Annotated in this window: 52 protein-coding genes and 2 tRNA genes (1 of these 54 running past the window's edge); 28 read left to right on the forward strand and 26 right to left on the reverse strand. The window is 39.6% G+C overall.

Going from position 1 to position 57671, the window contains the following annotated elements; all coding sequences use genetic code 11:
• The 4 genes from QZ620_RS00380 to tsaB form a co-directional block, all read left to right on the forward strand.
• Positions 1-1032: efflux RND transporter periplasmic adaptor subunit (locus QZ620_RS00380; protein WP_295177889.1), on the forward strand; the 1032-nt coding region annotated here is incomplete at its 5' end.
• Positions 1033-1093: 61 nt separating this feature from the next.
• The gene (locus QZ620_RS00385; RefSeq protein WP_295177891.1) at positions 1094-2530 is read left to right on the forward strand and encodes a TolC family protein; all 1437 of its coding nucleotides are present in this window, start codon (positions 1094-1096) and stop codon (positions 2528-2530) included.
• Positions 2531-2533: 3 nt separating this feature from the next.
• Positions 2534-3817, forward strand: a complete 1284-nt coding sequence (locus QZ620_RS00390) for an efflux RND transporter periplasmic adaptor subunit (protein WP_295177893.1) — start codon at positions 2534-2536, stop codon at positions 3815-3817.
• 11 nt (positions 3818-3828) lie between these two features.
• Positions 3829-4488, forward strand: a complete 660-nt coding sequence (tsaB, locus tag QZ620_RS00395; protein ID WP_295177895.1) for a tRNA (adenosine(37)-N6)-threonylcarbamoyltransferase complex dimerization subunit type 1 TsaB — start codon at positions 3829-3831, stop codon at positions 4486-4488.
• Positions 4489-4491: 3 nt separating this feature from the next.
• On the opposite strand, the gene QZ620_RS00400 is transcribed toward tsaB, so the two are convergent.
• Together QZ620_RS00400 and QZ620_RS00405 are read right to left on the reverse strand one after the other, a co-directional pair.
• Positions 4492-5358, reverse strand: a complete 867-nt coding sequence (locus tag QZ620_RS00400) for a mechanosensitive ion channel domain-containing protein (protein ID WP_295177897.1) — start codon at positions 5356-5358, stop codon at positions 4492-4494.
• Positions 5359-5435: 77 nt separating this feature from the next.
• A complete protein-coding gene (locus QZ620_RS00405) occupies positions 5436-7472 on the reverse strand; it encodes a thioredoxin domain-containing protein (protein ID WP_295177899.1) in 2037 nt (678 codons plus the stop codon).
• A 152-nt stretch (positions 7473-7624) separates the two neighbouring features.
• Here QZ620_RS00405 and QZ620_RS00410 point away from each other — a divergent pair, with 152 nt between their 5' ends.
• Positions 7625-9895, forward strand: a complete 2271-nt coding sequence (locus QZ620_RS00410) for an inorganic phosphate transporter (protein WP_295177901.1) — start codon at positions 7625-7627, stop codon at positions 9893-9895.
• 61 nt (positions 9896-9956) lie between these two features.
• On the opposite strand, the gene QZ620_RS00415 is transcribed toward QZ620_RS00410, so the two are convergent.
• Positions 9957-10871, reverse strand: a complete 915-nt coding sequence (locus QZ620_RS00415) for a NifU family protein (RefSeq protein WP_295177903.1) — start codon at positions 10869-10871, stop codon at positions 9957-9959.
• 10 nt (positions 10872-10881) lie between these two features.
• Here QZ620_RS00415 and QZ620_RS00420 point away from each other — a divergent pair, with 10 nt between their 5' ends.
• The gene (locus QZ620_RS00420; protein ID WP_295177904.1) at positions 10882-11979 is read left to right on the forward strand and encodes a type IX secretion system membrane protein PorP/SprF; all 1098 of its coding nucleotides are present in this window, start codon (positions 10882-10884) and stop codon (positions 11977-11979) included.
• Here QZ620_RS00420 and murI read toward each other — a convergent pair.
• From murI to QZ620_RS00460, 8 genes are all read right to left on the reverse strand, one after another.
• A complete protein-coding gene (murI, locus tag QZ620_RS00425) occupies positions 11976-12767 on the reverse strand; it encodes a glutamate racemase (protein ID WP_295177906.1) in 792 nt (263 codons plus the stop codon). The two genes, QZ620_RS00420 and murI, sit on opposite strands and share 4 nt — an antisense overlap.
• A 70-nt stretch (positions 12768-12837) precedes the next feature.
• A complete protein-coding gene (locus tag QZ620_RS00430) occupies positions 12838-13347 on the reverse strand; it encodes an OmpH family outer membrane protein (protein WP_295177908.1) in 510 nt (169 codons plus the stop codon).
• A 31-nt stretch (positions 13348-13378) separates the two neighbouring features.
• Entirely contained in the window at positions 13379-14188 is an 810-nt protein-coding gene (locus QZ620_RS00435) for an OmpH family outer membrane protein (protein ID WP_295177910.1), read from the reverse strand.
• A 31-nt stretch (positions 14189-14219) separates the two neighbouring features.
• Positions 14220-16844: a POTRA domain-containing protein gene (locus QZ620_RS00440; protein ID WP_295177912.1), complete on the reverse strand. Its 2625-nt coding sequence runs from the start codon at positions 16842-16844 to the stop codon at positions 14220-14222.
• Between the two features lie 7 nt (positions 16845-16851).
• Entirely contained in the window at positions 16852-17592 is a 741-nt protein-coding gene (locus QZ620_RS00445) for an isoprenyl transferase (RefSeq protein WP_295177915.1), read from the reverse strand.
• Positions 17593-18291, reverse strand: coding sequence for a DUF6089 family protein (locus QZ620_RS00450; RefSeq protein ID WP_295177917.1), 699 nt, complete (start codon positions 18289-18291; stop codon positions 17593-17595). It lies immediately after the preceding gene.
• 100 nt (positions 18292-18391) lie between these two features.
• Positions 18392-19276, reverse strand: coding sequence for an NAD kinase (locus tag QZ620_RS00455; RefSeq protein ID WP_141878731.1), 885 nt, complete (start codon positions 19274-19276; stop codon positions 18392-18394).
• A gap of 4 nt (positions 19277-19280) precedes the next feature.
• On the reverse strand, positions 19281-19937 hold the full coding sequence (locus QZ620_RS00460; RefSeq protein WP_295177920.1) for a CBS domain-containing protein: 657 nt from the start codon (positions 19935-19937) through the stop codon (positions 19281-19283).
• 89 nt (positions 19938-20026) lie between these two features.
• On the opposite strand from QZ620_RS00460, the gene QZ620_RS00465 reads away from it, so the two are divergent.
• From QZ620_RS00465 to clpX, 8 genes are all read left to right on the forward strand, one after another.
• Complete coding sequence (locus QZ620_RS00465; RefSeq protein ID WP_295177922.1) at positions 20027-20740, forward strand: pyridoxine 5'-phosphate synthase; 714 nt, start codon at positions 20027-20029, stop codon at positions 20738-20740.
• A gap of 1 nt (position 20741) precedes the next feature.
• Positions 20742-21503: an alpha/beta fold hydrolase gene (locus QZ620_RS00470; RefSeq protein WP_295177924.1), complete on the forward strand. Its 762-nt coding sequence runs from the start codon at positions 20742-20744 to the stop codon at positions 21501-21503.
• Between the two features lie 120 nt (positions 21504-21623).
• Positions 21624-22886, forward strand: coding sequence for an outer membrane protein transport protein (locus tag QZ620_RS00475; protein WP_295177927.1), 1263 nt, complete (start codon positions 21624-21626; stop codon positions 22884-22886).
• An 8-nt stretch (positions 22887-22894) separates the two neighbouring features.
• Entirely contained in the window at positions 22895-24475 is a 1581-nt protein-coding gene (locus QZ620_RS00480; protein WP_295177929.1) for a G-D-S-L family lipolytic protein, read from the forward strand.
• Between the two features lie 86 nt (positions 24476-24561).
• Positions 24562-24903, forward strand: a complete 342-nt coding sequence (locus QZ620_RS00485; protein ID WP_295177931.1) for a phage holin family protein — start codon at positions 24562-24564, stop codon at positions 24901-24903.
• Between the two features lie 85 nt (positions 24904-24988).
• Positions 24989-26311 carry a trigger factor gene (tig, locus tag QZ620_RS00490; protein WP_295177933.1) on the forward strand — a complete coding sequence of 441 codons (1323 nt, stop codon included), beginning with the start codon at positions 24989-24991 and terminating at the stop codon, positions 26309-26311.
• A gap of 110 nt (positions 26312-26421) precedes the next feature.
• Complete coding sequence (gene clpP / locus QZ620_RS00495) at positions 26422-27099, forward strand: ATP-dependent Clp endopeptidase proteolytic subunit ClpP (protein ID WP_295177935.1); 678 nt, start codon at positions 26422-26424, stop codon at positions 27097-27099.
• Between the two features lie 44 nt (positions 27100-27143).
• A complete protein-coding gene (clpX, locus tag QZ620_RS00500; protein ID WP_141878722.1) occupies positions 27144-28376 on the forward strand; it encodes an ATP-dependent Clp protease ATP-binding subunit ClpX in 1233 nt (410 codons plus the stop codon).
• Positions 28377-28421: 45 nt separating this feature from the next.
• Here clpX and QZ620_RS00505 read toward each other — a convergent pair whose 3' ends face one another.
• From QZ620_RS00505 to QZ620_RS00530, 6 genes are read right to left on the reverse strand one after another with little or no spacing between them, the layout of a single operon-like run.
• Positions 28422-28997, reverse strand: coding sequence for a pentapeptide repeat-containing protein (locus tag QZ620_RS00505; protein ID WP_295177938.1), 576 nt, complete (start codon positions 28995-28997; stop codon positions 28422-28424).
• A 9-nt stretch (positions 28998-29006) separates the two neighbouring features.
• Positions 29007-29849 carry a YgcG family protein gene (locus QZ620_RS00510; RefSeq protein WP_295177942.1) on the reverse strand — a complete coding sequence of 281 codons (843 nt, stop codon included), beginning with the start codon at positions 29847-29849 and terminating at the stop codon, positions 29007-29009.
• Positions 29803-30246 (reverse strand): TPM domain-containing protein, encoded by a 444-nt coding sequence (locus QZ620_RS00515; protein WP_295177944.1) that lies wholly within the window; start codon positions 30244-30246, stop codon positions 29803-29805. Before QZ620_RS00515 ends, QZ620_RS00510 begins: the two co-directional genes overlap by 47 nt.
• Before the next feature lie 4 nt (positions 30247-30250).
• Positions 30251-30844, reverse strand: coding sequence for a LemA family protein (locus tag QZ620_RS00520; protein WP_295177946.1), 594 nt, complete (start codon positions 30842-30844; stop codon positions 30251-30253).
• A gap of 1 nt (position 30845) precedes the next feature.
• Positions 30846-31175 carry a MerR family transcriptional regulator gene (locus tag QZ620_RS00525; protein WP_026914189.1) on the reverse strand — a complete coding sequence of 110 codons (330 nt, stop codon included), beginning with the start codon at positions 31173-31175 and terminating at the stop codon, positions 30846-30848.
• Positions 31175-32152, reverse strand: a complete 978-nt coding sequence (locus QZ620_RS00530; RefSeq protein ID WP_295177950.1) for a M23 family metallopeptidase — start codon at positions 32150-32152, stop codon at positions 31175-31177. Before QZ620_RS00530 ends, QZ620_RS00525 begins: the two co-directional genes overlap by 1 nt.
• 132 nt (positions 32153-32284) lie before the next feature.
• Here QZ620_RS00530 and alaS point away from each other — a divergent pair, with 132 nt between their 5' ends.
• The 3 genes from alaS (at position 32285) to QZ620_RS00545 (ending at position 36828) form a co-directional block, all read left to right on the forward strand.
• Positions 32285-34903: an alanine--tRNA ligase gene (gene alaS, locus QZ620_RS00535; protein WP_295177952.1), complete on the forward strand. Its 2619-nt coding sequence runs from the start codon at positions 32285-32287 to the stop codon at positions 34901-34903.
• A gap of 42 nt (positions 34904-34945) precedes the next feature.
• Positions 34946-35896 carry a GSCFA domain-containing protein gene (locus QZ620_RS00540; protein ID WP_295177954.1) on the forward strand — a complete coding sequence of 317 codons (951 nt, stop codon included), beginning with the start codon at positions 34946-34948 and terminating at the stop codon, positions 35894-35896.
• Positions 35897-36213: 317 nt separating this feature from the next.
• The gene (locus QZ620_RS00545; RefSeq protein ID WP_141878713.1) at positions 36214-36828 is read left to right on the forward strand and encodes a DUF4230 domain-containing protein; all 615 of its coding nucleotides are present in this window, start codon (positions 36214-36216) and stop codon (positions 36826-36828) included.
• On the opposite strand, the gene QZ620_RS00550 is transcribed toward QZ620_RS00545, so the two are convergent.
• From QZ620_RS00550 to QZ620_RS00560, 3 genes are all read right to left on the reverse strand, one after another.
• On the reverse strand, positions 36825-38582 hold the full coding sequence (locus QZ620_RS00550; RefSeq protein ID WP_295177957.1) for an aromatic amino acid hydroxylase: 1758 nt from the start codon (positions 38580-38582) through the stop codon (positions 36825-36827). The two genes, QZ620_RS00545 and QZ620_RS00550, sit on opposite strands and share 4 nt — an antisense overlap.
• A 115-nt stretch (positions 38583-38697) precedes the next feature.
• A complete protein-coding gene (locus QZ620_RS00555) occupies positions 38698-39240 on the reverse strand; it encodes a DUF4136 domain-containing protein (protein ID WP_295177959.1) in 543 nt (180 codons plus the stop codon).
• A 169-nt stretch (positions 39241-39409) separates the two neighbouring features.
• Positions 39410-39580 (reverse strand): DUF5522 domain-containing protein, encoded by a 171-nt coding sequence (locus QZ620_RS00560; RefSeq protein ID WP_295177961.1) that lies wholly within the window; start codon positions 39578-39580, stop codon positions 39410-39412.
• Between the two features lie 44 nt (positions 39581-39624).
• On the opposite strand from QZ620_RS00560, the gene QZ620_RS00565 reads away from it, so the two are divergent.
• From QZ620_RS00565 to hemL, 4 genes are all read left to right on the forward strand, one after another.
• Positions 39625-39939 carry a hypothetical protein gene (locus QZ620_RS00565; protein ID WP_366935402.1) on the forward strand — a complete coding sequence of 105 codons (315 nt, stop codon included), beginning with the start codon at positions 39625-39627 and terminating at the stop codon, positions 39937-39939.
• Positions 39940-40001: 62 nt separating this feature from the next.
• Positions 40002-40937, forward strand: a complete 936-nt coding sequence (locus tag QZ620_RS00570) for a 1-aminocyclopropane-1-carboxylate deaminase/D-cysteine desulfhydrase (RefSeq protein WP_295177965.1) — start codon at positions 40002-40004, stop codon at positions 40935-40937.
• Entirely contained in the window at positions 40934-41743 is an 810-nt protein-coding gene (locus tag QZ620_RS00575; RefSeq protein WP_295177967.1) for a glucosaminidase domain-containing protein, read from the forward strand. Before QZ620_RS00570 ends, QZ620_RS00575 begins: the two co-directional genes overlap by 4 nt.
• Before the next feature lie 12 nt (positions 41744-41755).
• Complete coding sequence (gene hemL, locus QZ620_RS00580) at positions 41756-43045, forward strand: glutamate-1-semialdehyde 2,1-aminomutase (RefSeq protein ID WP_295177970.1); 1290 nt, start codon at positions 41756-41758, stop codon at positions 43043-43045.
• 40 nt (positions 43046-43085) lie between these two features.
• Here hemL and QZ620_RS00585 read toward each other — a convergent pair whose 3' ends face one another.
• Both QZ620_RS00585 and QZ620_RS00590 read right to left on the reverse strand, forming a co-directional pair.
• On the reverse strand, positions 43086-43682 hold the full coding sequence (locus QZ620_RS00585; protein ID WP_295177972.1) for a sugar O-acetyltransferase: 597 nt from the start codon (positions 43680-43682) through the stop codon (positions 43086-43088).
• 3 nt (positions 43683-43685) lie between these two features.
• Positions 43686-45200, reverse strand: coding sequence for a GH3 auxin-responsive promoter family protein (locus QZ620_RS00590; protein WP_295177974.1), 1515 nt, complete (start codon positions 45198-45200; stop codon positions 43686-43688).
• Between the two features lie 111 nt (positions 45201-45311).
• On the opposite strand from QZ620_RS00590, the gene QZ620_RS00595 reads away from it, so the two are divergent.
• Positions 45312-46109 (forward strand): DUF2797 domain-containing protein, encoded by a 798-nt coding sequence (locus tag QZ620_RS00595; protein WP_295177976.1) that lies wholly within the window; start codon positions 45312-45314, stop codon positions 46107-46109.
• Positions 46110-46163: 54 nt separating this feature from the next.
• Here the strand turns inward: QZ620_RS00595 and QZ620_RS00600 are convergent, their stop codons facing one another.
• The gene (locus QZ620_RS00600) at positions 46164-48866 is read right to left on the reverse strand and encodes an AsmA family protein (protein WP_295177978.1); all 2703 of its coding nucleotides are present in this window, start codon (positions 48864-48866) and stop codon (positions 46164-46166) included.
• A gap of 25 nt (positions 48867-48891) precedes the next feature.
• Positions 48892-49557, reverse strand: a complete 666-nt coding sequence (locus tag QZ620_RS00605) for a queuosine precursor transporter (protein WP_295177993.1) — start codon at positions 49555-49557, stop codon at positions 48892-48894.
• Positions 49558-49711: 154 nt separating this feature from the next.
• On the opposite strand from QZ620_RS00605, the gene folK reads away from it, so the two are divergent.
• Complete coding sequence (folK, locus tag QZ620_RS00610) at positions 49712-50848, forward strand: 2-amino-4-hydroxy-6-hydroxymethyldihydropteridine diphosphokinase (RefSeq protein ID WP_295177980.1); 1137 nt, start codon at positions 49712-49714, stop codon at positions 50846-50848.
• 1 nt (position 50849) lies between these two features.
• Here the strand turns inward: folK and QZ620_RS00615 are convergent, their stop codons facing one another.
• Entirely contained in the window at positions 50850-51386 is a 537-nt protein-coding gene (locus QZ620_RS00615) for an RNA methyltransferase (RefSeq protein ID WP_295177982.1), read from the reverse strand.
• A gap of 148 nt (positions 51387-51534) precedes the next feature.
• Here QZ620_RS00615 and QZ620_RS00620 point away from each other — a divergent pair, with 148 nt between their 5' ends.
• The 5 genes from QZ620_RS00620 (at position 51535) to QZ620_RS00640 (ending at position 56862) form a co-directional block, all read left to right on the forward strand.
• Positions 51535-53367: an ABC transporter ATP-binding protein gene (locus QZ620_RS00620; protein WP_295177985.1), complete on the forward strand. Its 1833-nt coding sequence runs from the start codon at positions 51535-51537 to the stop codon at positions 53365-53367.
• A gap of 12 nt (positions 53368-53379) precedes the next feature.
• Positions 53380-53796: a hypothetical protein gene (locus QZ620_RS00625; protein WP_295177987.1), complete on the forward strand. Its 417-nt coding sequence runs from the start codon at positions 53380-53382 to the stop codon at positions 53794-53796.
• 55 nt (positions 53797-53851) lie between these two features.
• On the forward strand, positions 53852-56458 hold the full coding sequence (gene mutS, locus QZ620_RS00630; RefSeq protein WP_295177989.1) for a DNA mismatch repair protein MutS: 2607 nt from the start codon (positions 53852-53854) through the stop codon (positions 56456-56458).
• Between the two features lie 232 nt (positions 56459-56690).
• Positions 56691-56763, forward strand: a tRNA-Gly gene (locus QZ620_RS00635).
• Positions 56764-56778: 15 nt separating this feature from the next.
• Positions 56779-56862, forward strand: a tRNA-Leu gene (locus QZ620_RS00640).
• Between the two features lie 229 nt (positions 56863-57091).
• On the opposite strand, the gene QZ620_RS00645 is transcribed toward QZ620_RS00640, so the two are convergent.
• Positions 57092-57671: the 3' portion of an ion channel gene (locus tag QZ620_RS00645; RefSeq protein WP_366935403.1), read on the reverse strand. Its footprint extends 191 nt past the window's final position; 580 of the gene's 771 nt are visible here — the last part of the coding sequence; its start codon lies off the right edge, out of view; it ends in the stop codon at positions 57092-57094.

A 57671-nucleotide genomic window follows, 5' to 3' on the forward strand; every position in this document is an offset into this window, starting at 1 on the left:
GAAGATCCAGTTGTCTATCAAACTGAGGAACCTTCAGAACAAACTATTATTATGAAAACTGTAGCTACCGGAAAAATTGTTCCGAAGGAAGAAGTGCTTATTAAGCCAAATATTTCAGGAATCATCGATGAAATATATATCGAGGCTGGTGATAAGATCAAACAAGGGGATCTAATTGCCAAAATACGCGTTATACCAAATGTATCATCACTGCAAAGCGCGAAAGATAACGTGGCAACTGCCCGTATTAACCTTGATAACGAAAAGAAAGTTTATCAAAGACAGAAAGAGCTTTATGATAAAGGCGTGATCTCTGCCAATGATTATGATGCTGCGGAAGTTTCTTACCAGAGAAGTGAGCAAAACTATCGTTCAGCACAACAGAATTACGAGATCGTAAGAACCGGGACTACCAGCGGAATTGGAAGTGCTGCAAATACACTAATTCGTTCTACGGTAGAGGGAATGGTGCTGGATGTTCCTGTGAAGACTGGAAACCAGGTGATTGAAAGTAACAATTTTAACGATGGGACTACGATCGCAACGCTGGCCGATGTGAACGAGATGATCTTTGAAGGGAAAGTTGATGAGAGTGAAGTTGGAAAGATCAAGGAAGATCTTCCGCTTGAAGTGACCGTTGGTGCAATTGAAAATAAATCATTCGATGCTGTACTTGATTATATTGCTCCAAAAGGAGTAGAGGAGAATGGTGCGATACAGTTTGAGATCAAAGGGACTCTGAATAAAGCAGATACCACATTTATTAGAGCGGGGCTTAGTGCGAATGCATCCATTATTCTTGCCAAAGCCACAAACGTACTTGCGATCAAGGAAGCGCTTGTGCAATTTGATGATGAGACCAAGAAGCCATATGTGGAGATCATGACCGGCGACCAGGAATTTGAACGCAGGGAAATTGAACTTGGAGTAAGTGACGGAATTAATGTAGAGGTGACTGAAGGCCTGAAAATGGGCGATAAGATCAAGGTTTGGAACCAGCTCAAAGCACCTACAAATATTGCTCAAAACTAGAATTTAATTATTAGGTGTAACAACCTGTACCTTTTACAGACATATCATACAGAATTATATTATGAAGAATTATAGTTTACTTGTTACCCTTTTTCTTTTCTGCGGAATGATGAATGCGCAGCAGAAAGAGTGGACACTGGAAGAATGTGTGGAGTACGCATTGCAAAATAATATTCAGGTTAAACAATCTGAACTTGATCTTGAACTTTCCGAAATCGAGAAATTGGATGCACTGGGTAATTTTATTCCAAGTATCAACGGCCAGGCTACCAATGCATGGAATACGGGTCTTACTCAGAATGTTACCACGGGAATCCTTCAGAATCAAACAGTGAGAAACTTCTCTGCTAACTTGACTGCAGGTCTTACAATTTTTGACGGACTTCGAAATTTCAAACAATTGCAAAGAGCTAAGATCTCGAGATTAGCCAGCCAGTATTCGCTTGATAAAATGGAGGATGATATCGCCTTGTTCGTTGCAGATGCCTACTTGCAGGTCTTGTTCAGCAAACAAAATCTTGATGTTCTACAGGCTCAGAATGAAGTTACCAAAGAACAATTAACACGAACTCAGGATCTGGTTGAAGCAGGAGTATTGCCTCAGGGTGACCTTCTGGAGATTAAAGCTACCATGGCAGATGAGAAGCAACGAATCATTCTTGCTGAAAACCTAATACAAATATCGCTTATTGGGTTAGCACAAACTTTAGGGATTAGAGACTATCAAAATTTTGATATTGTAGATCGTGATTACGCGGTATTCGGAAATGAGATTCTTGCGAATTCTGTTTACGATGTGATCGAGAAAGCAAAAGAAGAACGTTCAGAATTAAAAATTGCGGAAGCTAACAGAGATCTTGCAGAGCAGGATGTTGCATTGGCTAAAGGAGCTTACCTGCCAACTTTAGGAGCATTCTTTAACTATAATACCAGGGAAACCGGACAGGGAAGAATCACCGGAGCAGTGCTGGACCCAACCGAACCTACAAGGCAGATTGGTTTGGTGCAGGATACAGAACAGATTGTGGTTGCTCCTAATACGATACCAACGATAGGAAGTCCGTTGCCATTTTTTGATCAGTTATATAGAAATGACGGGATTAGTTATGGTTTCCAGTTAAGCGTTCCATTCTTAAATGGCTTTGCTACCAGAAATGCCGTAAAAAGAAATCAGATCAATGTGAAAAGAGCTGAATTCCAGTTGGAGCAGGCTGAACTTGATCTGGAAGCGAATGTTTACCAGGCTTATACAGATGTTAAAGGAGCTTTTGAAGCCTATGAAGCTGCTTTGGTAGCTTCCGAAGCACAGGAGAAAGCATTTGAGTATGCTACAGAGCGCTACGATGTTGGTCTTACCAACGCGTTCGATTTTAGCCAGGCGAAGATTCGTTTTGAGAATACACAAAGAGAGGCTCTAAGAGCTAAATACGATTATATTTTTAAATTAAAAGTTGTAGAACTTTATTTTGGAATTCCGGTTAGGGATTTAAAACTGTAAATAATGAATAAGAAGAAGCTTTTCATCATCCTTGGGATCATCATCGTTTTAATCGTTGCACTAGTTATAGGTAAAAAAGCTGGTTGGTTCGGTAGTTCCGTCAACATCAAAGAAGTGGAGATCACTGAAATTGAACCGGTAGATATTATCGAAACCGTATCGGCAACAGGTAAAATTCAGCCAGAGGTAGAGGTAAAACTTTCTTCTGAAGTTTCGGGAGAGATCATTGAATTACCAATAGTTGAAGGTCAATTAGTGGAAAAAGGTGACCTTCTGGTAAAAGTAAATCCTGATATATACCAATCTAGCGTACAGAGAGCCAGAGCAAGTTATTCTAATTCTCAGGCTAATTTTGCACAGACAAAGGCTAGTTTGAAACAAGCTGAAGCAGATTATAACCGTAACAAAACTTTGTTCGATAAAGGCGTGATCTCAAAAGCTGAATGGGACGGGATCGTTTCTAATTATGAGATGGCAGAAGCTAATAAAGAATCTGCTTACTACAGCATGCAAAGTAGCGCAGCTACGGTAACCGAAGCGACCGATAATCTTGGACGTACCAATATTTATGCTCCAATGAGCGGTACGATTTCAAAACTGGATGCTGAGCTTGGAGAAAGAGTTGTTGGTACTCAGCAAATGGCCGGAACCGAAATTCTTCGGGTAGCCAATCTTGACAATATGGAAGTTGAGGTTGATGTGAATGAAAATGATATCGTAAAAGTTGCGGTGGGAGATTCTACGATCGTGGAAGTAGATGCATACTTAGGTAAGGATTTTAAAGGGATCGTTACTGAAATTTCCAATACTGCAGATAATACACTAACCACAGATCAGGTAACTAACTTCAAAGTGAAAGTTCGTATTCTAAAGGAGTCTTACATGGATCTCATGGAAGGGAAACCGGAGAGTTACTCTCCATTCAGACCAGGAATGACTGCTACAGTGGATATTATTACGAATAAGAGAATGAAAGTAATTGGAGTTCCAATTAGCTCAATCGTAATTAAATCTGATACTACAGCGACTAAAAAGACATACGGAACCGCTCCTGCTACTGAAGGAACTGAAAAATTTGAATGTGTATTTGTAAAAGACGGACAAAAAGCTAAACTTCGCGTGGTGCAAACCGGAATTCAGGATGATTCTCAGATTGAGATCACAGATGGCCTGAAAGAAGGTGATGTAGTAATCACTGGCCCTTACAACACCGTTACTAAAAATCTTAATACCGGAGATGATATCGAGGTGAAAAAAGAAAAGACGGAGGAAGAAGAGGCTGAATAAATTCTAAAGATTTGGCAACTATATTATGTCTTGAAACTGCAACGACCAACTGCTCAGTTGGTCTTTCTCTTGGTGGGAAACTAATCAGTCTTAAAGAAGATAATACCAAAGGTTATTCACATGCTGAAAAGCTACATCTGTTCATTCAGGATGTATTGAAAGATGCCGGGAAGACCCTTCAGGATCTGGACGCAATTGCAATAAGCAAAGGACCAGGTTCTTATACAGGTTTAAGAATTGGAGTTTCTGCTGCCAAGGGATTATGTTTTTCTCTTAATATACCAATGATCTCGGTTCCTACGCTGAATCTGCTCGTGCATCAATTAAAGAATGAACCTGGAATGAAGATCGCTATGCTGGATGCCAGAAGGATGGAAGTCTATGCTGCTGTTTTTTCTGAAGATCTAAACCAGGTTCGTGATACCAATGCTGAAATTTTAGATGAAAGCTCTTTTGCGGAATATCTTCAAAAATCTAAAGTACATTTTATTGGAAATGGAGTGGCAAAATTCAGGGAGATCATCTCTTCTGAAAATGCCGTTTTTCACGAACAAAAATTTCCTTCGGCTTCAGAAATGGCAGAGATCGCTGAGGTAAAGTACAAAATAAGCGACACCGAAGATGTCGCTTATTTTGAGCCCTATTATCTCAAAGACTTTATGATCGGTTAAGAATTATTCTGCCGATCTTTTCTCTCTTTCAGTTCCTCTCATTTTAGTTTGATCATACAGGTAAACATCTCTTTGTGGATAAGGAATGGTCATTCCAGCTTCCTCAAGTCTAATCTTACCTTCCTCGATCATATACCAGTGCAGGTCCCAGAAGTCTGGCAATTCAGCAAAATATCGAACAGAGAAGTTTACCGAACTGTCTCCAAGTTCTGAAACTATGATCTGCGGTGCTGGATCCTTCAGGATTTTCTCCTGTTCCATTACCATATTGGTAAGTACTTCCTTCGCTTTCTTGATATCATCATCATAAGAAATCCCGAAGCTTAGATTCTCCTTACGCGTTTTGTTGAAACTGTAATTTGTTATATTATCATTGCTTAGTTCACCATTAGGAATTACTACTCTCTGGTTTCCGAACGTATCAAGTTTCGTGTAAAATAAAGAAATCTCTACAACACTACCAGAAACTCCCTGAGCTTCGATCCAATCTCCAACCTTGAATGGTTTTAGAACGATTATAAGCACTCCACCGGCAAGATTGGATAGCGATCCCTGCAATGCAAGACCAATAGCAAGACCAGCAGCACCAATTGCCGCTACAAGCGATGCACTCTCCACGCCAAGCTGTGTGATGACAAGTACAAAAAGCATTATCTTAAGACCCCAGCTGGCAGCGTTGACAGTAAACTTTTCCAGTGTTGGATCGTAGTCCTTCTTGTCGAATAGTTTCTTTAAATATTTTACAATGAGTTTTATTACCCAAAGTCCTACAAGCAGCAGCACGATCGCACCGATTAGCGTAGGGAGGTAATCGATAAATTTGTTAGCGTATTCTTTAGCGATTTCGCCGTAGTTGTTCAACTTGTCCATTCCTTTTTTTTCTAATTTAAGTTCAAGCCCCTATTCTAAAAAAATAGAGACTATATCCTGTTTATTTTATGTTAAAATTAATTCATCTGCCCCAATGCCTCACTTAGATTATGCACTGGAAGCTGACAATTTCCATGTTCGCAAATATAGATCAATGAATCTCCAGACTTAAGCCGATCCTTTAAAATTCCGAAATCAGATTCGGTTTTAGAGCCTGCCAATACTTTGTGAGGTAAATATTGTTCCTGGAATCCTTTTGCAAGTTCTACTGAATTGTCTCCGGTGATAGCAATCTCGTAGAAAGGATGTGTGAAATTAAGTAATAAAAGCAACCAGTTCGAATAGGATTGTGCATAGTCGGTAATACCGGGAAGCACAGCCTGCAACATTTTTTCTGACCTGTTAGTTAGGTCAATCTTGCCTGTAAGTTTACCAAGCTTATAATAATTATGTGCCATTACTGAGTTGGCTGCAGGAATCACATTATCCTGTACATCAATTATTCTATTGATTAACGCCCGGTCCTTGGATGAAGTAAAGTAAAACAGCCCGGTCTTCTCATCCTTAAAATCATGTTCCACAATTTCAAGTAATTCTTGTGCTTTGTCCAGGAAGTATTCTTTGAAACTGCTTTCATATAGATCCAGTAAAGCCTGAATCACAAAAGCATAGTCTTCGAGATAAGCATTGATACTACTTTTTCCGTTTTTATATGTATGAAAAAGTCTGCCGTCCGGCTGAATTAAGTTCTTCAAAATAAAATCCATAGCAGCTTCTGCTTTTACAAGATAATTTTCATTTTGCAGCGCCTGGAAAGCATGGCAATATCCGCTGATCATCATCGCATTCCAGGAAGTGATGGATTTGTCGTCAAGTCCGGGTTTTGCCCGTTTAGATCTTTCAGACCCTAATTTTTCATGAAGTGCTTTCAATTTATCGCTTAATTCTTCCTTTGATAAATTTAAATTAGCTGAAAGCTCCTCAAGGCTCTTAGTTCTAATGAGCACGTAATGATCCTTTTCCCATCTTCCGAAGGCATCAATACGATATACTTCAGAAAACAATTCGTAATCATCTTCCAGAATTTCCATCAACTCATCCTTTGTCCAGACATAATATGCACCTTCTTCAGAATGTTCCTGACCATTCTTGCTGTCAGCATCGAGTGCCGAGTAAAAAGCTCCTGATTGGTGCTGAAGATCAGTTTCCACGAATTCCAGCGTCTTCTCAACTACATCGGCATACCATTTATTCCTGGTGAGTTTATACAAATTCGCATACGAACTTACTAATTGCGCATTATCATAAAGCATTTTCTCAAAATGCGGGACATGCCATTTTTCATCCACCGAATATCTTGAAAAACCTCCATCGATAGGGTCATAAACTCCTCCCCACGATATTTTATCAAATGTATGTTGTACATAATTTAAAAGTTCTGTGTCTTTTTCCTGGTGGGCGAACCTTAAAAGAAAGTCATAATTGGAGGGCATCATAAACTTCGGACTCCTGTTATACCCGCCATTTTTATGGTCTAAAACAGATTTCCATTTTGAGATGATCCCATCAAATAGAGACTTCTCTAACTTCTTTTTATTTTCCGGAATCTCAATGATCTGCATTTGAGAAAGTCCTTCTTCCAGTTTTTCAGCATATTCCAGGAGTTTTTCTGGTTGATTTTCATATAAATGCGCAATTTGGGTAAGTGCAGATTTCCATTGATCCTTTTGAAAATAGGTGCCTCCCCAAACCGGTCTTCCATCAGGCAAGGCTACGACATTCATTGGCCAGCCTCCCATCCCGGTCATTGCCTGTACCGCATTCATATATACCTGGTCTACATCTGGTCTTTCCTCGCGATCTACCTTTACAGAAATGTAGTTGGTATTCATAATTGCAGCTACTTCAGCATCTTCAAAACTCTCATGCTCCATTACATGGCACCAGTGACAGGCAGAATATCCTACACTAATTAGCAGTAGTTGATTCTTCTCCTTTGCTTCATCCAGGGATTTATCATTCCAGGGACGCCAATCTACCGGATTGTGTGCATGCTGTAGAAGATAAGGACTGCTTTCATTGATAAGCTGGTTGGTATAATCAGGTTTTTTCATAGCTCTAATTTGATGGGTTTGATGTACAGGAAGCTAAAATTAAGGCGATTGTGGCGGGAGCTGCCGGATATTATTAATCTTTTAATAACTTTAACACCCCTGTAATTCAGTTAAATTATAACAGTTTTGCAGATTGAAAACAGATCTAACATATGGAAGACATTTACATTGTGATGCTTGTGGCGCTATTCGCCCTTGCTATTACAGATCTTGTAGTTGGGGTTAGTAACGATGCCGTGAACTTCTTGAATTCAGCTATAGGATCCAAAGCGGTCTCTATGCGAACGATCATGATCATAGCCAGTGTTGGAGTCGCCGTGGGTGCCATATTTTCCAGCGGACTCATGGAGGTTGCCCGAAAAGGGATTTTCATGCCGGGAGAATTCTACTTTGAAGAGATTATGATCATCTTCATGGCCGTAATGATCACCGATGTGTTATTGCTGGACTTTTTTAATTCACTTGGATTACCTACTTCCACAACTGTATCCATTGTATTCGAACTTCTTGGTGCTGCCGTGTGTATGGCAGTGATTAAGATATATACGCAGGATAATGGCGATCTTGGTTTACTGCAGAATTATATTAATTCTTCTAAAGCAACCGAGATCATTATTGGGATCTTGCTCGCCGTGGTCATTGCATTTATAGTTGGAGCTTTTGTCCAATACATATCCCGACTTATATTTTCATTCCAATTCGAGAAAAAAATAAAATATGCAGGCGCCGCTTTTGGTGGTTTCTCACTTACTTCTATACTCTACTTTATAGTAATTAAAGGTTTGAAAAGTGTTTCTTTTATCTCTGCGGAAACACTAACATATATTAATGACAACACTTGGTTTATTGTATTAATAGGTTTTGTAGCATTTACGCTTATCTCACAGTTTCTAATGAGTGTGCTAAAGCTGAATATCCTAAGGATCATCATTATTATTGGAACCTTTGCACTGGCACTTGCATTTGCAGGAAACGATCTTGTTAATTTCATTGGGGTTCCCATTGCCGCCTGGCAATCTTTCGATCTATGGCAGTCCGCTTACAGTGCAACCGGAGCATTGCCATCAGAATTTTTGATGACCGGTCTTTCTGGTAAAGTCAATACTCCAGAACTTTTGTTAGTTTGTGCCGGAGCAGTTATGGTAATCACTCTCTGGTTTTCCAGTAAAGCAAAAACTGTGGTCGATACTGGGATCAATCTTTCCAGACAGGGCGATTCCGTAGAAAGATTTGAACCAAACTGGCTTTCAAGAGGAATCGTACGATATTCTGTAATCATTGGCGGGGCTGTAAGTTCAGTTTTACCCGATGGATTAAAGAGTAGTATCGATAATAAATTCAGTAAACCTAACTCTCACAAGCAAAGTAGGAGGGTAGACGCACCGGCATTTGATATGGTTCGGGCTTCCGTAAACCTAGTCGTAGCCAGTGTGCTTATTTCTATTGGAACTAATATGAAGTTGCCACTTTCAACTACCTATGTGACTTTTATGGTCGCAATGGGTACTTCACTTGCAGATAGAGCCTGGGACCGCGAAAGTGCCGTATATCGCGTTGCAGGTGTGCTAAATGTAATTGGTGGGTGGTTCGTAACCGCGATCGTAGCATTTACAGCCGCTGCAATTTTCGCGTCTATCATTTTTTACGGCGGAACCATAGCCCTGGTTGTTCTAATTATAGCAGCATTGGTGGTGGTCGTAAGAAGTAGTATTCTTCATTCTAAAGAGATGAAGAAAGAGAAGGATCAAAAGAAATTCAATAAGAGCGATATTATTACGATCAATGAGATCACTGCGGAAACTTCAGAAAATATTTCCAAAGTAATTGCAGGTATAGACAAGGTGTATTCTAAAAGTGTCGATCATCTGGGTTATTATGATCTAAGTAAACTGAAGAAGAATTACAAGCGTATTGAAAAGCTGGAGGTTGAAGTTGATGAGCTCAAAGACAATATTTTTTATTTTATTAAATCCCTTGACGAGAATTCTGTAGAGGCCAGTAAGTTTTATATCCTAACCCTGGATTACCTTCAGGATATGGTGCAGTCGATTAGTTTTATTGCCAGGAATAGTTATAACCATGTACATAACAACCATAAGAACCTGAAGTTTAATCAGATTCGGGATCTTAAAAAGGTGGACGATCGCTTACAGGTCCTTTTTGATGAGCTAATGCTGACCTTCAACAACAACGAGTTCAATAAAATCGATAGCCTGCTGAATGAGAAACAGGAGTTGCTGGACTATGTTAGTGATCTAATTCAGAAACAAATAGAAAGAATTAGAACATCTGAATCGAGTCCCCGGAATACGAAGCTTTACTTCGGAATCTTACTTGAAACGAAGGATCTGATTGGTTCTACTATGAATCTGCTACAACTCTTTCAGGAGTTCTACCGGGAAGCAAGAAAGACCAATTACTAAATAAGAAATCCCTTCAATTTGAAGGGATTTTTATTGTTATAGTGCAGTAGTATCAAAGTGATTAACCATTGATCGCTTCTACATACTGTACTTTATCTCGAAGCATATCTCGAAGCATCGTTTCGATTCCGCTTTTCAAGGTCATCGTAGAAGAAGGACATCCACTACACGCACCCTGTAAGATTACTTTTACGGTCTTGGTTTCTTCATTGTAACTGTCAAAAAGAATATTCCCTCCATCACTGGCCACTGCAGGTTTGATATACTCATCCAGAATAGCAATAATCTGCTGGCTTGTATCGTCCAGTTCCTTATAGGCTGCATCATCATTTTCCTCCTGAACCTTTTCGGTTTCCTGAGTTTGAATAGTCTCGGCGGTCAGCACTTCATTTCCTTGCTCGATATAATTTCTAATGAATTCACGAAGTTCCATGGTGATCTCTTCCCATTCAGCAACCTCATATTTTTGAACTGAAACATAGTTCTCATCAATAAAGACCTCTTTGACAAAAGGGAAATGAAATAACTTCTGAACCAATGGTGCATTCTTCGCATCATCGATGTTCTTGAATTCAACCGACTTCAAAACAAGTTTTTTGTTCGCTACAAATTTCATTACCGCCGGGTTTGGTGTGCTTTCAGCATAGACTGTCACTGGTACTTTACCGGTGGTGGTCTTTTCTTCCTTGATCACTTCGCCACCTTTGTTAAGGTATTCTTCGATTTGTTCTGCAACTTCCTGTTGTACGTCGCTCCATTCCACGATATCGTATTTCTCAATAGCGATGAAATTTTGTGCGATATAAACCGTTTTAACAAATGGCAGATAGAATAATTGCTGGGCAAGCGGTGAACGCTTAGCTTCGTCTATATTCTTAAATTCGAAATTTTCATGACGTGTCAGAAACCTGTTAGCTTCAAATTTTACAATTGAAGTCGTGGTTGTAGGGACTATGTTGATATTAAAATCTTTCATCTCAAAATTTTTGGCAAAAATACTAAAGAAAAACTACGTTATACATATATTTACAGCCTTTATGGTGATTTGGGGATATCTTAAAAGAGGCCTTTCACGGCTCTCTTATCAATTGATTTTATGCACTTTTGCTTCGTTTGCGCTGTGGAATTCTCCAGCATTGAACGCGCAGGAAGTGATCCCTACCTATTCAGATTATCTAACCGACAATCTTTATCTTATCCATCCCAGTATGGCTGGCGCTTCTAACTACGATCAACTTCGTATAACCGGTAGAACGCAATGGTTCGACGTGCAGGATGCTCCTAACTTACAGACCGCAGCTCTAAATATTCGAGCTACCGATAAAATAGGACTTGGAGGTATCATGTTCAGAGATGAAAACGGGAATTATTCAAAACTGGGTGCTTACGCTACTTTTGCTTATCATCTTATGTTTTCCCGAAGTACGGTCGATCTTAACCAATTGTCATTTGGTATTAGTGCTGGATTAATTCAGCATAGACTTGATACGAGTGGTTTTACAAGGTTTGATCCTTTGGTGGGGAATAATCAGTCAGATATTTTTGGTAATATAGATATTGGAGCATCTTACTATGTGAATGATCTTTATTTTCATCTTGCCGCAAAGAACGTATTATCAGTAAAAAGAGATCTGTTCTATTCAGATGCTGTACCAAGTAATATGAGGAAATATCTTTTCTCTGCAGGCTACGTTTTTAGCTTTGACCGTAACAGTGACTGGAGTTACGAGCCTTCCATATTATTCCAGGCCAGAGAAGCTACCGAAGAAATGGCGATAGATGCCAATATCAAGGCCTATTATCAACTTGATAATAGCAGACTTTGGGGCGGTGTTTCTTATCGAAACAGTTTTGAAAGTGTTGAGGTTACCGGGGAAGGTGAAGCGGTTGCAAATCAGCAATTGCGCTACATTACTCCGTTTGTTGGAATAGATTACAACAAGTTCGTTTTCGGCTACACCTTCAGTTACCAGCTAAATTCCCTTGTGCTAAGCAATACTGGATTCCATCAGATCACATTGGGCTATAACTTCGGAAAAAGCCGCCAGCGTTATGATTGTAAATGCCCCGCGATCAACAATTAAAAGTCTAAAGTTTCAACCTTGTAATTCTGCTCTCCCGAAGAAATAATAGAAGAGAGCACATCAGGATTAGAATTTGAATAAAATGAATTGCTAATGGCTTCAGGATTATCATTAAGCAGGTCCCTTTCTGCAAGGATGATCTTCGTTTGTTTAGCCACTGCTTCTCCAGAATCAATGATCTTCACCGTATCTGGCAATATCTCCTGAAGAACGGGAATTAGATATGGATAATGACTGCAGCCAAGTACCAGGTAATCTATTCTGGCATCTAGCATTGGTTTGAGTAAGTGCTGGAGTAAGCCGATCATCTCAGGAGTATTCGTTTTTCCCGCTTCGATGAGTTCTACGAGTCCGTTACCTTCTACTTCTACCACCTGTATATCCTTAGTATATAATTCGCTGGTCTGGGCAAAGAGTTCACTTGATAAAGTTCCTCTGGTAGCCAGTATACCTATAGCCTTATTAGTACTTTTTAAAGCAGCTGGTTTAATGGCAGGCTCTATACCTATAAAAGGGATTTTATAAGAACTTCTAAGGACTTTAATAGCATTTGTAGTAGCGGTATTACAGGCGATGACGATAAGCTTGCAATTGAGCTCCAGAAGCTTTTCAGTATTTTTGATAGAAAGTGCTATGATCTCTTCCTGGGTTTTCAAGCCATAAGGTGCATTCTTACTATCAGATAAATAGATGGTATGCTCGTTGGGAAGAAGTTCATGTATTTCTTTCCATATAGAGGTTCCTCCTACGCCGGAATCAAAAATGCCAATTGGCTGAGACTTGTTCATAAGGTCTTAAAAATAAAAAACTGCGTACTAAGTGTACGCAGTTTAAACATTTTATTGAAATGTAATTGAATTACAGTCCTAAATCTTTTTTCACATCTGGAGTTAGATCATAACCATCAGCTAAAAGAACACCTGTTCCAGTAGTAGAGTCTAATACGTAATCGTATCCTTTTGCTCTGGCTACTTTTTGAATGCTCGTACGAACTTTCTCAAGAACTGGTCTTAGAAGATCAGTTTCTTTTTTCTGAAGATCCTGTCTCGCTTTTGCGCTGTGTTCCTGGATTCTTCTTTGAGCAGCCTGAATTTCAGCTCCTCTTTTCTGATTTTCTTCATCAGATTTTGTGTTAGCTTCAGCTTCGTAACGCTGCATTGTGCTTTGAGCTTCAGATAACATATCCTTGATCTCAGCATCGTAAGTTTTCTCAAGTTTCTGAAGTTGATCCATTGCACTCTTGTATTCCGGAAGTGACTGTACCAAATCCTGAGTAGCGATATGAGCAACTTTAGACTGTGCGTTTGTAAAAGCAGTAGCGCCAATCATTAAAGCTAAAGCTATAAAAAGTGTTCTGAATTGTTTCATTGTAATCGTCGTTAAAAATTAAAGTTTAAATTTAGTTTATAGTATCATTCTTAGTTTCGCGTGCTTTTAACAAAGAGTCCCTTTTACGTTCTCTCTCAGCTAAAATCCTTGCACGTCTTTCTTCAAATTCCTTTTGTCTCGCAGCCTTTAAGGAATCCCGTTCCTTTTTTCTGGCTTCGATCAATGCTTCCCGTTCAGTCTGGCGTTCTTTTACCAGTTCTTCCCGTTCGGTAACTTCAGCATCTTGTTCTACCGTTCTGTTTTCTTCACGTTCAAATTCTTCTACTTCATCACGGCCCTCTAACTGCTCGCGATTTGCGGTACGCTTAATTGTTCTTAATACCGTTTCGCTTACATCGTACTGCTTGTCTGCATAGATCATTCCAACGTCTGAAGTCCGGTCGAAAATAAAATCAAAATTTCTGTTTTCAGCAATTTGCTGAACCGCCGTGAAAACCTGATCCTGAATTGGTCGTACCAACTGTTTCTTCTGAATCATATAATCACCATTGTGCCCGAATCGTTTTTGCTGATATTCCAGTACCTGTTGTTCCATGTAAGAAATTTCAGATTCACGCTCCTCGATAAGTTCTCTTGTTAAAAGAGCTTTTTCATTATCCAGTTTGGACCGCATCGCTTCCACAGCGCGCATTTTAGTTTCGGCTTCCGCTTTCCATTCCTGAACACGGCTTTCCAGTTGCTTGGAAGCTTCCTGGTATTCCGGAACATTTTCAAGAATATATTCCATATCAATGTACCCTAATCTAATCGTCTTTTGAGCCGTCGCTGTACTAAGACCGATCACTAGAAATACCAATATGAAGTTTATTCTTTTTTTCATTCAGATCGAATATAGAAAATATCGTGCCAATTTAAAATTGTTGTCCTATGATAAAGTGTGTTTCCCATCCATTAGGTCCTGGCTGACCACCTACGATCTCGTCGAAACCATAACCAAAGTCAATTCCAAGTAATCCAAATGTTGGCATAAATACTCTTAGTCCAACACCAGCAGATCTGTTTAACTGGAATGGGTTGTAATCTCTGAAGTTATCGTAAGTCGCACCTGCTTCAAGAAACGATAATGCGTAGATAGAAGCCGCTGGTTTCAATGTGATAGGGAATCTAAGTTCAAGTGAAAATTTGTTGTAGATCACCGCTCCGTCATCTCTGTCATTAATGCCTCTATCAATAGGCACAACAGACTGGTTTGGATAACCTCTTAACTGTATAGTTTCTCTTCCATCAAGGCTGAATGCTCCAAGACCGTCACCACCTAAATAGTAACGCTCGAATGGAGGAATACCTCTTTCGCTGTTATAGGCTCCAAGGAATCCAAATTCAGCATGTGTACGTAGGACAAGATCACTACTAGGACCAAAGTTGGCTAAAGTCTCATACCAGCTTCCTGCCAGTTTAATTTTGTAAAATTCGAGCCAGTTGTATTTTTTCTGATCAACTTTCTCCTGGTCTGCAACAGAATTTTCTGAAGTTACTCTGTTTCCATTATTATCGATCAGGTTACCATTATCATCTCTTAACTGGTACTCGGGATCATTTTCCAGGTTTCCGTAGTCTACACCATTCCATAGAGAGTATGGAGGAGTGAACTTCGCGCTGAAATCAAATTTAGAACCCTGAGTTGGGAAAATAGGGTTAAAAGCGGTGTTGTCTCTTACAATTCCCAACTGGTAATAAAGGTTATTTGAGTGACCATCACCAAAAGTAAAAAGTCCTGTATTGTAGTTATTTAGGTCATATCTCTGGAAACCAACCACGTTTGATATCGTAGCGTACTGGTCTGGTTCTCTAAGTCTTTTTCCAAGACCTATGCTCACTCCAAGAATATCAAAACTCCTTGTTTTATCTGCTTCTCTTTCAACATAATCGAACAGAAACTGTCTTGTATAGCTAAAAGATGTGGATAAACTAACCGGTTCCTCACCACCTAGCCAAGGCTCTCTGAAAGATAAGCTGTAGGTCTGGTAGAAAGTACTGGCCTGTGCTCTAAGAGATAAGGTTTGACCATCACCCATTGGAATTGGATCATAGGCATCCTTGTCGAATAAGCCTTGTATACTAAAGTTATTGAAGGATAGTCCCAAAGTTCCAATGAATCCACCACCACCGTAACCACCTTGTAGTTCGATCTGGCTGGCTCCTGACTCCACAACCTGGTATTCCAGGCTTAAAGTTCCTTCTCGAGGATCTGGATCCACAAATTCAGGATTTAATTGTTCTGCATCAAAGAATCCAAGTGCACCTAATTCACGAATGGTAGAAACCACGGCCTGCTGACTGTATTTCTGTCCCGGCTTGGTTCTCATCTCACGATAGATCACATGATCCTTGGTCTTGTTATTTCCAGTTACTCTAATCTCATCAAAAAAGGCCTCTTTACCTTCAAGGATCCTTACTTCAAAATCGATCGTATCATTGTAAACATTCGTTTCTACAAGATCGATATTGGAAAAAAGATACCCATTGTTTTGATAAATGTTGGCGATCGATGTTTTATTAGGTTCTCTACTCTGGATTCTTTCATCGATAAGGACTCCGTTGTAAATATCTCCCTTTTCAACACCTAAAGCTTTTCCTAACTGCTCGTCTGTATAAGCAGCGTTTCCTAGATAGTCGATATTCCCAACGTAATAACGATTTCCTTCTTCGATGTCCAGTTTCAGGCTAATGGTTTCCTTATCATTCTTAATAAGAGTATCTGAAACTATACGAGCATCACGAAAACCTTCTTCTTTGTATTTGTTGATCAGTGCAGTTTTATCTTCCTGGTAATCTGCACGAACAAACTTGGAACGCTTCCAGAACCTGATTATGTTCTTTTGCTTGGTATTCTTCATGTTTCTCTTCAGCTTCGCGTCTGATAGCTGTTCGTTGCCATTAAAGTCGATGCTTTTGATCTTAACGCGATCTCCTTTATTCACGTTAACCAGCATATTTACCTTATTTGCTCCGGTAGTATCTTCAACAGGCTTGGTCTGTATATAAACATCTGTATTGAAGTAACCTTCTTTCTTATATTTATTCTGAATATAATTTCTGGTTGTAGTGATAAGGTTTTCAGTAACCTTTGTGCCAGGTTTAAGGCTATTCTCATCTATAAGCTCGTCGCGGTCACTCTTTTTCTTTAAACCGGTAAATGTAGTTTGGTTTAAAACAGGAACTTCTTTGATCTCCAGTTCAAGATCTGCTACATTACCCTCAACGTTGGTGATATAAAAATTGATGTCACTAAATAGATCTAACGACCAGAGTTTATTGATAACATTTCTAAGCTTCTCACCTGGGATATAAAGCTCCTGGCCAGATTTAAGACCGGTATAGGTAAGGACTGTTTTTTCGTTGTAGGTGGTGGTTCCGGTAACTTTTATTTCTCCAATGGTGTATTTCTTAGAATCTCCCAGTGGAAGGTCCTGTGCTTTGGCAGCTATACTGAAAATGAAAAAAAATGCGAAAAGTGTAAAAATCTTCTTTGTCATGGATGCACTAACTGAGTTGCTCACTTGTTTTTCCAAATCGTCTTTCTCTGTTTTGATAGTTGTAAATGGCTTCAAAAAGGTCTTCCCTTCTGTAATCTGGCCATAAGATTTTTGTAAAATACAATTCAGCATAAGCAATCTGCCATAAAAGGAAATTACTAATGCGTTGCTCGCCGCTGGTTCTGATCAATAGGTCAACGTCTGGCAAATTTTGGGTGTAAAGATGCTTATTTATAACTGATTCATCAATAGCATCAATGGATAATTCCCGGTTACTTATCTTCTCTGCAATTTGTTTGAAACAGCTGGTAATTTCTTCCCTGCTCCCGTAGCTTAACGCCAAAGTAAGGGTCATTCTTGTGTTGGATGAAGTTTTTTCTATAACATCCAGTAATTCTTTCTTGGCTTTCTTCGGAAGATTGGAGATATTTCCTATACAATGAAGGCGAATATCGTTATCCTGAAGAGTCTTGATCTCTTTCTTAAGCGATGAAACCAGAAGTTTCATAAGAGTATCAACCTCCAGTTTTGGCCTGTTCCAGTTTTCCGTAGAAAATGCGTAGAGTGTAAGGTTTTTCACGCCAATCTCAGCGCAACCTTCTACTGTGTCTCTAACAGCTTTAGTGCCTTCTTTATGTCCTGAAGCTCTAAGAAAACCTTTTTGTTTCGCCCATCGACCATTTCCATCCATAATAATGGCAACGTGCGCAGGTAATTTTTCAAGGTTTAAATTGTCTTTATAGTTCATCTAAAAGCAGTAACATGGCTTACGCCCAAATGTAAATGTGAATGACAATCCGGTAAAAACATACCAGTCGTTCGTGTTTCTATTCCCGAATTCCAGTTGAGGCTCTCTTCGGTCTAAATATTCTTCAGGCCAGCTTCCATCTAGGTTATCTGTTAAAGTATAGCGGGCTCCAATTTCCAGCGCACCAATAATATGCTCGGTGATAGCCTCTTTGTAACCAAAAACCATGGGAATAGCGAATTCCCAATTGGTACCTTCATTGGATAGATTCCCGGCTCTGCCATCTTTCAAATAGACATGATCTGCCTTGAAATAGGTGATTCCGGTATATATATAAGGTGTTTTTTGAGGTAATGGCTCAGATAGATCGAAGTCCCAGAAATTGAATTCCAGTCCCAGGGATGCTTCAGCAATCGTGTTATCAAAAGAATAACCACGCTGTTGTCTCCTGGTGTCATTGGACTCTGTATCATCTGCTGAAATTTTCGCGTATAATAAGGAGAGTCTCCATGCATGTCGCGGGCTACCATTCCATTTCGCCATAAAACCTCCAACGGGCGTATTGGGAAGGATAAATGTAGTTTTCCCAACGTCTCCTATAAAATTGGCACCACCGGCAAAAACCCCAACTTCATATTTTTGAGAGTAGGAATTTCCGGTAAAAAAAGCCATTATGATTAATGCGATCAGGTACCTCATAGGTTTTCAAAAGTTTGCAAATATAACAATTCTACTTGCCCTGCAATAATTTGAGCAGATTTGTACATACGTATAAACAACAAATGATTTTTTTTATTGCTTAATTTCGTTTGTCCTCGCCCCATAATAGCTTTTTTCGTAGCGTATTAAGGAAACTGTCTTCAGTTAGTTCCACGAAATTTATGCAGTAGGGTGCTTTTGAAATAATTATTTCGGTATCATTCTCTAGTGTGGCGATACGGGAATCCATGGATACAAGATGTGTTTTTTCCCGGCCAGATACCTTTAATTTGATCTTGGTTCCATCTCTAATTACCAGTGGACGCGCATTCAAATTGTGTGGTGCGATTGGTGTGATCACCAGGGAGTCTGCATCTGGTGTGATTACAGGGCCACCACAGCTCAATGAGTAACCGGTAGAGCCTGTAGGAGTGGCGATAATAAGGCCATCTGCCCAGTAAGAAGTAAGGAACTGGTCATTTAACCAGGTATCCACAGTGATCATGGAAGTAGTGTTCCTTCTGCTTACTGCGATTTCGTTTAAAGCGATCTGTGAGAAAACCGGATCCTGATCTTTAGTATTCGTTTCGATGGTAAGCACAGACCGTGGTGAAAGCGTAAATTTCTTTTCAAGAATTTCGTTCAAGGTGCTTTCTATTTGTTCTTTCTGAATAGTCGCCAGAAATCCAAGTCTTCCCGTGTTGATGCCCACAATGGGAATATTCAGGTTTCTGATATAATTGATAGATTTGAGAATAGTTCCATCTCCGCCAATAGAAAAGAAGAGGTCAAATGAATTATCCAGCTCCTCAAATGCGCTAAACTGGCGGTATTCCTTCTGAATTGAATTGTGATCATGGATCATTTGAAGGAAATCTTCTTCGATCAAAACTTCCACATTCTTTTCGTCAAGCAAATTAAGTAATTGTCCAATGTAATGACCCGCATTTTCATGGTAGAACTGGCCGTAAATACCTATTTTCATAAACTTATATATTCAGGTATTTATCAAGATATTTTGATCTATCCTTTAAATTTTTATTGAAAGTGTCTTCCTGATGTTCAGAAATAATAATATACCCATATCTTCTAAACGATTGGATGATCTCGGTCAATCCAGATGGCGATATCTTCAGGGTTATCTGGGCCATGTCATTCTCTATTTTAGAAACGAATGTTCCCAGTAAATGTGCATTATTAGATTCTACGATCTGGCTAACCTCACCAAGCGTGTAATCTTTGAATGCTTTTTCAACCACAAGAATGTTTCCAGGCTCATGTAGAAAAGGTGTTTCCTTAAATAAAGAGATCATTTCATTCAATTCTACATATCCTATATAAAGATTTTCATCATTCAGAACTGGTAATATATTGGAGTTGTTCTGGGCAAAGGCTTCCAGGCTGTCCAGCCAGTAATTGCTTTCCCGGGCAAAAAAACCTTCCAGAGCATAACGATAATCGCCAAGCGTTTTATCATTATCAAAACAACGCACATCATTTTCTGAAATGCAACCAATGTAAATTCCATTCTCCGAAACCGGAAGATGGGTATAAGTAAGTTGATTAAATAATCTGTGTACTTCTCCAATCTTTTCTGAAAGGCTCAAGATCTCCACATCATTTAGAATGTATTCCTGCAAACTCATATACTCAATTCCTTTTCTGCAAATTAATCAAAATAATATTCAATGAAGCAGGCTGCACTTTGTATTTTTGTTAATAAAACCAAGGGAAAATGACGAAATTAAGTGTAAATATCAACAAGATCGCTACCTTAAGAAATGCACGTGGAGGGGATGTCCCTAATGTGCTGGAGGCGGCAAAAAATATTGAAAAGTTTGGGGCAGAAGGGATCACAGTTCACCCAAGGCCAGATGAACGTCATATCCGCTATGCAGATGCCAGGGAATTGAAACCTGTACTTACTACCGAATTTAATATTGAAGGAAAACCTATTCAGCAATTTGTGGATCTTGTGCTGGAGGTGAAGCCCTCTCAGGTTACTCTGGTGCCAGATGCTGAAGATGCAATCACTTCCAATGCGGGCTGGGATACTATAAGGCATCGCGATTATTTGCGTGAAGTAATTTCAGAATTTAAAAGTCATGGGATTCGTACTTCGATCTTCGTGGATTCAGAGGTAAAGATCATTGAAGGTGCTGCTGAAACCGGTGCTGATCGTATTGAACTATATACGGAGCAGTTCGCGGTAGATTATGCCAAAGGAATGGAGAATGCTGCAAAATCCTATGCTGCCTGTTCTCAGCTGGCTTATGAGCTCAAACTTGGAGTGAATGCAGGGCATGATCTTTCTCTTGATAATATTGGATACTTCAGTAATAATGTGCCACATCTGGATGAGGTTTCAATTGGTCATGCATTGATTTCCGAAGCTTTATATATGGGGCTTGAAAAAACTATTCAGAAATATTTGAAATTATTGAAATAATATGGAGTTACATTCGATCATACTGGGAGAGGGAAAACCACTAATAATATTGCATGGTTTCTTAGGAATGTCTGACAACTGGAAAACCCTGGGTAAGAAATTTGCCGAAGATGGTTTTCAGGTTCATTTAATCGACCAGAGAAATCATGGAAAGTCTCCGCATAGCGATGAGTTTTCGTACAGTTCTATGGCGCAGGATATAGTGGAATACTGTAAGCAGCATGATCTTAAAGATATATTTCTAATGGGTCATTCTATGGGTGGCAAGACGGCAATGCTTACGGCATGTGAAAATGAGCAACTCGTAAAGAAATTAATCATTGTAGATATTGCGCCTAAATATTATGCGCCACATCATCAACAAATTCTTAAAGGCTTAACGGCCCTGGATAATGCGCAGCTAAGCTCTCGTGGTGATGCTGAAGATTTCTTAGGGGATTATATTAAAGAGCCTGGTGTGAAATTATTTCTTCTGAAGAATCTTTACTGGAAGACCAAAGAGAAGCTTTCATTACGAATGAATCTTGATGTTTTAAAAGAGAAAATTAATAACCTGGGAGAAGCTTTATATTCAGGAGCTACTTACAATGGTCCGGTTTTGTTCATAGATGGAGAGAAGTCTGATTATATTACAGAGGCAGATCATAAGCTCATTAAAGAACATTTTCCAGAGGCTGAAGTGGCTACTATATCGAAAGCAGGTCACTGGGTTCATGCTGAGAATATGAATGATTTTTACGTTAGAGTGTCAGAATTTCTCTAATTCTGCGGGATTTTATTATGTATGCATAATAAATTTAAATGTATTGTTGCATAATATCTAATTTATGCTATTTTTGGCAAGAGCATTTTAAGATATATTAAATATAATCCTACTTAAATTATGAAAAGACTATTTTTACTTAGCCTGTTTATGTTGGCGGCGGCTACAACCTATGCCGGAGGTTACAGGGTAAGTCTACAGGGTCAGCGTGGTCTCGCTATGGGACACACCGGAGTTGCAGTTGTTAACAACGCGGAACTGGCGTTTTTCAACCCTGCCGGGCTGGTATTCCTAGAGAACAAGATCAATGCATCTGTTGGTGTAAGTGCCGTATTCTCTGATGTAGTATGGCAAAATGATGAATTTGGGCAGATGGCCAGAACAGATAGCCCTGTGGGAACTCCGTTCTACGCTTACTTCTCTTATAAGTTGAACGAGAAATTAAGTCTTGGACTTGCAGCGTATACTCCTTATGGTAGTACTGTAGAGTGGGAAAAAGACTGGCCGGGATCTCACCTGGTAAATGATATCGAACTGGCTGCTATTTACGTGCAGGCGTTAGCCTCTTATAAGATTACCGACAACCTTGCAGTAGGTGGTGGTCCAATCTATGTTAGTGGTTCGGTTAATTTCAATAGAAACCTTAATAGAACTCTTAGTGACCTGGAAGGAAATCGTTCCAACGTTACTATAGATGCTTCCAATGTTAGTGCCTTTGGATGGTCTGCAGGTGTAATGTGGAGTCCGGTGGATAGTCTAAGAGTTGGAGTAAACTATCGTTCAGAAATTCTTGTAGAAGCTGAAGATGGTGACGCAGATTTCGAGAATGTTCCTAATTCTCCTCTTGCACCGTTTAGCGATACTCAATTTGATGCAACATTGCCACTTCCGGCAGAATTGAGCGTTGGAGTTTCTTACCAGTTGAATGAGAAGTGGTTATTTGCTTTTGATTACAACCGCACTTTCTGGGATGTATATAACTCACTGGATGTAGACTTTGCGAATCAACCTACTGAAAGAGATTCTTTCAATCCTAGAGCTTACGAAGACTCCAATAATTATAGATTTGGTGTTCAGTATACCGCAAACGAAACCTTTACTTTAAGAGCTGGGTACTATTTCGATGGTTCACCGGTGCAGGATGGATATTTCGCGCCTGAAACTCCGCGTAATGATTCCAATAACTTTACAGGGGGGTTATCTATTAACGTGACAGATAATGTGGCTATTGATGCGGCATTCCTATACAGTAGATTTAAGGAGATATACGCTACTTATTCTCCAGATCCATCTGAATTTCCTGATTATGAAGGAGCGCCTTTTGGAGGAACTTATAAGTCAAGTGCATTTGTACCAGGTCTTGGTGTAACTATTAAAATTTAATTGATAAAATGAAGAACTATTTTAAATATATGGCAATTCTGGCACTGGGAATCGTTTCCTGTGAGCCAGAACTAGAAAATTCTATTGAAGACGGAGATTTTTATACACGCGGTGAAGCAGATTTCTCCAACTATGTAGCTCTTGGAAATTCGTTAACCTCAGGATATGCAGATGGTGCACTTTATTTAAGCGGTCAGCAAAATTCTTTTCCAAGTATTCTTGCTGAAAAGTTTAGTGCTGTCCAGGAGACTGGAGAATTTATTCAGCCACTTGTAAATGATAATGCTGGTGGATTGCTCTTAGGAGGAAATCAAATCACGCAAAATAGATTTGTACTTGCAGTAGGAGCCAATGGGCCTTCACCTGCAAGATATACTGGAGCTCAGCCTACTACCGAGGTTAGTAATAAATTTGCTGGACCAGTTAATAATATGGGTGTTCCAGGAGCGAAATCCTATCACCTCCTGGCCGAAAACTACGGTAGCGTGGCTGGAGTGGCAGCGGGTACTGCAAACCCATACTTCGCAAGATTTTCAAGTTCTGAAAGTGCTACTGTTCTTCAAGATGCCTTAGCTCAGGAGCCTACATTTTTCACTTTATGGATAGGTAATAATGATGTTCTTAGTTATGCTACATCTGGAGGATCAGGGGAATACCAATTAAATAATTTCGATCCTAGAACCTATGGAGAGAACGACATTACAGATCCAACTGTGTTTGCAATGCTTTATCGTCAAATGGCAGAAGCATTAGCACAGAACGCAGATGGAGTTTTGGTTAATATTCCAAACGTAGCTTCGGTACCTTATTTTACTACGGTACCATTTGCACCATTAAATCCTGCGGATGAAGATTTTGGTCCTCAGATTCCAACTTTGAATGCTACATTTGCACCTTTAAACCAAGCCTTCGCTTTTCTAGGTGTTCCTGAAAGGAGTGTTAATTTCGCAACAGATGCTGCGAGTCCTGTATTAATTAAAGATGAGTCCCTTACTGATATCTCTACACAATTAACTGAAGTTTTAATTGGGGGTGGAATTGATCCCGCAACTGCAACTCTTTACGGAATGCAATATGGGCAATCAAGACAAGCTACAGCTGAAGACTTATTAGTTTTAACTAGTGCAGGGGTGATTGGTTCAGTCAATCAACAAAGAGTTCAGGAGCTAATTGGACTAGGATTAGATCAGCAAACTGCAGGGCAATTATCTGTCAATGGTGTGACTTACCCTATGGAAGACCAGTTTGTTTTAACGGACAGCGAGCAGGGTTTTGTTGAATCAGCTACAACTGCTTACAATATTGCAATTTCTCAAATTGCAGAAACCAATGGTCTTGGATATGTAGATGCAAACGCTTTGCTAAATCAATTAGATAATGGTGGAATTTCGTTCGATGGTGGAAGTGTAAATTCTGATTTTGTAACAGGAGGAGCTTTTTCACTGGATGGAGTTCACTTAACTCCTAGAGGTTATGCAATCATTGCCAATGCGATCATCGATGAGATCAACGCAACCTATGGTTCTAATGTACCAAAGGCCAATGTTGGTTCTTACGGAACTGTAACTCTAAGTCAGGACGTGCAGTAATATTAAAATTGACATAAATATTGAAGAGACCGGGCTTTGCCCGGTCTTTTTTTTGCAATTTTACCAGCAAATCAACCAATAATAGCATGAAATTATTACTAAGACTTTTACTTACAGCTGTAGCTGTGGTCATATTAGCCAAGATTTTACCAGGTGTTTCTGTAGATAGTTACTGGACTGCCATCATCGTTGCAGTAGTCCTTTCACTACTTAACTTTATTGTAAAACCTATCCTGGTACTTTTTACTTTGCCTGTTACCATACTAACTCTCGGGTTATTTCTTTTAATCATCAACGCGATTATCATATTTATGGCAGATGGTTTCATCGATGGATTTAGTGTGAGTGGATGGTTTATGGCTATAATTTTCAGTTTATTGCTTTCCCTGTTCCAGTCGGTACTTTTTTCTATTCTGAAATCAGATTAGATTTAACTGAATTTCAACAAATTGAAAGTTTGCAGACTTTAAGAAAAAGCGTAATTTTGCACTCCAATTTTTATATAAGATCAAAATGAATATTACCAGAGAGAATATTGATGAATTAAACGCGGTAGTAAAAGTTGATATCGCTAAAGAAGATTACGCCGGTAAAGTAGATAAGATTTTAAAAGATTACCGAAAGAATGCCAATATTCCCGGTTTTAGAAAAGGTCATGTACCAATGGGAATGGTCAAAAAGCAATATGGACAGGCTGTTTTGGTGGATGAAGTGAACAAGCTTCTTCAGGATAGCCTTAATAAATACCTAACGGAAGAGAAATTGGATGTCCTTGGAAATCCAATTCCGAAGGAACAGGAAAATTTTGACTGGGATCGTGAGAACTATTCTTTTGAATTCGAACTTGGACTTGCTCCAGAATTTGATGTAGATCTTGATCTTAAGGATCCGGTAAGAAAATATAATATCGTTGCCGATGAGAAAATGGTGAACGATCAGGTTGAAAGCATCCAGAAGCAATATGGTAAGCTGAAGACCAAAGATGTTGTAGAAGAAGGAGATACCGTTGCGGGAACTTTCAAGAATGAGGAAGAAGGTATTGAGAATGATACCACAATTGAGCTGGCTGCAATCAAAGGAAAGAGAAACCTTGGGAAATTTGTAGGAGCTAAAGTTGGAGATACTCTAACTTTGAAGACTAAGAATCTTTTCGAAGATGAGCATTCTATGGTAAATTACCTAAGCATCGATCAGGAAAAAGCTAACGATCTTGATGTTGAAGTAAAATTCACTATTTCTGAGATCAATGAAAGAGAACTTGCAGATCTTGATCAGGAATTATTCGACAAACTTTTCGGTAAGGATAAGGTGACTTCTGTGACTGAATTGAAGGATAAGATTAAGGAGGATGCAGCAAAGCAATTTCAGCAGCAGAGCGACCAGCAATTGATGAATGATATTACTGAAAAGCTTATCGAAAATACTAATTTCGAGCTACCTAAAGATTTTCTTCAGAAATGGATACAGACAGTTGGTGAGAAACCATTAACAGATGAGGAAGCTGCTGAAGAATATGAAAAAAGCGAGAAAGGTCTTCGTTACCAGTTGATCGAAGGAAAAGTTGTAAACGATAATGATCTTAGTGTAGATTTCAACGATCTGAAAGCATTTGCTTCAGAAAAGATCAAGGAACAAATGGCTCAATTTGGTCAAATGGATCCTTCAGAAAAAGAACTTGATGATATCGCTGCAAGAATTCTTTCTAACCAGGATGAGGTTAAGAGACTTTCAGAGCAGTTAATGAACGAGAAACTTCTCAAATTCTATAAGGAAAATATGAAATTTGATGAAAAAGAAGTGACTTACGAAGAATTTGTGAAAGCAATCTATAAGTAAGCCTTTTTAGGATATATTAATTATCTTTAAGGCGTTAACTCAACCCGAGTAACGCCTTTTTTGGTTTTATACGGGAAATTGTTTAAGATTAGAAAAATTCAAAAAAATTGATGGACTACGGAAAGGAATTTCAAAAATATGCTGTTTCAGATCATAACATCAACAGCAATTATTACGATAAGATAGTGAGCAGCATGCTTCCTACAGGGATGACTCCTAACATCATTGAAGAGCGACAAATGAATGCTGTAGCAATGGATGTTTTTTCCAGATTGATGATGGATAGAATTATCTTTTTAGGAACAGGAATTAATGAACAGGTAGCAAATATTGTACAGGCTCAACTTTTATTCTTAGAGAGTACAGATGCTTCTAAAGATATCCAAATATATATCAACTCACCAGGAGGTAGTGTTTATGCTGGTTTAGGTATTTATGATACCATGCAGTTCATAAAACCTGATGTGGCTACGATCTGTACGGGAATGGCTGCCAGTATGGGAGCTGTGCTATTATGTGCAGGTCAGGCTGGAAAGAGAAGTGGTTTGCCACATAGCCGTGTGATGATTCACCAGCCTATGGGTGGTGCTCAGGGACAGGCGAGTGATATCGAAATCACTGCCAGAGAGATCGTAACCTTGAAAGAAGAATTATATAAGATCATTGCGCAACATTCAGGACAAACTTACGAGAAGATCCATGAGGATAGTGATCGTGATTACTGGATGAAGGCTGAAAGAGCCAAGGAATACGGAATGATTGACGAAGTACTTAAAAGAGAAGCATAATTGTGCGGGACTTCAAAGGAAGTCAAAATCTGAAAAATTAAATAATGGCGAAAGAAGATTTAGAATGTTCCTTTTGTGGTAGAAAAAAACCTGAGACCAATTTATTGATTGCAGGCCTTGACGCTCACATCTGTGATAGATGCATCGAGCAGGCTCATGGCATTGTGATCGAAGAGTCAAAACAGGGAGAAGCGAAAGAACTTTCTTCAGATCTTATGCTTAGTAAGCCTAAGAAGATCAAATCCTTTCTGGATGAGTACATCATAGGGCAGGAGGAAACGAAGAAGGTGATGTCTGTTGCGGTTTATAACCACTACAAAAGACTATTACAACCTGAGAAGAATGATGATGTAGAAATTCAGAAAAGTAATATAGTGATGGTTGGGGAAACCGGTACCGGTAAAACCCTTATGGCCAGAACTATTGCGAAAATGCTGAATGTGCCACTAGCCATCGTAGATGCTACGGTACTTACTGAGGCAGGATACGTAGGTGAAGATGTTGAAGGTATACTTACCAGACTTTTACAGGCTGCCGATTATAATACTGAAAAGGCCCAGCGTGGGATTGTATTTATTGATGAGATCGATAAGATCGCCCGTAAGAGCGATAATCCTTCTATTACCAGAGATGTTTCCGGGGAAGGTGTTCAGCAGGCGTTATTGAAATTGCTGGAAGGAACTACGGTTAATGTACCGCCTAAAGGTGGTCGTAAGCATCCAGATCAAAAATTCATCGAAGTAGATACTGAGAATATTCTCTTTATTGCGGGTGGTGCTTTTGATGGGATCGACAAGATTATAAGCAAGCGTTTGAACATGCAGGCTGTTGGTTTTAGTGCATCAAAAAGTGAGGACAAGATCGAGCGTACGAATCTATTGAAGTATATCATCCCTAAGGATCTAAAGGAATTTGGATTAATACCGGAGATCATTGGTAGGTTACCAGCGCTTACTTATATGAATCCGCTGGATCGCGAAACACTTAGAGCAATTCTTACAGAACCTAAGAACGCCATCATCAAGCAGTATAAGAAACTCTTCGAGATGGATGATATCGAATTTGATATCACTTCAGATGCTCTGGATTATATTGTAAATAAAGCCATAGAATATAAGTTGGGAGCACGAGGATTAAGATCCTTATGCGAAGCTATTTTGACCGATGCTATGTTTGAGATGCCAGAGAGTGATCAGGATCATTTTACGGTAACCAGAGAATATGCTGAGGATAAACTGAATAAATCTACTATGAGCAAGCTTAAAGCAGTTTCATAGAATGATAATTATATAGAAAAAAAACCGCCAATTCGGGCGGTTTTTTTATTGTTTGATATTTAAGCTGAACTTTGTAAGTAGGCCTGGTAGAGCTTCCAAATCTAATTTAGCCTGCTTTATAAGGTTGACCTCAGGGTCGAGCCTAAGATTACTTGTATTCAAAAGATCTGCCTTCTCAAGCTCTGTGCGTTCGAAAATAGCATTTGTAAAATCTGATCCTTTAAAATAGGCTTCTTTCAGGATTGCCTCAGTGAAATCTACATTATTAAAGCTACAGTTCTGTGCTCGAAAACCTGGTAATCTGACTTTATAAAAACTGGAATGATCGAAAATGCTGTTCTGTGCATTAAAATTAAAACCAAACATTTCACATTGATCAAAAGATAGTCCCATCAGTTTGCAGGTATCAAATAAACAGTCCTGAATGGATGTTTTAAAAAGCCTGGAGTTACTTAGATCGATTTGATCAAAGCTGCATTCAATGAAGCGAACATGGGATAGATCTCTATCGGGAAAGCTACAGTTTATAAACTGGCATTGCTCAAATTCGGAATCCAGTAGGTCAATTTTCTGAAATGTGGTGTGTTTGAAAGTTTTGTCGAAAAATACTCGGTTTTGCATAATACGGTTTTACCAGCTTCCACCAGCTCCACCGCCACCAAATCCACCACCGCCGAAGCCGCCACCGAAGCCGCCACCGCCGCCAAAACCTCCACTGGAGCCACCACCAAAACCGCCACCACCACCAAAACTGCCTCTTCCAAGACTACTTAAAATGATAGCGTCCCATAAGATGCTTCCGCCGTTTCTACGCCCGCCATTACGACCACCGCCACGTTTATTGAACATGGAAATAATGACGATCACGAACAACACGAGGAAGACGATTGCTCTAACAGGAATGCCTCCACTATTATTGTTGGTTTGTGGAACACCTTCGTAGCTGCCAGCGAGAACCTGAAACATAGCATTGGTTCCTTTATCTAGACCAGCATATATATTATTATTTCGAAATTCTGGCAGGATTATTTGTTCTACTATCTCTTTAGACTTTGCATCGGTCATATAACCTTCTACGCCATAGCCCGTGGTGATCCAGATCTTTCGGTCTTTCTCAGCCACCAGAACAAGAAGTCCATTGTCTTCATCCTTTGTCCCAATTCCCCACTCATGTGCCCAATCTGCCGCATACGTACCTATATATTCTCCCTGCAGGCTTTCAATCGTAGCGACTACTATCTGGGTACTTGTAGTATCGGCATAATTGATAAGCTTTTGTTCCAGGGCTTTTTCTTCAGAAGCATTTAGCATATCTGCTTCATCAAAGACACTGGTTTCAACTGCTGGCTTTGGAGGTATTTCCCGTTGCGCCTGGAGATTGAATGTGCAAATTAAGACGAGTAAAAGTAGTAGTTGTTTGATAAGTCTAGCCTTTTGAAATTTGATCTGAAAGTTCGTTAGTATCCATTTCATCCCAAGGGAAATGCTTTTGAAGTTCCTCGCCAGCCTTTAGCACACCATCGATAAGACCTTTAGCGAAATCTCCCTTTTTAAACTGAGAAACGATCATATCCTTGGTGCTTTCCCAGAAGTTATCTGGAACCACATCATTAATCCCTTTGTCACCATAGATCACAAAATTTCGATCTTCCACAGCAACATAGATGAGGACGCCATTAGCCTGCTTGGTGTTATCCATTTTCAAGGCATGAAAGACTTCCATGGCACGATCAAAAATATCCATTTTACCAGCAGTCGGTTCGATATGAACACGAATTTCTCCACTGGTTTTTCTTTCTGCCGTTCTAATGGCATCAACGATCTTCTCTTCCTCCTTTTTGCTTAAAAAAGCTTCTACATCCCTATTCATAAGTCTAAAAATCGAATTCTACGTCTGGTGCGTTTTCAGCTCCTGCATCTGCCTGGAAGCGCTCCATTTTTTCGAAACCGAACATCCCTGCAAACAACGTATTCGGGAAAGTTCTTATGTAAGTATTAAAGTCGGTCACCGCAGCATTGTAACGGTCCCTCGCAACATTGATCCGGTTCTCTGTTCCTTCCAGCTGGGATTGTAGCTGTAAGAAGTTCTGGTTGGCCTTTAGATCAGGGTATCTTTCCACAGTTACCAGTAATCTTGATAATGCTGAAGTAACTCCTTGCTGAGCCTGCTGAAATTGTTCAATTTGTGCAGCGCTAAGATTTTCAGCATCTACATTTACTGAAGTAGCTTTGGATCGCGCTTCTATAACATCCTTTAAAGTTCCTCTTTCAAAGTCTGCAGCTCCTTCTACAGTTTTCACCAGATTACCAATAAGATCATTTCTTCTCTGGTAACTGCTTTCTACGTTGGACCAGGCTAGTTTGGCATTTTCTTCTTTGGTAACCGCCGTGTTATTGAATCCGGCAGTTACTTGCCAGACTACTATTACAAGGACTACTATGATTGCTATTGGAAGCCACTTTTTCATGTTATAATTGGTTTTTTAGGTTAACTAGTTCAGCTTTAATTGTTTCTAATTTTCGAATAATATCGAAGTTACTTAGCGTTTTATTCTTTTCTTCCTTAAGATGGATTTTAGCACCTTCCAGCGTAAAACCTCGTTCTTTTACCAGGTGATAAATCAGCTCAAGATTTTTAATGTCTTCAGGGGTAAATTTACGATTTCCCTTGGCATTTTTCTTCGGTTTGATGGCATCAAATTCTTTTTCCCAAAATCTAATTAGGGAAGTGTTGACGTTGAATGCCTTGGCAACCTCACCAATACCATAATAACGTTTTTCAGGTAGTTCGATATGCATTAATCCAGGGATTGGTTTTCACGTTGAGCTCTTTCCAGCACTTCGCCAAATTCTTCAGGAGATAAGTTTCCGTAGTAAAAATTAATAGGATTGATCCTGTCTTCATCTTTAAAGATCTCGTAATGTAAATGTGGCGCTTCAGATCTACCGGTGCTTCCCACAAATCCAATAACATCACCTCTTTTCACGGTTTGTCCCCTGCGAACGTTGTATTTAAATAAATGAGCGTAAAGACTGGTGTAACCGTAGCCATGATCAATTCTTATATGGTTTCCGTAGCCGGTAGACCTGCTGTCTGCTCTTACGATCTTACCATCGCCAGTAGCATAAACAGGAGTTCCTCTTGGAGCGGTAAAGTCCATCCCATAATGGAATTTTCTGACTTTGGTGAATGGATCATTTCTCCAACCGTAACCTGAAGCGATCCTGCTCAGATCCTGGTTCTTGACTGGTTGAATTGCTGGAATAGCCTCCAGTAATTCACCTTTTTCCCTGGCAAGATCAGCAATCTCATCCAGAGATTTGGATTGCACCACAAGTCTTTTGGTAAGTATATCCATCCTTTTCGTGGTTTCGGTAATAAGTTTACTGTTGTCAAATCCTTCCAGATCCTTGTATCTGTTAATACCACCAAAACCTGCCTTGCGCTGTTCTTCGGGAATTGGATTTGCTTCAAAGTAGAGTCTGTAGATATTGTTATCGCGATCTTCAATATTAGCCATCACATCCTGAATCTGGTCCATCTTTTTATTCAGTAGGCCATATTGCAACTGCATGTTATGTAATTCACGCTTTAATGCTTTTTCCTTCGGAGTTTCAATTTGAGGAATATTCAAATAAATGACGAGTAAAATAAAACCGGCCAGAAACGATCCAGTAATACTTAGAAGAGCGATACCTAGTCTTTTCCCTTTTTTCTTCTCAATTTTCTGATAAGAAAGGGTCTCGCTATCGTAATAATATTTAACCTTCGACATGAGTTAAAATTATGCTATTTTTGCCATTCGAAAACGGCTCGAATACCGTGTTATATCGTACGGTAAACGAACAAATATATGAATTGTTTTGCCGTCTTCATAATTTAATGAAATTTGCAACAAATTAGCCAAATGAAGTCACAGGAGATACGCCAGCAATTTCTGGAATTTTTCAAATCAAAAGCTCATAGTATTGTTCCCTCTGCGCCAATGGTGATTAAGGACGATCCTACACTTATGTTCACCAATGCAGGAATGAACCAGTTTAAAGAATTTTTTCTGGGAAATTCAGAACCTAAGAACAGCAGGCTTACCGATACTCAAAAATGTCTTCGGGTAAGTGGAAAGCACAATGATCTGGAGGAAGTGGGGCATGATACCTATCATCATACAATGTTCGAGATGCTGGGTAACTGGAGTTTTGGTGACTACTTTAAAAAGGAGGCGATCAGCTGGGCATGGGAACTGCTTACAGAAGTTTATAAAATCGATCCTGAAATGCTATATGTTTCTGTTTTTGAAGGTAGCGAGGATGCAGATCAACTTGGTCTGGATACCGAAGCACTGGAACTTTGGAAAAAGATCGTTCCGGAGGAGCGTATTATCTTCGGAAATAAAAAAGATAATTTCTGGGAAATGGGAGACCAGGGGCCTTGTGGTCCTTGTTCTGAAATTCATATCGATATAAGATCTGAAGAAGAGAAAGCGAAAACTGCGGGTAGAGATCTTGTGAATATGGATCACCCACAGGTTGTGGAGATCTGGAACCTGGTATTTATGCAATATAATCGTAAAGCCAATGGTTCTCTCGAGGATCTTCCAGCCAGGCATATCGATACCGGGATGGGCTTCGAACGTTTGTGTATGGTATTGCAGAATAAGAAATCCAACTATGATACAGATGTTTTTACTCCCCTACTAAGTGAGATTGAAAAGATCACTAAATCTACTTACGGTCCTTCGGAAGAAAAAAATATTGCGATGCGTGTGATTGCAGATCATGTAAGAGCAGTATCATTTTCCATTGCAGACGGACAATTACCTAGCAACACTGGAGCAGGTTACGTGATAAGAAGAATCCTGAGAAGAGCAATTCGTTATGGCTTTACATTTCTGGATACCAAAGAAGCATTTATCTATAAACTGGTGCCGGTATTGAGTAAGCAAATGGGTGATACTTTTCCTGAAATGACATCTCAGCAATCACTTATCGAAAATGTAATTAGAGAAGAAGAGCAGTCGTTTCTAAGAACTCTTGATCAGGGATTGGTACTTCTGGAGAATCTAATGCAGAATTCAGAGTCCAAAACAATTTCCGGAGAGAAGGCATTTGAGTTGTATGATACCTTTGGATTCCCAATCGATCTCACCGGACTAATTTTACGTGAGAATGGGTATGAGCTGGATGAGAAAGGTTTCGAAGCAGAATTAAAAAAGCAAAAAGATAGGTCAAGGGCGGCTACACAGGTGAGTGCAGGAGACTGGACCGAGATCAAAGCGGTAAAGGAGCAAGCTTTTATAGGTTATGATGAGCTTGAATCGAGTGCATATATTTCGAGATATCGAAAAGTAGACTCTAAGAAAAAGGGAGAAATGTACCAGCTTGTACTGGATCAAACTCCTTTCTATCCGGAAGGTGGGGGACAGGTTGGTGACAAGGGAATGTTAATGACTGCAGATGGTGAAGCGATCAAGGTGGTGGACACCAAGAAGGAAAATAACCTGATCATTCACTTCACTAAGAAATTACCTGCCAATCCTGAAGCAGAAATCAAAGCAATCGTAAACTACAGAGAGCGTGCAAATACTGCAGGTAATCATACTGCAACTCACTTGTTACATCAGGCGCTTAGAAGTATTCTGGGTACTCATGTAGAACAGAAAGGATCTATGGTGAATGACAACTACTTAAGATTCGATTTTTCACATTTTAGCAAGCTTACTTCAGAGGAGATTGAAAAGGTTGAAAATTTTGTAAATGCTCGTATTCGTGAGAACTTGAAATTAGAAGAGCAGCGTAACACCAGTTATGAGTCTGCCCTTGAACAGGGAGCTATTGCATTATTTGGAGAAAAATACGGTGATTCCGTAAGAGCCATCAAATTTGGTGATTCTATGGAACTTTGTGGTGGAACGCATGTTTCGAATACTTCAGATATATGGTATTTCAAAATTACCGGGGAAGCTGCTGTGGCTTCAGGAATTCGTAGAATCGAGGCTATTACCGGAGAGGCTGCAATGCAGTATTTTCAGGAACAGGCATCAACTCTTAGCGAGATAAAGAATGGTTTAAAGAACTCTAATGATCCTGTAAAAGCGATCCAGAATCTTCAGGAGGAAAATAATGAACTTAAGAAACAGGTGGAGAGTCTTTTAAGGGATAAAGCGAAAGCTCTTAAAGCTGAATTAAGAACTGAGGTTGAAAATATTAACGGGGTCAACTTTTTATCAAAAAAGGTAGACCTGGACGCAAATGGAATTAAAGATCTGGCATACCAGCTAGGCGAGGAGTTCGATGATCTTTATATATTATTTGGAACAGAGCAAAATGGCAAAGCACTCCTGTCCTGTTATATTTCTAAAGGGCTTGTAGAAAAATCTGATCTAAATGCCGGGCAGATCGTTCGCGAATTAGGCAAGTATATTCAGGGAGGTGGAGGAGGCCAGGCCTTCTTTGCAACCGCCGGAGGTAAAAAACCAGAAGGTATAGACGAAGCCCTTCAACATGCTAAAGACTACTTAAATAAATAGTAAGAATCCCGACCTTTCGTCGGGATTCTTTATTTTTATAGCATGCAGTTTAGAACCATTGTGCCCGTTAATCCGTCTCCCTGGAAAATCGATCATAAAACCAGGATCATGTTAATGGGTTCTTGTTTTGTGGAGAATATTGGCAGCAAGCTTGAATATTCCAAGTTCCCGGTCTTACAGAATCCCTTCGGAATTGTTTTTCATCCTATGGCGATGGAAAGACTCATCAGGCGTATAGTTTCCAGAAACTTGTTTACAGGAAGTGATCTATTACTGAAGAATGACCAGTACTTAAGCCTGGAAACGCATTCTATGATGAATAGGAGTAATGCTGAAGAATGTGTTCTAAATCTTAATGAGTCGCTGGAAACACCCTATGAATTTCTAAGGGAAGCAGATGTTTTAGTGTTGAGCCTGGGGACGGCCTGGGGTTATGAACACGAAAGCCTGCCCGGAGTTGCTGCAAATTGCCATAAGATTCCGCAGAAAGAATTTGAGAAAAAGTTGTCTTCCATAGATGAGATCACAAATTCCTTAAAGGGAATTGCTAAATCTCTTCGGGAGATCAATAAAGATATTAAGGTTCTTTACACGCTATCACCGGTAAGACACTGGAAAGATGGGGTAGTGCAAAACCAGCGGAGTAAAGCTCATTTGCATGCTGCGATCCAAGAAGCGGTTGAGGTTGATGCGAAATCTTATTATTTCCCATCCTATGAAATTTTACTGGACGAACTACGAGATTATCGATTCTACGCTAATGATATGTTGCATCCCAATGAGGTGGCAATTGACTATATCTGGAACAGGTTTTCTGAAGCCTATTTTAATGAAAGTACGAAGCAATTAAACACTGAAATCGATAAAGTGCAGAAATCGCTTGCTCATCGACCGCTAGCAGAAAACTCACTTGATCATCAGAAATTTCTTACGAAATTACAAGCTAAAATCGAAGAAATCCAACAAAAACACCCTCAAATAACGTTTTCTTAGGCTGCGTTGTTATTGAGTTTATCGGTTTTTGAAGTTATGATAATCTAATTTTAACGTTTTATTCTAATTTATTTGTAAATTTACAAAGCAAGTCCGTTACAATTTACGTCTGGAAATTATTTGAGCATTGCTCAGGTAATCAGATAATTATAAGGATTTGTTTTCTAAAATTTGTTGGGGTAGATTTTAGAGTTTACAAAAGGACGGGTGGGGCCGTCCTTTTGTTTTTTACTTCTCAACTTTAACTTTCTTTAATATTCTTCAGGCATTTTCAACAGGCTATTTTTTATAATTTGCTCACTTATAGATCTTAGCTTATGAAGAACTTTCTTATAGTAATCCTTTTCGCTGTCCTGTGTATATTCGGCTATTTATACTGGGAAAAACGCAATGATGAGAAGGAAAGTCTTCAGCAAAATACTGCGCTTATCCAGGAACAGATTAGGAATGTAGGTAAGCTCGTGGTTACTGAAGGAACTTTCTCGCAGGTCTTCACCTATAAGAACTCGAAAAGCTTCTATTTCGATGTGCTTTCAGCAAGGAAAAAAGCGCTTATTATCGTGAATGCCGATGTTAGCGTAGCTTATGATTTAAGTAAACTCGATGTCGAGATCGATGAAGAGAATAAACGAGTCATTATACATAGCATTCCAGAAGAAGAAATCAAGATAAATCCCAATATCAAATACTATGATGTCACTCAGGATTATCTCAATCAATTCGAAGCCGAAGATTATAATAAGATAAAATCCAGGGTAGAAAAAGGTTTACGGGAGAAGATCGAAAAATCACGACTTAAGACCAATGCGAAAAACCGACTCATAAGTGAGCTCCAAAAGATCTATATTCTAACGAACTCAATGGGTTGGTCACTGGAATATCAGGACCAGGTCATTGAAAATAATAAGAAGCTCGAAAGAATAAAGCTTTAGGGGCTAACAAGTTTTGATTCGGTCATTTCGATGCCATCCTCGATCAAATGAGCAATTTCTGGTCTTCGCTTCTTAAGTTCCAGAAGATAAGTTTTTACTTCATCTGCCATACTTTGATCATTATCGACAGCAAGCTCATAAATCTCTATCGCCAGTAACCAGTCATTCTTATGATGTTTTTTCAGAATATCAAAAGCAGCGTTCAATGAGAACTTTGTATTCTCCCCGTGGCGAATGTTCGAAACTGCCTTGTATAAGGACTCCAGTTCTTCCCGTTCTGGTGTTAGTTGACTTTTAATCGTTGTACTGGATGGGTTGTGTGTAATTAGATCAAAAGAATAATGATCTGCAGGTCCGGCAAAGGCAGAAATGATTTCTTTTCCTACCGCCATATCATATCGTCCCCAATCTGGTTTAAATAAGATATCATCTCCATGAGTAACAGTACAATCTTCAAAACTAATAATGATGATCTTGCCCTGTAGGTTTCTAGTTCCCGTAATGATCGAACCTTCCACCTTGATGCCCCCCTCAAATTCAAGACTTACTCTTTCACCTTCGTAAATTGCATAAGCTCTAAGATCCCGCGGACTCATATCTTCAATAGCGAGATTAATGCCTTTTAGTTTTCCAATTGGTGACCCAAATCCTTCTGCATGGGAAGATGTGCCATGTCCAACAAGCTCTTTTTCACGGTATGAAAGTGCAGTTTTCCCGGTTGTTTGAATATATATGGGGCGATCTTCGTGTTCCAGAACCCGGCTAAAATTACCAGAAACCTGGATGCCGGTCGTAAACTCTATAGTTCCAAGATTTTTAGAATCAATTAATTTTTTAATTCCTGAGAGTCCACCACGTCTAAGCGCCATTTTATTCGCAAACTCCTCCAATACAAGGCTAAGATGTGCAAAATCTGGAGTCACATAGAGTTGTGGCTGAGGTTTAGTGATATCAAACTCCTGTTGTGAAGCTTCAATCGTGTAAGGAATCTTCTTTACTTTACTGGTCATGCAGGATTTACTTTCTCCAATAGAGGAAAGCAAGCCTGCTCCATAGATCTTGGGATCTTCAGGAGTACCAATTAATCCGTATTCTACCGTCCACCAGTGTAAATTTCTAATCTGCGACATTTCGCTAGGATTCACCTTTTTATTCTGAAGATCCTCCACTCGTTTTTCAACAGCGATGATCTTATCTTCGGAAGTGTTTTCAGCTTCCTTTAAAATCGATAATTCACGAATAGCTTCGTAAACTTCAAAATCATGAGAGCTGGAGATCGCTTTACATCCAATTTCACCAAACCTTCTCAGGTATTCAGCATATTCGGGATTGGCAATGATGGGTGCATGTCCTGCTCCTTCGTGGATGATATCTGGCGCCGGCGTATATTCAAGATGTTCGAGCTGGCGAATATCACTTGCAATCACTAAAACATTGTAGGCCTGAAATTCCATAAAAGCTGCAGGAGGAATAAAACCATCTACAGCAACTGCCGCCCAGCCTATTTCCTCGAGGATCCTGTTCATTCCATACATATTCGGAATACTATCTATGGAAATCCCTGTTTTCTTGAGTCCGTCAAGATAGGATCTATGGGCAACCTTGCTCAGATAATCCACGTTCTTACGCATTACATATCGCCAAACCGCCTGATTAATAGGTGTATAATCTTCGTAATTTTGCGGTTTGATATATTGCTGAAGATGGGCAGGTAACCTGTCCAGAATTTCGTTTGATTGAATATTATCGAGCATGATCTTCCTTTACTAAAACGTTTGCGTTAAAAGTACAAAATTTGACATAGAATTTCCATAATCCTCGCAGAGCATTGGCCATAAAAAAAGCCCCGAATAGGGGCTTTACTATTTTTTATTTCTCCATTCCGGGAGGATATTTTTCCATGATCTTGGCAACGATCTCATTGATACGTTCCTGTTTTTTATTTACTTCCCTGGCTAATGCTGCAGTTCCCATACCCTGCCACACTAGTTCTTTATTTTCGGAGTCAATTAGGTCTATGTAAAGCGTTCCTTCACTAGTTCTGTTTACAGTATTGAATCCGCTTCCCCAATACCATGGGTTCCATCCCCATCCATAGCCCCAACCAGCAAAGTTGTTCTGGTAGATATTGATGTTCTCGTTAGTTTTTGTAAAGATGCTCACTAGAAGATCAGGGTTTTCAGATTTTGTGAAGCCATTCTTTTGCATTTCACTCTCGATGGCTCTAAGAATTCTTTTCTTATCAAGATCAGAAATATCGGCTTTATCTATTCCTGGCTTGAAAAATGCGAAGGATTTGTATTGATTAAAATCGGCTTCCCGATCGTAATCTGATGCTACACGCACACTACTACACGAGCTGAAGAAAAGTGCCAGTAGCAGCACTAGAGGAGTAATTTTTAAAAATCTCATAGGTTAGAATTTAAGTTGTTCGTTGTAAACTGAAGAAGAAAATCATATTTCCAGTAAAAATACCAGATAATATCAGATTCTTCAGTCTTCTTAAAGTCTCAAATATCGTGCCGAAGGATTGATTAGAAGGCGATTGAAGTTTAAGAGCCAATAGAGGATATCAGTTAATTTACTCCTGCTTATTTGTTTTGCTATTATATCCATAAGGGCAATGACGACAACCACTTTCGCAACAATAACCGCGTTTTAAGTGATATTTTTCAGTAAAACAGCGGTATCCTTCCGGGGTCAGGTAGTAGTCTCCATCCTCGAGTGGGATTCTTTTTCTCTGAAAATTCATAGCGCTAAAATACAATTTCTTATATTCATTCCATGATTTTAATCGTGAACAGAAGGCTGTTATCAGGGAGATTCAAAGGTATTAGCCTCTGGCCTTTTGTAATACTTGAGAATATTCATCTTAAGAAAGACAAATATTTTATCAACCATGAGCGTATTCACCTTCGGCAGCAAATTGAGTTGCTTGTGATATTCTTCTATATATGGTATGCGCTGGAATTTTTTATAAGATATGCTTCACTTAAGGATGGGATGCAGGCTTATAGAAATATTAGCTTTGAAAAGGAAGCTTACAGACGCGAGACCGACCTTAATTATTTAAAAAAACGTTCGTTCTGGGCTTTCACTAACTATATGTGATAAGCCCTTAGAATTTCATTGCTAATTCTTTCTTCTAAAGCGGATGCATTATTTTTGCAGTTATGAATTCCATTTTTCAGACTTCTGAAGCTATTGTTTCTGAAAATCAATTTGTTGCTGAATTTTCAAATTCGGTGACCCTGCATATCAAGCGTGAAGATCTTTTGCATCCTGAAGTGTCCGGGAACAAATTCAGAAAACTGAAGTATTCCCTATTGAAAGCTTCAGAATTGAAAAAGGACTACTTGCTCACTTTTGGCGGTGCTCATAGTAATCATATCGCAGCCACGGCAGCAGCCGGAAAACTGGAAGGTATCTCAACTATTGGTTTTATTAGAGGGGACGAACTGGAATTTCTGAAAGAAAAATGGAGTCCAACATTGAAGTATGCAGATTCCTGCGGAATGAAACTGACATTTATTAGCAGGGAAGCATATCGGGATAAAGATTCTGAAGCATTTCTGAATCAATTGGAATCCCAATTTCCCGATGCGATGATCATTCCTGAAGGCGGAACAAGTGAACTGGCGATCAAAGGTTGTGAAGAAATTCTTTCTGAAACCGATGGGGAATATCATTATATATGTACTTCAGTAGGAACCGGAGGCACTATGGCCGGGCTTGTTAATGCTTCTCTCTCTCACCAAAATATACTGGGATTCTCAGCACTCAAATCTGAACACCTTTCCGAAGAAATCAAGAGAATAACCACCAATACGAACTGGTCCATCAATACCGATTATCATTTTGGGGGTTACGCGAAGACCTCTGCAGAGCTAATTCAGTTTATGAATGATTTTTTCAGAAAAACCGGAATCAAACTCGATCCGGTTTATACCGGGAAATTACTTTTTGGTATTTTTGATCTTGCGCAGAAAGATTACTTTCCGAAGGGTTCAAAGATCCTGGCAATTCATACCGGAGGCCTGCAGGGAATAGAAGGAATGAACGAGAGATTAAGAAAAAAAGCGCAGCCACAAATTATAACCGAACTATGAAATTGAATAGAGTTTTACTGCTGCTTATTGTTGCCATTTTTGCTGCTTCCTGCGGAAGTCGTAAAAAGGTAGATACCAGGAAAGATGATGTTGTAAAAAGCGATCGACGGGAAGAGAATAAAAATTCCCCAGCAGAAATCGTTGATGATGTGCGGGAAGAAATGCCGCGCAATTCGTACCATTATCGGATAGAGGATTATATTCGGGATTATGCCGGTATTGCCCAGGAAGAAATGAAATTATATAAGATCCCGGCGAGTATCACACTTGCACAAGGAATTTTAGAGTCTGGTGCCGGTAATGGGCAGTTGACCAGGCGGGCAAATAATCACTTTGGTATTAAATGTCATGATTGGAATGGTGAAAAAGTGTACCATGATGATGATAGAAAGGGAGAATGTTTTAGAAAGTATAAGCACGCAAAATATTCGTACAGGGATCACAGCCTCTTCCTTTCGGGACGTGGTAGATATTCAGAACTTTTTGAACTGGATGCTGATGATTATGAAGGCTGGGCCAAAGGTCTAAGAAAGGCCGGTTATGCGACAGACAGGCGTTATCCAGATAAATTGATCGATCTTATTGAGCGTTATGAGCTGTATAAATTTGATGAAAAAATCAGTGGAAAGTCTACTCGCAATTATGCTGTACAACCTGAAACTACAAGCGAAAGTCATGTGGTTCAAAAAGGAGACACCTTGTATTCGATCTCCAAAAAATACGATACTACAGTTGAAGATATTAAACGAAGGAACGGCCTGAACGGAAATAACATCTCCATTGGCCAGATCCTGAATGTAAAATAGAGGAATAGAGTTATGATTTATAAGAGAAGTAGTGCCTTGTTCGCAGATGCTAAGAAAGTAATTCCGGGCGGAGTGAATTCACCGGTGAGGGCTTTTAAAGCTGTTGGAGGAAATCCGGTTTTTGTAAAGCGCGCCACAGGAGCCTATTTATATGATGAGGATGATAATCAATTAATAGATTATATAAATTCATGGGGTCCGCTAATTCTGGGCCACGCCCACAAACCGGTAGTAGATGCTGTAGTTGAAAAAGCGAGGATGGGAACATCTTTTGGAACGCCTACAGAAATTGAAACCAGGATCGCAGAACTGGCGGTTAAAATGGTACCCAATATTGATAAAATAAGAATGGTAAATTCCGGGACTGAAGCCTGTATGAGTGCTGTGCGACTGGCTCGAGGTTTTACCGGAAAAGATAAGATCATCAAATTTGCAGGTTGTTACCACGGGCATAGTGATTCTTTCCTTATACAGGCTGGTAGTGGCGCAGTAACCTTTGGATCACCAAACAGTCCGGGAGTTACCCAGGGAACGGCTAAAGACACCTTACTTGCTAATTTTAATGACCTTGCAAATGTAAAAGAGCTGGTAGAAGCCAATAAGGAGGAAATTGCCTGTATCATTCTGGAGCCGGTGGCCGGGAATATGGGATGTATTCCACCTGCTCAAGGCTTTTTGCAAGGTTTGAGAAAACTATGTGATGAAACCGGAATTTTACTTGTTTTTGATGAGGTAATGACTGGTTTCAGGCTTGCAGCCGGAGGTGTTCAGCAGCGGGAAAACGTTGTTGCTGATATTGTTTGCTTCGGAAAAGTAATTGGAGGTGGCTTGCCTGTTGGAGCTTTTGCAGCAAGAAATGAGATTATGGATCATCTTGCTCCCATTGGACCAGTGTACCAGGCCGGAACATTAAGTGGAAATCCATTGGCTATGGCTGCAGGGTTAGCTATGCTAACAGAATTGGACTCTAATCCAGAAATCTTTGAAAGCATTGATAAGAAAACAGCCTACCTGCACGAGGGTATGGAAAAAGTATTAAAACAAAATGAGATCGATTTTACGATCAATAGATACGGTTCTATGATCTCGGTACATTTTGGACTGGACGCTGTTACAGATTTTGCTTCCGCGGCGAAGTCTGCGAACTTAGGGACTTTTAATAAATTCTTCCATGGGATGTTGGAAAATGGAATTTATATCGCTCCAAGTGCCTATGAAACATGGTTTATAAGTGATGCACTTAGTTATGAAGATCTTGATCGTACGATCGAGGTAGTAGATAAAGTAGCTAAAACACTTTAGAAATATTAGATCCGGCTGTAAAATCACTGTCGGATCTTTTTTAAAAACTTCTATTCTTAAAATAGAAGTCTTCATCAGCTTTAGTGATCTTCCTGATCACTTTGCATGGTTTTCCTGCTGCGATCACATTGGAAGGGATATCACGGGTTACCACACTTCCAGATCCAATAACCGTATTATCACCAATACTCACCCCTGGATTTATTACTGAATTTCCACCAATCCATACATTATTACCAATTGTTACAGGAATTGCATATTCCCATTCTTCATTTCGCTTATTTGCATCTATAGGATGTCCGGCGGTAAAAATACTTACGTTTGGAGCGATCATTACATGATCACCTATCCTAACTTCAGCACAGTCCAGTATGGTTAGATTATAATTCGAATAGAAGTGGTTTCCAAGATGAATATTGTAGCCATAATCACATTGAAATGGCGGCTGGATATAAAATTCCGAAGAAACTGAACCCAGAATTCTGCGAATAAGATCGTGTCTTTCCGTAATTAGTTCAGGCGAACTATTATTGAAATCAAAACAAGTTTTCTGAGCATGCAGTCGCTCTTCAAATAAATCTTTGTCTGAAGCTTTATAGGCTTTCTCACTGAGCATCTTTTCTTTCTCGCTCGCCATAGACTAGTTGCTTAATTTCAGCAATTCCTCAAGATAAGTCCTGGAATTTGAAAGTCTTGGTACTTTATGCTGGCCACCAACTTTATTGTGCATTTTCAACCAATCGTAAAATAAATCAGGACGCGCCTGGTGTACAAGTGGTGCGTTTAAGGTTATATTATTATACCTCTTTGCCTCATAATCACTATTTACTTCCTGCAAGGCAAGATCGAGCTGAACCTTGAAATTATCGAAATCTTTCGGTTCGTTCTTGAATTCAATCATCCATTCATGCGCACCTTTCTCCCGGCCTTCCATAAATATAGGCGCAACTGTATAATCCTTGATCTCACAGTTGGTTAAAAGGCAAACCTTTTTGAGAGCAGATTCGGCATTTTCAATGATAAGTTCTTCACCAAAAACGTTGATATGATGCTTGGTTCTTCCGGTAACTTTAATACGGTAAGGATTGGTATTGGTAAACTTAATGGTATCACCAATCTTATAGCGCCACAAGCCGGCATTTGTCGTGATCACTACGGCATAGTTCACGCCTATTTGCACTTCATCAAGTGGGATCGCGTGTTCCAGGGCAGAGCCGTAGCTATCCATAGGGATAAATTCATAGAATATCCCATAATCCAGCATGAGGAGCATTTCTTTGGAATCGTTAAGATCCTGACAGGCGAAAAAGCCCTCAGAAGCATTGTAGATCTCATAGAACCTGAAATCTTCCTTCGGTAATATTTTTTGGTACTGGGAAGCATAGGGCTCGAAACTTACTCCGCCATGAAAATATGCTTCCAGGTGAGGCCAGACTTCAAATACGTTTTCCTTGCCGGTACTTTGCAACACATTATTCAGTAAAACCAGCATCCAGCTAGGAACACCGGCAAGACTGGTTACCCGTTCCTTAATGGTTTCGTTTACAATTGCCTGCATTTTGGTTTCCCAATCATGCATCAACGAAACTTCATTACTCGGTGTGCTGCTAAACTCTGCCCAGAAAGGCATATTATCTATAAGAATGGCAGAAAGATCTCCGTAGCTGGTTCCATTTTCCTGGTAAAGTTCCTTGCTTCCTCCCAAACGCAAACTTTTACCGGTAAACATCTGTGAACTAGGATTATTATTCAGGTAGATACAGATGAGGTCTTTCCCGGCAGCGTAATGGCAGGCTTCCAGTGAATCCTGACTAACGGGAATAAATTTGCTTTTTGCATTGGTCGTACCGCTTGATTTTGCAAACCATCGAATAGCTCCCGGCCAGAAAATATTATGTTCACCTTTACGGCTTCGCTCAATATCACTTTCGATATCTTCATATTTCTGAATAGGAACACGTTCCCTGAATTTCTGGTAATTATTGATCTCAGAAAAATGGTAGCGCTTCCCGACTTCAGTATTCTTTGCTTTGGTAATAAGGTTTCGAAGCAGCTCTTGCTGTACCTCATGAGGATACTTAATGAACAATTCCATTTGATGAATTCTCTTCTTTAAGAACCAAGAAGCAATGGAGTTGACTAATGGAATTGGCATTATTTATTTCTATCTTTAAGCCTTGTTTTGCAGGCGTGACGTTATCTGGTTAAAAATAACGGATTCTTTGAAGCCTGCAAAAAAATAGTTTAGTCTTAAAAATAAAATTCAATGATCTATAGCGGTGTCCTTACCAAAATGAGAACCGAACTTAGCGATACAGTACAGTATTATTTAGTCTGGAAGGATGATTTCATTCATATGAATCAATTGATAGGCAAGAAAATAAGTATCAATTTTCTAAAATATGAGTGTTTAAACTGTGGGCTTCAGAAGAAAATTTTCAGACAAGGTCTATGTTATGATTGTTTCAGCTCTATACCGCAGGCTGGGGAATGGGTGATTAGTCCGGAGAAAAGTAAAGCGCATTTGAATGAAGAAGATCGTGATCTGGAGTATGAAAAAAGATCGCAGCTGCAACCGCATATCGTCTACCTGGCAAATTCAAGTGATGTAAAAGTTGGGGTTACGCGCAAAACCCAGGTGCCTACAAGATGGATCGATCAGGGTGCGCATGAAGCGATCGAAATTGTGGAGGTTCCCAATCGTTACCTTGCCGGTATTACGGAGGTTGCCTTAAAAAATCATGTAGCAGATAAAACCAACTGGAGGAAGATGTTAACCAACGATGTGCTTGATCTGGATCTTCATGCTGAAAGAGATAAACTGAAGCAATTCATTCCAGATGAAGCGCGTGACTATTATCTCGCCAGTAACCAGGAGACTGAAATTAAATTTCCAGTAGAGAAATACCCTGAAAAAGTAAAAACCCTGAATTTGAGTAAGAGTCCGTTTTATGAAGGCTTATTACGCGGGATCAAAGGTCAGTACCTCATCTTTGATGATGGAACTGCATTTAATGTAAGAGGACACGAAGGTCACGTAGTCGAGATCAAAGTAGTGCTGTAATTTTAGATACAAATCAAAGAAAAAGCAGAACCGGAAGGTTCTGCTTTTATGTTTCTAATTGTTTTTGGTAGTGGTATCGGTTTTCTTTTTGTTATTCTTAAGGATGCCACCCAGAATATTCTTTGCAGCATTCTGAACCTGCTCCTTCTGTGACTTCTGAATACTATCAGATTTAGTCGTTTTACTTTGAGCGATGCTGTCCTGTTTTACAGCAGTTGTATCATTTTTACCGAAAGGTTTTTTGGGATCACGTTTCCCCTGAAGGATATCGTTGATCGCGTCTACAGCCTTCTCTTCCAGCTTGCCTTTTTGCTTTTCAACCACCTTCTGGGTAAGACTGTTCACCGCCTGCTGCATATTTAAATTGATTTTTGGATTCTGAAAACTACCGGTGATTCCAACGGGTAGTGCAACCATCATATTAGCGAAGTCCTCACCACTCAGTTTTCCGAGTGTTCCGCCCACATCATTCCCAAGATATTTTGCCGGAATGTCCAGCTTCAGGTCATAGTTCATATTCATATCGAATCCATGAGTACCACTAACCTGAAACTTTACTCCTTTAATGTCAAAATCAAATGGTGCAATAGCTACCTGTCCATCATTGAATGAAAGCTTCGTTTTAAGGTTGGAAAGATCGATCTTATCGAAATTGATGAAACCAAGCTGACTATCAAGTTTTGATAATAATGCTGCTTGTTGCGGGTCGAGTTCTGCAGTAAGTAACTCTGCAAGCGCATCACCCACAAGGCTGGTAAGTTGCGGGGTAAGATCTTCGTTCAGGTTACCCTTTAAATTTACTTTGGACTGTACTTTTCCTTTCATGGCTTTTGCCAGTGGAGCAAGATTCTGCATAAGTTCAAGTCCGTTAAAAGAGGACGCGATATCCAATGAATTAAGATCGAGGTTCATCTCGAAAGTAGGAGTAGGGTTTTTTGTGGATAAAAACCCATTGGCACCAATACTACCATTAAAGATATTGGTGGACACGTTCTGCAATCTGGCAGATTCATCTTTAATAATCAATAATCCAGTTACATTCTTTAATTCCAGATTATCATAAAAAACCGTATTAGCATCAAATTGTAACTGAATATCCAGAAAAGAAGGGATCTTTACGGCTTCCTTTCCAGTGGTCTTGCTTTCTGTCTTTTGTTCTCCATCTACAGTGGTCGTGGTGACCTCTTCAGTTTCAGCTAACATAAAATCATTCACAGAAAACACATTCGATCTAGCTTTAAAATTACCTTTTAGCTGCTGATCTGTAAACAAAAATCCAATCAGGTTTTGAATGGTTCCATTTGCAGTAAGATCGGTTTTTCCGGTGCTAAGCTTCAATTCTGGAACACTTACATTTCCCTGGTTGAAACTCATATTTGCATTGGAAATATTGATCTTGTTTGGAATTTCAGGAGAGGCATAACTAAAGTTTGAAATAGAAGCCGTTCCCTTACTTTGTACATTTTGATATTGTTCTTTTTCAATAGAATTCATATCGAAACTGGTCTGTACATCTGCAGTAAGCCTTCCATTTAGATCCTGTTCAAGCTCCAGCGGATAGGCTTTGTTGAGGTTAGCCAGATTTATACTTCCCTTTAAGGCTAGACTTACCAGCATATTTTCAGTAAGATTGCTCACTTTTCCATTGGCAGAAAATTGATCTTCATCTATTCTGAAGGTAGCCGTATTGATATCGATATAAGTGTCTTCTGCAATTCCCGTATCATTAATAATCACCATATCCAGATTGATATCCTGAACACTTTTAGGCAGTTCTGGATATTTGAAAGAAGCGTTACTGGAAGATATTTTCACGTTCAACTTCGGAATATAAGTATCGTCAGCTTTTCCGAAGATTCTACCGTCAACGATAAAGTCTCCGTTGGTCTCCACATTTTCAATATTCTGCGCGTAAGTTTGCGGAATCACCGCCAGGAAATTTTTGAAATCTGAAGAAGGGGTTTTAAAGCTCAGGTCCATCTCCGTATCACTTTCATTTACCTGTACATAACCATCAAAGGTTAATGGTAACTGGTTCACCATGGCTTCGTTTTCAAGAAACGTATAGCGCATGTTCTCCAGGTCCATTTCCAACACAGCATCAAGGCTAACAGAATTCTGATTCAGATAATTTACTCCGTCATAATCGAGACTTACCAGCGCTTCGGAATAGGTTTCCAGTTCAGAAGTAGCAAGAGAGAAATCGCCATTACCTTCATGATTCAGGTTTTCAACATCCAGTGCGATCTTCGCGGACTCATCCTTATACTTGATCCTGGTATTGTTGATTTCGTAGTGCTTCAGGTCTAAGCTGAATCCTGTAGCGGTCGAATCTCCGGCGGGTGCCGTGGTATCTTCAATAGCAATATCATAATTAGCCTGTCCCAGTGAGTCTACCTTAATATTTAGATAAGCGTTATTGATCTTTACCTGATCTACTCTTTTAGGTTCAGAACTACTCTTAAAAAGTTCCTTGACAGACATTTCCAGAATGATCTCCTCACTAAGTGCCAGGGTATCTCCTTTAAAAGGTTCATTATTTATAATGCTAAGATCCTCGATCACCAAAGTGGCATCCGGAAAATTTCGAAACATACTAAGGTTAATATCTTCAAAATCTACCTGAGCATCCATGTTCTCGTTCAAAGTCTTCCTCACGAGATCCTTCAGCTGAGATTCAAATACAAAAGGTGCAATCACTAATAAAATGATGATCGTGAGTAGTGTAAATCCAATTATTTTAAATGCTTTTTTCATAATTCTATGTTTTAGAACAGCTATGCTATTCGAGAGTAGGTTGATCAAATTGTATTTCTTCCGCAGGCTTCAGTTTAAAATATTTTCTGAAGGCGAAAACCGCAGCGTACAAAAATGGTGTGTCTATCGCAGCGATCAAAACTTTAAAAAGAAATCCGCTCAATAAAAGTCCGCCAAAGAGTTCCCACGAAATTTTATTAAATGTACAGAGCAAGAATAGGACCGAGAATGTATCTACAAACTGGGAAAGGAAGGTAGAGAAATTGTTTCTTAGCCAGAGATGTTTCCCGCGGGTCAGTTTCTTCCAGAAATGAAATAACTGAATGTCCACATACTGAGCTAGTAAATAGGCGACCATGCTGGCAAAAACCGCAATGGCTGTAGCTCCAAAGACCCGTCCAAAAATTTCGTTACCAATAGGTGACCAGCTGGTAGCAGGAACATAATCTGCGATATAAATAATCAATAAGGAAAAAACCGAGGCAAAGATGCCACTAGTTACTACCTGGTTGGCCTTCTTTTTTCCATAGATTTCGCTAATAGTATCGGTGATCAAAAAGGTGATTGGATATGGTAAAATTCCTACGGAAATCTCAAAAGTGTATATTCCGAAGAAATCCCAGTAAAAAAACTTTTGAAAGATCAGGTTGGAGACTACCAGAGAGGTAATGAACAACGCGCTCAGGATCATATAAATTTGTAAAGCCCTGTGCTTCTTTTTCCGGGAAAGTTTACTCAAATTTTTTTATTAAGTCTTGCTGCAAAATTAAGAGTATGTGCTTTTGTTTTGCTTAATTTGCTGTGAAATTATTTGAAGCTACCTATTAAAATTTTCTTAATCCGTTTTGAATTCCCCTAAAACAGTACTATTGGCCTTAGGTAGTAACCTTGGCGACCGTCTAGGTTATTTGCAAACTGCACTTGATCAAATTCATGAAAAGATTGGTTGGGTTCGGGAGGTTTCAGGTATTTACGAAACTCCGGCCTGGGGATTTGAAGGAAATTCATTTTTCAATGCTTGTACGAAGATCGAGACAAGGCTGGATGCACAGCAAATTCTAAAAAATTTACAGGCAATAGAAATTGAGCTGGGCCGAGAGAGAAATAATTCCGGTGTCTATCAAAACAGGGTGATCGATCTGGATCTTCTAATTTTTGAGAAAGAGATCATTCAGGTCGAAAACTTGCAGATCCCGCATCCCGGAATTCCAGATAGAAAATTCGTTTTACTACCGCTTCAGGATATTGCGGCTAAGGAAATCCACCCGGTTATTAAAAAATCTTATCGCGATCTACTGGCAGATACCAGTGATACTTCAGAAATCAATAAGGTTTCAAAGAAATTAAATATTCCGGGTAAGAAGTATAATTTTCCTGGTTGTAATTATATCGCGGTAGAAGGAAATATTGGTGCCGGTAAAACCAGTTTTTCCACGATGGTTTCCGAAGATTTTAATGCAAAACTGATCCTCGAACGCTTTAAGGACAATCCATTTTTACCTAAGTTTTACGAGGATAAGGATCGCTACGCATTTTCATTGGAAATGTCTTTCCTGGCAGACAGGTATCAGCAACTCTCAGATGACCTGGCGCAGTACGATCTATTTAAGGACTTTATCATTTCAGATTATGACGTGTTCAAGTCGCTTATATTTGCAAGAATTACACTTCATGAAGATGAATATTCACTGTATCACAAGTTATTTCATCTCATGTATAAGGAGTTGGTAAAGCCGGAACTTTATATCTATTTGTATCAAAATACCGACAGGTTGCTTCAGAATATCAGGAAAAGAGGCAGGGATTATGAGCAGAATATTCAACCGGAGTATTTGATTGAGATCAATAAGAGTTACCTGAATTTTATCAAGTCTCAAAGTAATATGAAGGTGCAGATCATCGATATTTCTGATCTGGATTTCGTGGCGAACCGGCAGGATTATTTAAAGCTTCTGGCCGAGATCGATAAAGCTGTAAACTAGTTTATCGCTGTAATTTCGAGAATAGATCCCATACTACAACCCCTGTGCTTACTGAAATGTTCAGAGAATGTTTGCTGCCCAGCTGAGGTATTTCTATAACCGCATCACTGGCAGTTACTACTTCCTGTTGCACGCCTTTCACTTCATTCCCGAATATTACTGCGGAAGTCTGATCCTTTAAAGGTTCAAATTTATTCAGCATCACAGCATCTTCGGCCTGTTCTATAGCGTAGACCTTTTTTCCTTCCTGCTGAAGTTTTATGACAAGCTCAAGAGTATCTTCGACATATTCCCATGTGACAGTTTCCGTGGCACCCAGAGCAGTTTTTTGGATATCCTTGTGTGGTGGTCTGGCAGTAATCCCGCATAAATAGATCTTTTCGATCAAAAATGCATCGGCAGTTCTAAAAACCGATCCAATATTATTCAGACTTCTAATATTGTCCAGAATGATGATAATTGGAGTCTTGGTTGCTTCTTTAAATTCTGAAACCGTTTTCCGGTCCAGTTCTGCATTTTTAAGTTTCCTGTTGGCCATGCTGGCAAAAATAGCAAAACTTCAGAAGCAAATAAGGGTATCCAATTTCGCAGCTTGTACAAATGTTAGGATTAAGTTGTAATTACGACCTAAGCAGCTCATTTTTTATCGCTTTCGCTTAAATTGCGAGGCATCCAAAAATTAGAATTTGCCAAGAAGAAAAAAGACCTTAGAAGCCAATAAGATCAATTTTAGAGAGAGTTTTGCCTCCCTAAAATTCATCCCCAGATTTTTTAAAGAAATAAGGAAAGTTAATCCATCACTTTTTTATGCTAATATTTTTGGTCGTGTTTTAAATGCGGTGTTACCGGTGATCATGCTTTTGCTGGGAAAATTGATCATTGATGAAGTGATCCTGCAAATAGGGAATGAACTAAAAGACCTGGATAGATTATGGATGCTGGTGGCGGCAGAATTTGGACTGGCTATACTTTCAGATCTGTTAAGTCGTGGGATTAGCTTAAGTGACGCACTTTTAGGCGATCAGTACTCTATTGATACATCGGTAAGAATAATAAAAAAAACTTCAGAGCTTAATCTGGATCAGCTTGAAGATTCTGAATTTTATGATAAACTGGAAAGAGCGCGGCAGCAAACCACGGGAAGAGTAGGATTAATGTCTAATATTTTAACCCAGGGTGAGGATGTTATTGTGATTATCTCCTTACTTGCCGGGGTCGTTGCTTTCGAGCCGTGGTTAATCATTCTTTTGATCGTTTCGATCATTCCTACCATCATTAACGAGATCAAGTTTAGCGGAACAAGCTATTCTCTGGCCCGAAGCTGGACCCAGGAAAGACGGGAACTTGATTACTTGCGTTATGCGGGTGCCAGTGATGTCACTGCAAAAGAGGTAAAGTTGTTCGGACTCTCAGATTACCTTGCGGGAAGATTTCAGAATCTATCAGCCAAATATTATAAGCAAAGTAAGAGCCTGGCGAAGCAAAGAGCTGGTTGGGGTTCAGTTTTTAATATTGTTGGAACAGGAGCCTATTATGGTGCTTATGTCTTTATCATCTTTAGAACCGTTGCCGGGATCTTCAGTATTGGTGACCTGACATTCTTATCTGGATCCTTCAATAGATTACGATCAAAATTACAGGGTTTTTTCACCCGTTTTACTCAAATTACCGAGAGTGCTCTCTATCTTCAGGATTATTTCGAATTCCTGGATCTGTCCTTCAGCAATGAAAATTCAGAAGAAAAGCTTGAATTGCCAAAAGAGATCAAACATGGTTTCGAGTTTAAAAATGTTGGTTTTAAATATCCAAAATCTGAAAAATGGGTGGTTAGAAATATCAATTTTCACCTTAGAGCTGGAGAAAAACTGGCCTTTGTTGGTGAGAACGGAGCTGGTAAAACTACCTTGATCAAATTACTTTTACAGTTTTATGAACCAACGGAAGGGGAGATCTTACTTGATCACGTTCCAATTCAAAAGTATAACCAGGCGGCGTATCAGCAATACTTTGGCGTGATCTTTCAGGATTTCGTGAAATTTGAATTGACGCTACGAGAGAATATTGCTATGGGTGAAATTGGAGAAATAGGCAATCAATCCCGAATAGATAGTGCTGCTCAGAAAAGTCTGGCGCAGGAAGTAGTTTCAGAATTACCGCTTGGCTATGCGCAGCAGTTAGGGAAAAGATTTAAGAACGGGAAGGATCTTTCCGGAGGTCAGTGGCAAAAAATCGCGATCGCCCGGGCTTATATGAAAGATGCAGAGGTGCTGATCCTTGACGAACCAACTTCGGCTCTTGATGCCCGTGCAGAAACCGAGGCATTCCAGCGCTTTATTCAATTAACTCAGGGTAAAACTGCAGTGATCATTTCGCATAGATTTAGTACCGTGCGTATTGCAGACAGAATTATGGTTTTAAAAGACGGTCAGGTAGAAGAAATTGGAACTCACCAGGAGTTGATGACAAATGATAAGTTATATGCTGAGTTGTTTAATTTGCAGGCTGCGGGTTATCAATAATATATGGAGTCGATGGAATTACAAACGATCAGACTTTTGCTTGATTTCGGACTTATGGTCCTGATCTGGATCGTGCAACTGGTTATATATCCTGGGCTTTGTCATTACGGGCAGAATGAACTTGGTGACTGGCATAAAAAGTACACCGGAAGAATTGGGGTGATCGTGGGGCCTTTAATGATCTTACAATTGATCGTTGCGATTTGGCAATTTTTCCTACATCAGGGTGTTTATGAGATTACAAGCTTACTTTTTATAGTAGCATTATGGCTGCTGACCTTTCTTATTTTTGTGCCTTTACATAATGCGATCAAACCATCTGAAAGTTGTGAGCATATCACCGGGAAACTGGTTTCCAGAAATTGGTCCAGAACTATTTTATGGTCAGCACTATTTCTTTTGACGCTTCTTGTCGAAATTTTAGATTAAATTTTCGGACAAAGTCCTGAATCTTTACATTAGCATTCCATAAAATCCCGGAAAATTGGCAGAGAAGAAATCGCAGAAGGTGACCCCTTTAATGAAACAGTACAATAGCATTAAGCTGAAATATCCTGATGCCATGCTGCTTTTCAGGGTTGGTGATTTTTATGAAACTTTTGGAGAGGATGCAGTAAAGGCTGCGCGAATTCTCAATATCGTACTTACCAATCGTAATAATGGTGGTGAGCGCACGGAGCTGGCGGGCTTTCCTCATCATTCACTCAATACCTATTTGCCAAAATTAGTCAGAGCAGGTCAGCGAGTTGCGATTTGCGATCAGTTAGAGGACCCGAAAATGACTAAAACGATCGTTAAAAGAGGCGTGACCGAACTGGTTACTCCCGGGGTTGCGTTTAACGACGATATATTAAGCAGTAAATCGAATAATTTCCTTTGTGCGGTTCACTTCGGAAAGAAAAACCTGGGAATTTCTTTTCTGGATATTTCTACGGGTGAATTTTTATGCGCACAGGGAAATCAGGAATATATTGATAAACTACTTCAGAACTTTTCACCTAGTGAAATTCTTGTTCAGAAGAAGTATAAGAAGGATTTCACATCGGCATTTGGCAAGGATCATCATTGTTTCTTTCTCGATGACTGGATCTTTAAAAGTGATTATGCTCATGAAACTCTCAACGATCACTTCGGAACAAAATCGCTAAAAGGTTTTGGTGTAGACCATCTTGAGGAGGGAATCGTTGCTTCTGGAGCCGTTCTCTATTATCTTGGTGAAACCAGGCATCATCGCCTTCAGCATATTATTTCTTTAAACCGAATCGCGGAAGAGCAATACGTATGGATGGACAGGTTTACCATCAGGAACCTGGAATTGTATCATTCCAATGCGGCAAATGCTGTGACCTTGCTTGATGTGATCGATAAAACGATCTCACCAATGGGTGGCCGACTTTTAAAACGCTGGCTGGCACTACCGCTCAAAGATGCGAATCTTATAGAGCAACGACTGGAAGTTGTAGATTTTCTACTGAAGAATCCGGACAGTTTAGAAAGAATTCAGGAGCAATTAAGAGAAATGAGCGACCTGGAACGTCTAATTTCCAAGGTTGCTACTCAGAAGATTAGTCCGCGTGAAGTGAACCAGCTACGACATTCGCTGAATGCTATCATTCCAATTAAAGAACTCGCTCTGGAATGCGATAATGAAGCAATCAGGGTTATTGGGGATACTTTGAACAGCTGCGATCTGTTGCGTAGTAAGATTTCTGAAAGTATTACGGAAGAAGCACCGGTCAATGTTCAGAAAGGAAATGTGATCGCGAAAGGTTTTTCTTCAGAATTAGATGACCTGCGGGCCATAGCTTTTTCTGGAAAGGATTATCTGGATAATATGATCAAACGTGAGACCCAGGAAACAGGCATCACATCCTTAAAGATCGGAAAGAACAATGTGTACGGTTATTATATCGAAGTTAGAAATACACATAAAGACAAGGTGCCGGAAACTTGGAACAGAAAGCAAACCCTTGTAAACGCTGAACGTTATATTACAGAGGAGCTCAAGGAATACGAGTCCAAGATTCTGGGAGCAGAGGAGAAGATCCAGCAACTTGAACAGGAATTATTCTCAAAACTGATCTCCTGGATGGCGGAATATATTGATCCAGTACAGCGAAATGCAAAGTTAATCGCACGACTGGATTGTCTTGCTTCGTTTGCTCAACTGGCGAAACTGGAGAATTATTCCCGACCGTCTATCACCGATAGTCATACACTGGCGATCGAAGAAGGAAGGCACCCAGTGATCGAGAAGCAGTTACCATCTGGAGAAGTTTACGTGACCAACAATGTTAATCTTGATCGAGAGGACCAGCAGATCATCATGATTACGGGGCCAAATATGAGTGGTAAATCGGCCATATTGCGACAAACTGCGTTAATCGTTCTTATGGCTCAAATGGGGAGTTTTGTACCCGCGAAAGCTGCAGAAATTGGTTTGGTGGATAAGATCTTTACCCGGGTAGGAGCGAGCGATAATATTTCGATGGGAGAATCTACTTTTATGGTAGAAATGAATGAAACTGCGAGTATTCTGAATAATATTTCTGAAAGAAGTCTCGTGCTGCTTGATGAAATTGGAAGAGGAACTAGCACCTATGATGGAATTAGTATTGCCTGGGCGATTAGCGAGTATTTGCACGAACATCCGGCCCGGCCAAAAACATTGTTCGCTACACATTACCATGAGCTGAATGAGATGTGTGAAACCTTTAGCAGAATAAAGAACTACAATGTGTCGCTCAAGGAATTAAAGGATAATGTGCTGTTTCTTCGGAAGCTTGTGCCCGGAGGTAGTGAACATAGTTTCGGGATACATGTCGCAAAGATGGCGGGGATGCCGCAAATGGTTTTACATCGAGCGAACAAAATTCTTGCGAAACTAGAGGCTTCCCACTCGATGGAAGATTCTGGTGCGGTTATGAAAAGTTCTGCGGAAGAGGAAATGCAGCTTAGTTTTTTCAATCTGGATGATCCCTTACTGGAAGATTTGAAGCAGGAGCTATTGGGAATCGATATAGATACACTAACGCCTGTAGAAGCCTTGATGAAGCTGAATGAGATCAAGAGGATGCTCAGTAAGCAATAAGTATTTTTATGTGTTGCACTTGAAGTATGACAGTTAATTATTGCTGATGAACGAATTAAGTAAAAGTTGTTTAATTCCTCATTGCTGATAATGAAGAGGTAAGCATCGTGGCTGGAAAGAATTAGTTTTGAGTCAGCTTTTTTCTTAAATAATTCTTTGCTGTTATAAGATTTGTTTTAAATTTGCCTCCGCAATAAACGCTATGATAAAAAGCGTTTTGTTCTTTAAAATCGCGAAAATAGCTCAGTTGGTAGAGCGCCACCTTGCCAAGGTGGAGGTCGCGGGTTCGAATCCCGTTTTTCGCTCTTTAATAATTTTAAGCTCGGGTGGTGGAATTGGTAGACACGTTGGACTTAAAATCCAATGACCATTAGGTCGTACGGGTTCAAGTCCCGTCCCGAGTACTAAAGACCCTCTTAATTTATTAATTCTGAGGGTTTTTTCCATGGCTTCCGCACAGAATTCATTATTTTGCTAAATTCAAAACAGAATTTATTGAACCAGTAAAGATCCATCAATAAGGTGTGATGCATTAACCGCAAACTCGAAATGGTTCTATACACTAATTCAAGAAGTTCCGATTTTTAGTATTCTGAATAATTTATTTCAGAATAAGTGACTTTCAATTTATGTCTATCGCTTCTGCGGAATAGATTTGTCCAGCTCCCGTTGCCATTGGGATGTCTGTATTACTTTTAAAATAGAACGATTTAGATCTTTGCGTAACTTACTATTATTACGAATTCCTAAGGCATATAGTCGGGGAATAAGTTGGATAGGTTGAACACGAAGACTGAGAGCTGCATCGCTATTTATATAATAATTAAGCTGCTGAATAATATGCTGCATGACATCAGCCTTTTTGGAGTTTACGAGCTGTAGACTATCTTTAAGATCAGAAACCTTTTGAAAACTTACTCTTTCTTCGTCTAAATATATAGATGCTTTTGTTTCCTGCAATGCAAGTACCTTCATGTCTTTAAGATCGGTTGGAATTGCTATTTTTTTACTGGATGAACTCCCCATAATGGCGCTTACTAAAGATGCAGTTAGAACCGCCGTGACCGCCATAGCGATAAGCATCCAGAAAAGTGCGATGGCTCTTCCCCAAAAAGTTACCGGAGACTTATCACAATATTCAATAGTAGTCATAGTAACGCCTGCCCACCAAAAACCTGAACCTATACCTTTTATGATTGAACGTTCGCCTCCA

Origin of the sequence: uncultured Christiangramia sp., assembly GCF_913046405.1 — a bacterium.
Classification (GTDB): Bacteria; Bacteroidota; Bacteroidia; order Flavobacteriales; family Flavobacteriaceae; genus Christiangramia; species Christiangramia marina.

Coding starts and splice junctions, on each gene's coding strand:
- QZ620_RS00540 (WP_295177954.1), top strand. CDS start 34,946: ATGCAGTTTAGAACCATTGTGCCCGTTAATCCGTCTCCCTGGAAAATC.
- QZ620_RS00470 (WP_295177924.1), top strand. CDS start 20,742: ATGGAGTTACATTCGATCATACTGGGAGAGGGAAAACCACTAATAATA.
- QZ620_RS00475 (WP_295177927.1), top strand. CDS start 21,624: ATGAAAAGACTATTTTTACTTAGCCTGTTTATGTTGGCGGCGGCTACA.
- clpP (WP_295177935.1), top strand. CDS start 26,422: ATGGACTACGGAAAGGAATTTCAAAAATATGCTGTTTCAGATCATAAC.
- QZ620_RS00625 (WP_295177987.1), top strand. CDS start 53,380: ATGGAATTACAAACGATCAGACTTTTGCTTGATTTCGGACTTATGGTC.
- QZ620_RS00520 (WP_295177946.1), bottom strand. CDS start 30,844: ATGAAAAAGTGGCTTCCAATAGCAATCATAGTAGTCCTTGTAATAGTA.
- QZ620_RS00595 (WP_295177976.1), top strand. CDS start 45,312: ATGATCTATAGCGGTGTCCTTACCAAAATGAGAACCGAACTTAGCGAT.
- QZ620_RS00485 (WP_295177931.1), top strand. CDS start 24,562: ATGAAATTATTACTAAGACTTTTACTTACAGCTGTAGCTGTGGTCATA.
- QZ620_RS00515 (WP_295177944.1), bottom strand. CDS start 30,246: ATGAATAGGGATGTAGAAGCTTTTTTAAGCAAAAAGGAGGAAGAGAAG.
- QZ620_RS00435 (WP_295177910.1), bottom strand. CDS start 14,188: ATGAAAAAAAGAATAAACTTCATATTGGTATTTCTAGTGATCGGTCTT.
- QZ620_RS00510 (WP_295177942.1), bottom strand. CDS start 29,849: ATGAAATGGATACTAACGAACTTTCAGATCAAATTTCAAAAGGCTAGA.
- QZ620_RS00605 (WP_295177993.1), bottom strand. CDS start 49,557: ATGATCCTGAGCGCGTTGTTCATTACCTCTCTGGTAGTCTCCAACCTG.
- QZ620_RS00465 (WP_295177922.1), top strand. CDS start 20,027: ATGACGAAATTAAGTGTAAATATCAACAAGATCGCTACCTTAAGAAAT.
- murI (WP_295177906.1), bottom strand. CDS start 12,767: ATGAACAAGTCTCAGCCAATTGGCATTTTTGATTCCGGCGTAGGAGGA.
- QZ620_RS00575 (WP_295177967.1), top strand. CDS start 40,934: ATGAAATTGAATAGAGTTTTACTGCTGCTTATTGTTGCCATTTTTGCT.
- QZ620_RS00505 (WP_295177938.1), bottom strand. CDS start 28,997: ATGCAAAACCGAGTATTTTTCGACAAAACTTTCAAACACACCACATTT.
- QZ620_RS00545 (WP_141878713.1), top strand. CDS start 36,214: ATGAAGAACTTTCTTATAGTAATCCTTTTCGCTGTCCTGTGTATATTC.
- QZ620_RS00460 (WP_295177920.1), bottom strand. CDS start 19,937: ATGAGTTTGCAGGAATACATTCTAAATGATGTGGAGATCTTGAGCCTT.
- QZ620_RS00560 (WP_295177961.1), bottom strand. CDS start 39,580: ATGAATTTTCAGAGAAAAAGAATCCCACTCGAGGATGGAGACTACTAC.
- QZ620_RS00415 (WP_295177903.1), bottom strand. CDS start 10,871: ATGAAAGATTTTAATATCAACATAGTCCCTACAACCACGACTTCAATT.
- QZ620_RS00455 (WP_141878731.1), bottom strand. CDS start 19,276: ATGAAAATAGGTATTTACGGCCAGTTCTACCATGAAAATGCGGGTCAT.
- QZ620_RS00590 (WP_295177974.1), bottom strand. CDS start 45,200: ATGCCAATTCCATTAGTCAACTCCATTGCTTCTTGGTTCTTAAAGAAG.
- hemL (WP_295177970.1), top strand. CDS start 41,756: ATGATTTATAAGAGAAGTAGTGCCTTGTTCGCAGATGCTAAGAAAGTA.
- clpX (WP_141878722.1), top strand. CDS start 27,144: ATGGCGAAAGAAGATTTAGAATGTTCCTTTTGTGGTAGAAAAAAACCT.
- QZ620_RS00530 (WP_295177950.1), bottom strand. CDS start 32,152: ATGTCGAAGGTTAAATATTATTACGATAGCGAGACCCTTTCTTATCAG.
- QZ620_RS00450 (WP_295177917.1), bottom strand. CDS start 18,291: ATGAGGTACCTGATCGCATTAATCATAATGGCTTTTTTTACCGGAAAT.
- QZ620_RS00550 (WP_295177957.1), bottom strand. CDS start 38,582: ATGCTCGATAATATTCAATCAAACGAAATTCTGGACAGGTTACCTGCC.
- QZ620_RS00430 (WP_295177908.1), bottom strand. CDS start 13,347: ATGAAACAATTCAGAACACTTTTTATAGCTTTAGCTTTAATGATTGGC.
- QZ620_RS00400 (WP_295177897.1), bottom strand. CDS start 5,358: ATGGACAAGTTGAACAACTACGGCGAAATCGCTAAAGAATACGCTAAC.
- QZ620_RS00390 (WP_295177893.1), top strand. CDS start 2,534: ATGAATAAGAAGAAGCTTTTCATCATCCTTGGGATCATCATCGTTTTA.
- QZ620_RS00445 (WP_295177915.1), bottom strand. CDS start 17,592: ATGAACTATAAAGACAATTTAAACCTTGAAAAATTACCTGCGCACGTT.
- QZ620_RS00585 (WP_295177972.1), bottom strand. CDS start 43,682: ATGGCGAGCGAGAAAGAAAAGATGCTCAGTGAGAAAGCCTATAAAGCT.
- QZ620_RS00440 (WP_295177912.1), bottom strand. CDS start 16,844: ATGACAAAGAAGATTTTTACACTTTTCGCATTTTTTTTCATTTTCAGT.
- QZ620_RS00410 (WP_295177901.1), top strand. CDS start 7,625: ATGGAAGACATTTACATTGTGATGCTTGTGGCGCTATTCGCCCTTGCT.
- QZ620_RS00385 (WP_295177891.1), top strand. CDS start 1,094: ATGAAGAATTATAGTTTACTTGTTACCCTTTTTCTTTTCTGCGGAATG.
- QZ620_RS00615 (WP_295177982.1), bottom strand. CDS start 51,386: ATGGCCAACAGGAAACTTAAAAATGCAGAACTGGACCGGAAAACGGTT.
- QZ620_RS00405 (WP_295177899.1), bottom strand. CDS start 7,472: ATGAAAAAACCTGATTATACCAACCAGCTTATCAATGAAAGCAGTCCT.
- QZ620_RS00480 (WP_295177929.1), top strand. CDS start 22,895: ATGAAGAACTATTTTAAATATATGGCAATTCTGGCACTGGGAATCGTT.
- QZ620_RS00600 (WP_295177978.1), bottom strand. CDS start 48,866: ATGAAAAAAGCATTTAAAATAATTGGATTTACACTACTCACGATCATC.
- QZ620_RS00525 (WP_026914189.1), bottom strand. CDS start 31,175: ATGCATATCGAACTACCTGAAAAACGTTATTATGGTATTGGTGAGGTT.
- alaS (WP_295177952.1), top strand. CDS start 32,285: ATGAAGTCACAGGAGATACGCCAGCAATTTCTGGAATTTTTCAAATCA.
- QZ620_RS00555 (WP_295177959.1), bottom strand. CDS start 39,240: ATGAGATTTTTAAAAATTACTCCTCTAGTGCTGCTACTGGCACTTTTC.
- QZ620_RS00570 (WP_295177965.1), top strand. CDS start 40,002: ATGAATTCCATTTTTCAGACTTCTGAAGCTATTGTTTCTGAAAATCAA.
- tig (WP_295177933.1), top strand. CDS start 24,989: ATGAATATTACCAGAGAGAATATTGATGAATTAAACGCGGTAGTAAAA.